Source organism: Saccharicrinis aurantiacus, assembly GCF_001660705.2.
Taxonomy (GTDB): Bacteria; Bacteroidota; Bacteroidia; order Bacteroidales; family Marinilabiliaceae; genus Saccharicrinis; species Saccharicrinis aurantiacus.
On sequence record NZ_LYBV02000035.1, the window covers coordinates 1 to 57671 of the forward strand.

Sequence of the window (57671 nt, forward strand, 5' to 3'; positions counted from 1 at the left end):
GAACACGTAAGCCTGCACCAAAAGCATAAGCCCAGTTCTCTAATAATTTAACATTCGCATCGCGAGCTGATGCTGATGTTGCATTGGCGAAAACTACTCCACCAAATAAATCCGGATTTTTAGCTAAAATTGGTAATCTAAATCTATACTCGGCCTCAGCATAAAACATATCATCGCCTCTCCAACGTCCTTGCGCATATCCTCTACCAGAACGTCCCATTTGATCCCAAGCGGTAGCTGGCAAAGCCATATAGGGTAAATTACCATGTGTGGTTACGTTAGCAAATGTCCAAAAGGCAATTACATTCCGTGGTACTTCGGCATTTACTCCAATATAATCGCGGTATTCCATCCATAAAGTAGATGAGCTTTGATCACTTCCTAAAAAGTCGGCATTATATTTATACGACATGTTGGCAAAACGACCCGAATATGGATTGGCCATATTATCACGAGTATCGTACAATGCATTGGCAGACACCCCAACTATACTATAACCTGTAGGATCGAACCCATGTTTCATACTATACACATAGTGATGCGAATAATGATTCGGTTCATCAGGGTTTTTAATAAGTGCATGATCTTCGATATTTGTATATCGATCGAAATGAGCCCCAAGTCCTAGATACAAATTTGGTTTTACTTGTTTAAGCGCTGTTTGATGTACTCTATATAAATCGAAATCCATGTGCTGCTCTTCGTATAAGTCTCTATCATCAAGAGGAGATATGCCGGGTTTTAAAGTATTTGCATCGGATCCGGTTCCTAATCCAAAAGTTGGCTGAGAAGATAGCATCACACGATAATCACTTTGAAATAACCACTCATTCTGAGGGGAATATACACTACCTCGAAGAGCCAGCATTAATTGATTTTTAGTAGTATAAGTAGCCATTGCCAATACGTTAGACATCTTCGTGTCTGATGGATCTCCTAAAAAAATACTTCCTGAAGCAGCAGCTCCGTATACAAAACCATATGCAGGGTTAGAGGCCAATGCTGGTATAGGTGAGAAATATAATTTCCCTACTTGAATATCGGATTTAGTGGTTAAAGAGTCTTCGAGCGCTTTTTCCTCGTCTAATTCTTTTTTAATTTCTAGTGTTATTTCTTGATTATTTTGGATAGGAGGCTGTGCACTAACAGTCCCCATAAAGCCCAGAAATAGCACGAGTGCTGTTAATTGAATACTCTTCATATCTATATGTTTTTAATGTTTCTAACTGATTAATTTACTGGCAACAGAAATGCAGCCTTGTAATTTTCTTTCGCAGACTGGATTATGTTTAAATTTTCTTACAATGGTCTGATAGTATATTAAAAGGTAAACTACCTGTTACCAAAATGAAGAATATCGACTCCTAACAATAGGTATGATGTATTGGCTAATGGATTAACGATGGCTGCCACTTTTACCGGCATCTTAAAATCTTCGTTTATTTTTAAATTTTTAGTAAATGTGAGTCCTACATCATTAAAACCAGGCTTTGCTCCATAAAAATGCGCTTTACTTGGGTTTGCTAAACTAAAAGAACCACCCATATGTGCTTTCACCTTGCTTGTGCCCCAATACCATGCATATTCGAGCGCTAAGTATTGTGAGTAGCGTTGTTCTCCACGCCACGAAACCATTTCTCCATCTTGCTCTATTTGTTCAAGAACATTATCTCGCCCAAATATTAATGTGGATGATGTTAAATTCCAGTGTCCCTTTTTATCAAGCTGAACATTAATAATTAAGTCTAACAAGCCCCTTGTGGTTTGTTTATCAAAATTGAATATACCGCCAGGGTTGGGCACATCAGAAATCCCCTGTGTATAGTTATAGTAATACTCCAAATGAACCTTATAGCGTGGTTTATGATAACCCACAACAATATCCGTTTCGTGATAATCGCCACTGCTCGAAGCACCTGAATACATACCCAAATACCATTCGTCCATACTTACTCCACCCTGCGTGGCTATGGTTGGCGATTTGCCCGGAATTAATCCCTGAAATATATTTTGCGATTTTAAAGTTACTGTCATATCCCAATTAAATAAATTAGGATATGGGATAGTTTCTTCTGAATATTGAGCATGAGTAATGGCTGTAAAGCATAACATGCCCAATAGTATATATCTTACTTTAGTCATTTAGTACTGTTTTTTATTGGGCACAACGGTGGCTTTAGTCCATTACTGACAGTATTGCTTTTTTGCAAAAACAAGAAATAGTAAGGACTTACATACTTAGAAAATTGAGACAGCAAGCTCCCTACGTTGAAGGGAGCTTGTACCTAGAAATTGATTACAGTGTACGTTCTTGAATATCCTGTTCCTTACTCTCGTCAAGGTTGAGGTGGATAAGATTATTTCCTAGTTTTGAGAAATAAATCTTTTTTAAATCGAATTGACGAACTCTCCTATTGTGCATGGTATGGTAGTTTAAGGTCATATCGCTAATATTCCAAGCCGATGTCCATATGGTTGAAGCGCGCATTAAACCAAGTCTAACTTCTCCGCTAGCGCCTTCTGCACCATCAGGACCTAAGGGTAAGTTAAAATTATCTAGAATTCTAAAAAGCTCATAAACTGCTTCGTTTGAATTAGCCACTGAACGTGCAGTCTGGCTCCAGGCAACAGCCCTAATAAAGCGTGATGGAGGAGTGTTATCTCCCGGTAATCCAAACATACCAGACCCTGCCCCCAGTGGTTTAAATATCTCACCGTCCAACTCTATCTGAGTATGCGCTTGGTTAGATAAACCTACGTAGTTATTAACATTGGTAACATGCCAATCGTAATTAGGCGCATTGGTAATTACCCCTAAAGGTGCATCGTGAATGACTAGTTCACCTTTTGTATATTCTATCACAATAGATTCACCATTCTTATCTGTTACCATCCAATGTGAACCCACAACTATACCTATTGACTCATCAATAACACCAGCGACGTTTACTTTTGGCATTCCTTCTTTTACCTCATTAACATTAGCAAATGTGCTCAATATATAATTGGTTACTTCTTGAGCTGAGATAGTATTATTTGCTTCTGTTGGATTATAATCGGGATAAACACAAAAGCCTGGAAAGTAAAACATGCCAATTGTTAAACCAGCTTCATTCATTCCATCAGCATATAAGTCTTTTTTTAGCATATCAAGACCAACAAAGCCGTATTTTGCAGAGTAGCTCTTACCGTTTTGACCCTCTGGCGTTAATCCATTAAACGTATATCCCTCGGGTACAATTGTAATTCTAGTATTCAAATCAAATGCGCCCCATTCCATGGTTCTGCCAAAAATAACACCTCCATCTTTAGAGTTTAATCTAACCCCTGTACAAGCATCGGTTTTAACAGGCACTATAAGAAGAAACGCCATAACCAATATTGTAATCATTTTTTTAAACCTATTCATAACTATATTCTTTAGTTGTTAATTTACAGAAGCAAAGTTATCTGATGGCATACTATCGTTATGGCCTCTTCCTGTCAAGCATAGGCCCAATCTTGTCAACCCTATTATTGTAAATATTTGTACATTGTCAATAAATAGGATTATTCTAATCCTCAGGTAACACAAAACCGGCATTGCAAGGTGTTTCTACGAAATAATTAATGAATGGAAAACAAAACAGTATATTTAGACGAGAGTAGCAATAACAACTACATTGAGGCATTGGAGCAGACCTTCAATAAAAAGAGAAACGGTGATAGTATTGAGGTTAAAGAAGGAAAAAATTATATACGCATAAGCAACTTTCCTTATTTTGGCGACTTTGAGATGATGGTTATTAGCATAAATCTAAAAGATGAATGGTCTATAGAGCGAATTGCTACTGAACTTCCGGCTAAATATCACTTTTCGCTAATTGCTGAAGGTAACGTTAAGCAAAGTTTTAATAATAAAATGCATGTGGCTGAAGCTGGCTCTAGAAAGGTATTTTTGTACACAATGGACAGTTTAAATTAAAATCATACTTCCCGAAGGATATAGAATATAAGGCGGTAGTTTTTAAAATATCGAAACAAACAATATCAGAACATATTCCGGAAGCATTAGATATTATGGAATCGATGTTTGAAAACGACGAACCTAAAGGCTTTCATACACCTACGCCTAATGCTATTCAAAGAATTATTGATGATTTGTATAAATATAAAGATGAAGCTTTGATTCCGAAACTCATGGTCAGCTCTAAAGGTTTGGAGTTATTCTCTCTACTCATTAATTCACTTAAAAAACTACTGGAAGCACATGAGCTTAATGGGTTACATATTGATGACTATAACAGGGTACTCCGAATTAAAGATGAATTAATAAATAAAGTGGAGCATAAAATTAATATTGAGGATTTGGCCAAACAGTTTGCCATAAGTTCATCAAAACTGCATCGCGATTTTAAAGCCTTATACGATTGCAGCATATATAGCTTTTTTACGCAAGCTAAAATGGATGAAGCTCATCGAAGGTTACAAAGTGGCAATTTTTCTGTTACTGAGGTTGGCTAGGATTTAGGCTACAACAGTATATCTAAATTTTCTCGTATGTTTAAAAAGCTGAAAGGAATAAGTCCTAGAGATGTTATACCGGTTTAGTTTTAATAACTTAAAAAAGCAAGACTCGTTTCGGAATCTTGCTTTTTCTTTTATGTTGTTTGAAAGTTTTAAATTGGAATACCTACACTTATTGGTGTCCTTTAGCAAGTTTGTTTTTTGCTTTCTGTTTTTTCGAGATCTTCTTTTCTCCAGCATCCTTTTTTAACTTCTTAGTTGGTATTTTTACCAAAGCCTTAAAAAAGTCCGGTATATCAGTTTCAAAAGTCATTTTCTTTTTGCTGAATGGGTGTTTTATTGTAAGAGAGTAGGAGTGTAGTGCTAACCTTTTAGCTCCTTTATCATATTCTCCATACATATTATCCCCTAATACAGGTCTATCATTTTCAGATAGGTGAACTAGTATTTGGTGTTTATAATCAGTATGTAATTCTAACTCAAGTAAGCTATATCTTTTGTTTGCCTGTAGTGTTTTATAGGTTGTCTTAGATGGCTTTCCACTATCCTTGTCCTCTACAGAATAAACTCGTATCCCTTTATTAACCTGCAAAAAGGAAGTGATTGATCCGTTCTTCTCAGGCATTGTACCTGTAATTACGGCAAGATATTTTTTATTAAATGTGTTCCATTCTGTTTGTAAATACTTTTTAGCCTTCTCGCTTTTTGCAAATATTACAATACCCGAAGTTTCTTTATCAATGGGATTGACAATAAAAACTTTACTCTTAGAGCGACTATTGCCTTTTTGAACGTAGTTGTTCAGTAATGAATGTGCTGTTTTTAGATTTCCTTTACCTGTTCCAACAGTTAAAAGGCCATTTATTTTATCTACAACAATAATATCTCTATCCTCATGCAGTATAGTTAAACCATATGGCTGGTGTTTAGGTTTTGCTTTGGTTTTCTTATCTATAGTTTTCTTTTCGCTCACAATAATTTGTTTCCGTTATTCTAATAAACCACGAAAGTAGTTATTTTTTATTGGTTTAGATTGGTGATTATAGATTAGGTGCAGGCATTATATCAAAGTAATAAATCCGGAAAAGCTAATATTCTTTTCAAGAATGAACAGGCATACCTGAAGAGAATATAAATGGAATTTAGATTAAAAAGAACTCCCAAAAACAATATAAAAGGCAAAATCTTCACCATTTCCCCATGCAAAATCAGTACCCATATGAACACCTAACATACGAGCGATTTCATACCTAAACCCAGTTCCTATGGTATAGGCCCAATCAATTTCTTCAAAAGTATCAAATGATTGAAAAGCCTTACCAGCTCCTGTAAAGCCAACTAGCGACCATCGTTTATATACATTATATCTCCATTCCGTTTCAGCCACCATAACATTATCGCTTTGATATCGCATAGCAGGTATTCCGCGCATTTGTATAAAAGGATAGGCATAAAAGGGTGCATCACCAACTAAATAACTTCCCGTAAATTTCCATGTTGAATAGGTTTTATCACCAAAAGGAACAAAGCCTTTAATGTCAGTATCGATAACTCCATAATCTTCATCGGCACCAAGCCATTTAGCTGAATAATTGTAAGCAAGTATGGCATCAATTCCTTTTGTTGGAGTAAACACATTATCTCTGCTATCGTACTCAATCATTGGTTTTAATGTACTAATAACTGACTTTTTTTCTAATCGTTTAATAATTTCATTCACCAATGGTTTTCCAGGGATGGTATCTATTCTCATTTGGTTATTGAAATATAAATAAGAAGCTCCTATGTAAAACTTGCTGGTTGATAATCTATATTGTACGCTTTGATAAATAAGCCAGGCGTCCATATTTAAATTAATAGGATTCTTACTAAGAATAGGGTTGTTGTTTCCGTAATAGTTAATCCAAACATCGGGTTTAAAAACTGCAGTAATTGTGCGAACTCTATTCTCGCCAAAAATATGGGAATGAAAAGCACCTGCACCCCAAGTTTTATTCTCGGTTCCAAACCCAGCTATACCCGATACATTAGGTGGAACATAAGTTTTGTATTCCTTTTTACGCGTATGAAAATAGAGTAATGCACCACCACCGCCATAGCCTACAGCCGGTTCTGTAATTATCATAGGGACTGGAAGGAGACCTCGGTGCTCTAATAAAAAGGAGCTTAAATCGAATGAATTATCAACAGGATCTCGCATTGATATCTTTCCCTTTTTTTTCGAAGGAGATGTAATGCTATCATTCTGAGCTTGGATACCTGAAGTTATTAATATAATTATCAGGAGTGAAAGTGTTTTTATTTTATTCATTTTGAGAGTTCTAAGAAGTGTATGAGTATGGTAAATATCGTTTTAAAGCATCAATTATTCATAAATTAGCTCTACATCATCTATTATTAAGGTACTACCAATGGCTCCAGCAAAGTTAGCTCCATCGTAACTTGATGATGCTACAAAGGTTATGTGAGTAGGTAAAATATAATCTAAAGCATCCTCTGGTACATATTCACCGTCTGTAGGTTTCATGTAGTTTGGTGCATCGCTAGGAAGCTCTCCGTATGTAAACTCTATTAATTTTTCAGTTAACTCATTTTGTATTTCACCATTTCTAAACCATATGGTAGCCAAACGTCGCGCTTTATCTGTTCTAACCTCTAATAAGGCATAGATATCTAACATATCACCCTCAGGGAGTATATTGCCATTTTTATCTTTGTTTTCAGGGCCTGGAGTATATTTATATTTAAATTTTAAGCTTTTAGGGCGACTAGCAAATGGAGATCCAAAATCAATAGCGGCTTCTGGGTTAGAAGGGTCAATGGCATTCTTATCAAATTTACCTATAAATATAGAGCCTGCTGAAATGGGGGTTCCAAAAGCTCCGGCTAAACTACCATTATCAAGCGTTTCCATTTTAGCGGCATAATTTTCATCTTCAATTTCAAAGGGTGTAGTTGCAGTTAAACCTAATATTTGTGTGCCCGGATTACCCGTTCCCCAAATCGTTGTTTCTGCAGATTCGCCAGGTTCGTAATAGCCTTCTGTAGTTTGATACCAGATATTGAAATCTCCATTTGGCAGAGGAGGATTTTCTGAGGCGATAAACGGAATAATTTGCCAGTTATAAATAGTTCCATCCTCAGCGGTTATATTGATGTCTACATTATTGGAAAGGTTAATAACATCACCAATATTAATATCTGATTTCGCAAATGAAGATAGTTTTAGCGTTTTTACTTCCAAAGCTGTAGTTTCAACCCCAGGTGGAATTTCGATAGTAGCAGTAAGGCTATCTGAATTTATTACAGCCAGACTGGCTTGATTGCTAATTTCTATCACTTTAATGTTACCATATTTCGATAATCCGAAATGATCTTCTTTAATGCAAGCTGATATAACAAGCATTAATACGAGTGTAATTATATATAGCTTATTCATGTTAATGCAATTTTGGATTAAAAATAATAGGCCAAGCCTAGGTCGAGGGTTAATATGTCAATATTGAAGTTAACATTATGGCGAACATCTTTTGATTTTTCATGTCCATCAATTGTTGTGTCAGTAATTTCTACATTATAACCCAATACATTTAGTTGTATTTCAAATGCGAAATTTTCCATGGCAAAGAAGGTAATACCCGGACTAAGTCCGATACCAATGTTATGAGTTGTTGAAAATGTTGTAGTTATTTCGTCTACATTGGCAATGTCTCTATTATTCGTATTCTCAATACCGTAACCCAATCCAATAACTGTAAAAAAGCTCAGGCGTTCATTCTTTGTTAAAGGTACTGATGATCTTACATTAGGTTGTATGCTGTATCCGCGGGTAATTGAGTTGGTTTGCAATGTGTCAGGATCTCTGAATACAATGCCATTAAACTCATTTTCGTACATCTCAAAATTAAGACCAATCATACCATAGTTTCCGGTATAATAACCTCCTTTAAATTTTATGCTGTAATTCACATCATTTCCATCTATTATGTTTTGAAATAATCCCTTTGTATTTAGACTTTGCTGATCACTAAAATCAAATCCCATACCTACATACCAGCTGCCCTTTTTAAAAGGGGTAAAGTCGTTATTGTAGTAACTTGATAATAATTCGTATGGAGAGTAATCACTACTTTTTCTATCGTTCTGACTATAAATAATGGAGCAATTAAATACCAGAAATAGGATGATGGAAATACTTTTAGTTTTTCTGAGTTTCATTTTATTAGGATTTTTATAGAGTTGGGATTTTAATAAGTCTATATCTTTTTATTATGGATGTTTAGGTATACAAGTGTAATCTAACTATGGGTTATGAACATAACAAAAAGTTCAATAACTTGTTCTTAAGTTAAACTATTCTTTCTTAATCTTCAATAGTAATTTTAAAGCAGTGTATTATACTTTAAAAAGGTTGATTTGCAATTAGGCTTAGTATTCTTTTACTCCTGCTGCAAAAGAATTAATTGGTATTAAACATTAGCACTAATTATAAGTTTTGTTTAAGTACTAATACAATTATAAAAATGAAAGCAATTGGATATAAGCAAGCAGGGGCTATTAACGCCCTGGATTCATTCATTTTATTGGATGTAGAAAAACCAAAATTAAAAGAGCATGATATTTTAGTTCAGGTAAAAGGGATTTCAGTTAATCCGGTTGATGTCAAAGTAAGGGCTTCCATGAGCCCAGAATCAGGTGTTAAGATAATTGGTTACGATGCATCAGGTATTGTAGCGGAAGTAGGTAGTGCTGTGACACAATATAAAATTGGTGATGAGGTATTTTATGCAGGCGATATTACCCGTCAGGGAACCAATGCAGAGTATCATGTAGTTGATGAGAGAATTGTGGGTCGCAAGCCCAAAAGTCTTGATTTTCCAGAGGCAGCAGGTTTACCCTTAACCTCAATAACAGCTTGGGAGATTTTATTCGATTCGCTAAAAATTTCAGAAGGTGGCGGAGCCGGCGAAAGTATTCTAATAGTTGGCGGAGCTGGTGGAGTAGGATCTATTTTAATTCAGCTTGCTAAAAAGTTAACTCAGCTTACCGTAATTGCATCAGCATCCAGACCAGATAGTATTGAATGGGTTAAGAAAATGGGTGCCGATTATGTGGTAAATCACCGTAATTCTTTATCCGAACAAGTAAAAGAATTGGGTCTCCAACCAAAATATGTAGCATCACTTAATGCAACCGATCAGCATTTTAATACTATAGTTGACCTCATAAAACCAAGAGGTCATATCGCCTTAATTGATGATCCTGCCAATCTGAATATTAATATCATTAAACCAAAGGCTTTAAGCTTTAGTTGGGAGTTTATGTTTACGCGTTCTATGTTTAATACCGATGATATAAACGCTCAGTATCACTTGCTAAATCGTGTTTCAGAGTTGATTGATGATGGTACTTTGGTATCTACAGTTACTAATAATTTGGGCAATCTATCTGTCGAAAACCTTAAAGAAGCACACCGAATTCAAGAAACAGGAACCGTTATAGGTAAAAATGTTTTGGGTGGATTCGAGTGATTATCATATTGAGCGTTCCAAAATCATTTCAGGAACGCTCTTATTTTGTAGCAATATTCTAAAAAAAAAGTGTAATCTGAAGTCAGCAATTGTGCTTGATTACAAATACCTATTCAAAGTCTCTTTAAATACACTAATTGCCTGTGCTCCAATAACGGGTTCCTTATCAGCCACAATAATAGTTGGTACACTATTAACGCCTGATCGTCTCCATGCTTCTTCCTTCTCAATAATGTCCTTAAGTTTATTCTTGTCATTTAAAATTGCCAGAGCTTTATCAGCATCTAATCCAACATCTTTAATTGCCTCAAGTAAAACTGTCCTATCCGAAATATCTTTTCTGTTGGTAAAAAAATCACTAACCAAGCGAAGGTTCAATTCAGTTTGTTTCCCATTTTCTTTTGCAAAATCAAGCAGCAAATGTGCCTCTCTGGTATTCAGCATTCTCATGCCCTTAAAATAGTCAAACTCAAAATCCAGTTCGGCACCCAAGTTTGTTAAATGTTGCAACGAACCTTCAATCTGTTCAGGAGTCGAACCATACTTCTCATTAAGGTGAGCAACAATCTCCTGTCCCTCAGCAGGCATATTTGGGTTCAATTCAAACGGATGCCATTCAATCTCCACTCTATCTTCAATTTGTAACTCGGTAATCGCTCTTTGTAATCTTTTATACCCCACAATACACCAAGGACAAACTACGTCTGAAACAATATCTATTTTGATCTTTTTACTCATTTTCAAAGTTTATTAAAATTGTTATTAACTAGGGGCTTCCCTTGCAGGGCGAGCTATTCACTATATCTTTGTTTCGCCATAATGGGCTCACAAAGGATGCCGTTTCTATCCCTAAGCCGGTTGGGTTCAAGCCAAGTAAAAATAAGCCCCTTAATACAGCCTACTATACAACTCCAAATTAATAAAATGGTTTATTGCCAAATGCAATAAGCAATCAATAGCGAGAATAAGTTCCTCTTAAAATTAACATTGGCATGTTTAAGATTGGCTACAAATATTGTTTTTGAAGCTTATGAAAGCTAAGAAGGGTGTGATATTATTTCTTAATTAATAGAGTACTTTACTTATTCAAAGCATTTATTATTTTACGACCTCTACTTTTAAAACCTGCCGAGTTATTATCTATTTGCGACTCTATAACTTCAATTAATTCACCTTTTAAATCCGGGTATTCTTTGCAAACATTATAAAGTATTTGCATGCAATGAGCTTTAACTGCAACTGGTATATTTTCCGACATAAGCCAATTAAAGCAGGTATTAATAAAATCACCATTAATCATATTATTCACATCACTAAACGAAATAATTTTAGAGAAATGTCGTTTGTTACCATCTGAAACTTCATTGGGTAATCTTTCAATTATATCGGGTAAATAGTGTTGTAAGTCGTCTTTCTTTAGAAAATACAAATGCTCAAAAACCCATGCAGCACGCCATTTTACTTTGATATTAGAGTGTTTGGTTAAAGTATATATTTGGTCTATTGCTACGGTGTTATATTGTAAATCTTCAATTATTTTCAATACCGCTTTTTTGCCTGAAATATGTAACAGTTCATCTATTAAATTATCCTCAGTCATCAGTATGCTAATTCTTTAAAAATTTCTCAATTGTTTTATCAAATCTACTTTCCATACAAACGCTTATGTCGGTAGTTACAAATTTACCATTATAAAATAGGCTGAAAATAGTTGCCGGAGTAGGAGCACCTTGTGCCTCTTCTAAAGTAGAAAGTTTAATAAGTTCAAGGTTTAAATTTCTGTTTGTTGCAACTTCTTTTAAAGAGTTCATCACATGATATTCAGAAAAAGGACAGCGGTTTGTGAAATAAACTGTTATCCCATTTTTATTAGGAGTTTCTCCTAGTTCTGTACATGCTTTAAACTTGGGTTTTGGTGCTGTTTTTCGAAAGGTTTTTGTCAAGAGACTAAATCCATAAGGCAATTTTTCAACTTCCTCAAAGCCTTGTTTTAATAGCCACTTGGCATCGTTCATAAAATGAAATTTCTTTGTGCCAACTATGGTGACTAGTCCATCTTTCTGAAGTGCCTTAGCTTCGTTTTCGGCTTTCTGTAGAAGTGTTTTTCCATAACCATTCTGTTTGTATTTGCCAGAAACCCACATGCATCCTATAAATGTATAATTAGGTGCATCAATTGGAACCCAAGCTTTTTCAGCATTGCAGTATTCAATAAAAACTTTGGCGCGTTCATTAAGTCTTAGAAATTTGTATCCATGCCTAAATTCATTAGTTAGCCATTGCTTTTTTAGCTCATAACTTTCGGTACATTTTTTATCAGAAATAGCACAGCAGATGTGCTCTGATTTAATATTATCGGCATTTAACTCAATAATTTCTTTCATAGAGGAGCGTTTGTATTCTGTTCGGGTTTATTCATCAAATCTAAGATATAAAGATCGGAAATAAATGAGAATATATACAAACAAAAAAACCACCTAACGGTGGTTTTTAAATATTGTGTTTTGAATGTTTACTTTACTTCGTAAACGATTTCTTCGCCACGATTAATGGCTTTTTCGTTAAGCGGAATTAAATGATGATGTCTTTCGGGTAAAGAGCTTTTTAATCCTTTAAGTACGTTTTCCATTTTTACAATAGGTTGCACTTTAAGGTAAGCACCTAAAACAATCATGTTAAATGTTTTGGCCGATTGCATTTTGGCAGCTTCAGCCGCAGCATCAATTCTGTATATTCTAATATCTTTACGTGTAGGATGGTTTTGAATTCCATTTCCATCGTACAAAAGAATGCCACCTGGCTTTATTTCTTTTTCAAACTTATTTAAAGATTGCTGATTTAGAATAATGGCAGTATCGTACTCGTGTAATATTGGTGAGCTAATACGATCATCTGATAGAATTACGGTAACATTAGCTGTACCACCACGCATCTCTGGACCGTACGATGGCATCCATGATACTTCCATATCTTGCATTACGCCTGAGTAAGCTAAAATTTTACCCATCGAAAGTACACCTTGACCACCAAAACCAGCTATAATTATTTCTTCCTTCATTTTAATTAATTTTCATCGGTCTGAGAAATGTATCATCAAACCTTAGATAAAAAATAGGGCAGAGGAGTTTATATCTCATCTACCACATTTAATTACTCATCTTTTAAATCTCCAAGAGGATAGAATGGGAACATATTTTCAACCATCCAATCATTCGATTTAGTTGGAGATTGTTTCCATCCCGAACTACAAGTTGCAACCACCTCAACTAATGAAGTACCTTTGCCAGCTTGTTGGTTCTTAAAAGCCTTAATTAATGCTTTTTTAGTTTTACGTACCGATGCTGCTGTATGACACGATTGACGTGTTACAAACGAAGTACCAGGCAGTGTAGCTAATATTTCAGTAATTTTTAATGGGAAACCATCTTGTTGTGGTTCTCTACCAAACGGACAAGTAGAAGCTTTCATACCTTGTAAGGTTGTTGGGGCCATTTGTCCACCTGTCATACCATAAATACCATTGTTGATGAATACCATTACAATATTCTCACCTCGGTTACAAGCATGTATAGTTTCTGCAGTACCAATGGCAGCTAAATCGCCATCGCCTTGGTACGAGAACACCATTTTCTCTGGCATTAAACGTTTTACTGCTGTTGCCAATGCAGGAGCACGACCGTGAGCCGCTTCTTGCCAATCAATTTCTAAATAGTCGTAAGCAAAAACAGCACAACCTACAGGCGCAATACCAATGGTAGTATCTTGAATGCCTAACTCCTCAATAACTTCGGCAATTAACTTATGAACCACACCGTGTGTACAGCCCGGACAGTAGTGCATTTCGTTATCAGTAAGAACTGCACTCTTTTTATATATAACGTTCTCGTCTTTAATTATATCCTTAATATCCATAGTAATTACCCTTGTATAAAGTTAGACTTCAATGCATCAACCACTTCGCCTGGTGATGGAATAATACCACCAATTCTTCCGTAATGCTCAACCGGGATAGCTCCGTTTACCGATAGTTTAACATCTTCTACCATTTGTCCGGCACTCATCTCAACACTTAACATGGCTTTAGCCGATTGAGCTAACTTTTGCAATTGTTTAGTTGGGAAAGGGAATAATGTGATTGGACGTAATAATCCGGCTTTGATACCTTGCTCACGTGCAATTTCCACTGCTTTTTGACAAATACGAGCACTAGATCCGTAAGCGACTAAGATATAATCGGCATCTTCACACATGATTTCTTCGTAGCGTACTTCATCCTCCTCGCAAGCTTTGTATTTAGCTTGAAGTTTATGATTGTGCTCCTCCATATATTCAGAATCTAAAGATACCGAGGTGATTACATTGCGTTTTCTATTGCTAGTTCTTCCTGTTGTAGCCCAATCGCCATATTTGGCAACAATTTCTTCTTCGGTCATTCTTGGCTTAAATGGTTGAAGTTCTACCTTCTCCATCATCTGGCCAATAACACCATCACTAAGAATCATAGCTGGGTTACGGTATTTAAATGATAATTCAAAAGCTAAATCAACAAAGTCAGCCATTTCTTGCACAGATGCAGGAGCTAATGTAATTAGCTTATAATCGCCATGTCCACCTCCTTTTACTGATTGAAAGTAATCGGATTGAGCAGGTTGAATAGTTCCTAAACCAGGACCTCCTCGTACAACATTAACAACAACACATGGTAATTCGGCTCCTGCCATATAACTTAATCCTTCTTGCATCAAACTCACGCCGGGGCTTGATGAAGAAGTCATCACTTTTTTACCACAGCCTGCACCGCCATAAACCATGTTTATAGATGCTGTTTCGCTTTCGGCTTGTAATACAACCATGCCTGTATCTAACCACGGTTGTTCTTCCATTAAGGTTTCCATTATTTCACTTTGAGGTGTGATCGGATATCCAAAATATCCATCAACACCGCAACGTATTGCTGCGTGGGCAATGGCTTCATTACCCTTCATTAGCTTTAATTCCTTCATCTGAAAGTAATTTCTTATTTAAAGTGTGAATTACTGAAAATTCACTACTTGTTTAAACAATAATTTGAGATTGATTTGGTAATTTAATTTATGCTTTTGCTCTGTAAACAGTTATGCAACTATCTGGGCATACTACAGCACAGTTTGTGCATCCTATGCAAGCATCAGGGTTACCCGGTGTAGAATAATGATATCCTTTACCGTTAACTTCTTTTGCCATAACAATTACATTGGTCGGACAAGCAACCATACACAATTCGCAACCTTTACATTTTACTGTATCAACCACTATTGCTCCTTTAGCTTTTGCCATATCTTAGTTTATATTATATTTTGTGCAAATTTATGCAATTCTATAAGTCTTATTTATGATAGCGATCATAGCACAACCATAGCTTGGGCTATCTGGCTATTATCAAATATCTTACCATCCTTATTTAAAAAGATACTAAACAACGAAATACTATTCCGTTTTAACAATACTACTTTCTGATTATTTTGCTAGTGCAGTAACGATTGAATTGTTCTAGTCTATCCGATAAAACAGTTAATCTACTCAATTGGGTTTGAGAAACACATGCCCTGAGTCCTTGTTTACAGCTCCCGGTATTACCTAATGTAATTGCACTTACACCAAAGTGTAATAATTCTTTAAGTAATGCTCCGCCTGTAAATCCAGGGTATGCTATTGTAAAATAAAATCCATCTGCAATTTCTTCCTCAACATCGTAATCATAAACAATAGTAAATCCATTGTCTATAAATATTTGTTTCATTAAAATTGCTCTTTTGCTATACTCTTTTACCTCTTCTAAAAAGTTGTATGTTCCATTACAAGCTGCTTTATAAATAGCTGCAATGGCATACTGTGCCGAATGACTGGCGCCCGAAGATAATGAATATAATATTCTTCCAATAATTACACGGCCAAAATTTCCTATTCCAAAGCTTAATTTTAATGATTCAAAATAACGATTGTATAATGTATTAGAGATGCAAAGTGTCCCAATCCGCTGTCCTGCATAACTAAAAACCTTAGAACTGGAGATCAGTAGAAGGTAATTATTGGTGTATTTAGCAACGGTAGCTTGGTAAGGTTCTTGGTAAGGTATGGAGATGTCAATTCTGTTATCCATCCCAAAATATGCCAAGTCTTCAATAACTATTACATCGTATTTGGTAGCGAGTTTTCCTATGATTTCAAGTTCGTCATCGTGCAAACACATCCAAGTTGGATTGTTAGGATTAGAATATATAATTGAGTTTATATTTCCTTTGCTAAGGATGTTTTCAAGTTTGGCCTCAAGTTTATGGCCTCTGTACTCATAAATATCAAATGAGCAATGTTTGAAGCCTTGTACATTTAACTGTTGTTTCTGCACAGGGAATCCTGGATCGAGAAATAGGAAGGTGTCTTTTTTAGGGTTAATGTGGCCTATAGCCATAAAACATGCATAGGCTCCTTGCATTGTGCCAACGGTTGGAATGCAGCCTTCAGGATCTATATTAATGTTCATGAAGGCTTTTACAAACCGAGATGCTTGAAACTTATATTCTTCAATACCATCTAGCATGGGGTATTTTGATGCAACTCCTTTTTTAAGTGCATCAATTTCAGCTTTGATGCCAACCCGAGAAGGAGGAAGTCCAGGAACTCCCATTTCCATTCTAATAAAGCGTTGCTTGGTTTTGTTTTCAATATAATTTACTAATGTAACAATTTCCCTTATGGTGGCTTTTTCCATATCCTGAATGGGAAACTTTTGCAATGCTTCATTGATAATATTATTTGAAATAGGAGTTTGCATAATGCAATTGATTTAGTTTAAATCTTTAACCACACTTCGTCTAGTATTTATTTCATTAATGAGTTGTGTATATTATTACTATTCAGTTGCTGTTAGTATATATTTATATTGTTGGGTATACAATTAGCCTACTAACATTTAAAAAGTATGTTCTTGACTTAGTTTTTTTAACCAATTTCTAACTCTAGCTAATGTTTTTTCAGCTTCGTTGTCTTCATCTATTGGTAAGCCGGCAAAAAATAATCCTTCCAAAGCTTCGGAATCATTAAATTGATATTCTTCGGCATCGCACTTGCCAACTACTTCAACATTGTAGGGTTTTAGTTTTTCTTTTAGCCACCCTATTGCATCTACAAAATGATCGGGGTAATTGATGTGATCTCCCAAACCATAAATGGCAACCTTCTTACCTTCCCAGTTTATCTTAGAGAATTGTGTGAAGAATTGATCCCAATCGTTATCATCGTGATCCGAGTCCCAATTGGTTCTTCCCAAAGTTGATATTCCAAAAATAATATGTTCGAACTTTTCAATTTCAGCAGGGCTTGCTTCTTTTATGGGCATTAATTCACTATTACCTTCACCTAATTCTGTAGCAATAATTTTTGCTACTTTACTCACACTACCTTTTTCAGGGCCATAAAAAATACCAGTTTTCTGCATAATTGGTGTATTAAAAAGTTATAAAGCAATCTCTTGCTTAAATATCTTGTTTATCCTGAAATTAAACAATAACAAAACTCATAAGGAAGTCGCTCCTTGCTATTTTCTTTGTGATTTTGATTAGAGAATATATAATCAAATTTTTGCAGTATGTACCTTTATCTTTTTTTGTGGTGGATTTTAGGAATATGAATAGATTGCAATTAAAATAGTGTGTTAATAGATTGGTTGAATTTTTAAATAGTCAATGTGTGTAATGTAATTAATACTGATGGATTTTATATATAAAGATATCGCAACTGTTTACTCCACCTAAAAAAATAAGTTTGCATTGCATTTTCGCACTTATAATTTGTTACATTTGTTCAGAATTATGAAAGCTGAAAAAGACATATCTGCATTAAAACTATTGAGTATCACTATACTGATGACAGTATCGTGTGTATCTCCATCTGCTGATATTTCTCAAAAACAGTTAAGTAGTTTAGGTTTTGATTTGGAGTTGGCTTTAAATAATAAAGCTGATGTAGCAAAAAAATCTAACAAGAGCATTGCGAATCGTCAATCTAGAATTCAGAATCTGATTAAGTCTGGCAGAGAAAATGAGGTAGTTAAAAAGCTTCCATTTAATCATTCGCCTGTTGCTATTCAGCTTAGTGCTCAATTGTTTGAATTGCCTTTGATCAATTCAATAACATTAAGACATCAAAACTATTTAAAAGAACCACATATATTATTAGGATGTCCCTCTCGGGCTGGTCCTGTCCTTTCTTAGGTTCTTTTCATTTTGCTCGATCGCTTATGCGTGGAGTGAAATTCTTATCAATTTATCTTATAATAACATTCAGAGTAAATTATACTCTAAACCGTTTATATTAAAAGCATGGCAGTATTTGGAAATTTACTTACCAAAATGTTTGGTAGTAAGTATGATAGAGATTTAAAAGAGTTAAATCCTATTGTTGATTTAGTAAAAAAAGTAAGTCCTGAATTAGAGAATCTTACTCACGACGAATTGCGTCAAAGAACTCAGGATCTTAAAAATAAAATAAGAGACTCGTATAAAACAGAGTTCGATAGAATTACAGAGCTCAAAGCTAAAACTGAAGATATTTCAGTAGATATCTCGGAACGAGAGAAAATTTATGATGAAATAGATTCGCTTGAAAAAGTAATTGATGAAAAGCTTGAAACAGCTTTAACAGATGCTTTACCAGAAGCATTTGCAATTCTTAAAGATACGGCTCGTAGGTTTACAAATAACGAAAATATTGAGGTTACAGCTTCAGATTTCGATAGAGACCTTGCACCAAGTAACGATTTTGTTGAGATTGAGGATGATAAAGCTATTTGGTTCAACTCGTGGGATGCAGGTGGTACTGAGGTTACTTGGGAAATGATTCACTACGATGTACAGTTGTTTGGTGGTGTTGCACTCCATCAAGGTAAAATTGCTGAGATGGCAACGGGTGAAGGTAAAACTTTAGTGGCTACCTTGCCAGTATTCTTAAATGCCCTTTCAGGAAGAGGAGTGCATGTTGTAACAGTAAATGATTACTTAGCGAAACGTGATAGTGAATGGATGGGACCAATTTATCAGTTCCACGGTTTGTCAGTTGATTGTATTGATAAGCACCGTCCGAACTCTCCTGAGCGTCGTAAGGCATACCGTAGTGATATTACTTTTGGTACCAACAATGAATTTGGTTTTGATTACCTAAGAGACAATATGGCTACATCACCCGATGATTTAGTGCAGCCAAAACATAATTATGCAATTGTGGATGAGGTAGACTCTGTATTAATTGATGATGCTCGTACACCATTAATTATTTCAGGTCCTGTACCTAAAGGCGATGATCAATTATTTGAAGATTTAAAGCCGAAAATTGAAAAGTTAGTTGAAGTACAACGACAGTTGGTGTCAGGTATTTTAGTTGAGGCTAAAAAGAAAATGAAGTCATCAGATTCTAAAGTTGCAGAAGAAGGTGCTTTATTGTTATTAAGAGTATACAAAGGTTTACCGCGTACCAAGCCATTGATTAAGTTCTTAAGTGAGCCAGGGATGAAGTCGGCCATGATTAAGTCAGAGAACTTTTATATGCAAGAGAATAACAAAAATATGCACATCGTTACTGATGAGTTATTTTTTGTTATTGATGAAAAACACAACTCAATTGAGTTAACAGAAAAGGGTATTGATCTGATTACAGGATCTACAGAAGATCCAAACTTCTTTATATTACCAGATATTGGTTCTGAGATTGCAGAGCTTGAAAAGTCTTCAATTGATGAGGAGGCTAAAGTGGCTAAGAAGGATGAGATGCTTCAGAATTACTCGGTAAAATCGGAGCGTGTACATACTATTAACCAATTATTAAAGGCATACACTTTATTCGAAAAGGATACAGAGTATGTGGTGATGGACAACAAGGTAAAGATTGTTGATGAGCAAACTGGTCGTATTATGGAGGGCCGTCGTTATTCTGATGGTTTACACCAAGCTATTGAGGCTAAGGAGCGTGTTAAAGTAGAGGCCGCAACCCAAACATATGCTACAGTAACTTTACAGAACTACTTTAGAATGTACAAAAAGCTTTCGGGTATGACGGGTACTGCCCAAACCGAAGCTGGTGAGTTGTGGGATATCTATAAATTAGATGTGGTTGTTATACCTACCAATAGGCCAATTACAAGGGCTGATATGGAGGATAAGGTTTATAAAACCAATCGCGAAAAATACAATGCAGTAAGTGAAGAAATTGTACAGCTTGTAAAAAAGGGACGTCCGGTACTTGTGGGTACAACTTCTGTAGAGATTTCAGAATTGTTAAGTCGAATGCTTAAAATACAAGGTATTCAGCATAATATATTAAATGCGAAGTTACACCAACGTGAGGCCGATATTGTTGCCGAAGCTGGTGCTGGCGGTGTGGTTACTATTGCTACCAATATGGCCGGTCGTGGTACTGATATTAAATTATCCGACGAAGTTAAAGCAGCCGGAGGTTTAGCAATTGTAGGTACAGAGCGTCATGAGTCTCGTCGTGTCGATCGTCAGTTACGTGGTCGTGCAGGTCGTCAGGGAGATGTGGGTAGCTCGCAATTCTTTGTTTCGCTTGAGGATAATTTAATGCGTTTGTTTGGTTCAGAGCGTATTGTAAAATATATGGATAAATTAGGCGTTGAAGATGGTGAAGTAATTCAGCATTCAATGATTACTAAGTCTATTGAGCGTGCACAAAAGAAAGTTGAAGAGAATAACTTTGGTATTCGTAAGCGTTTGCTTGAGTATGATGATGTAATGAACTCGCAACGTGAGGTGATTTACAAAAAGCGTCGTCATGCCTTGCATGGTGAGCGTATCCAACTCGATTTATCGAATATGATTTACGATACTTGTGAGAGTTTGGTAAATGAGCATCAAGAGAATGGTGATTACGCTAATTTTGAGATGGATTTAATTCGTGTATTCTCAATGAAATCACCGTTTGCTGAAGCAGATTTCCTAAAAGGAAATCCAGCAGAAATGGTAGAGCAGTTAAATACTGAGGTTTGGGGAACTTACCAACGTAAAATTGAAGCCATTGCAAATCAGGCTTATCCTGTAATTAAGGATGTATATGAAACAAAAGCACAGCAATACAAAAACATTGTTGTACCGTTTACAGATGGTCAAAAAATAATGCAGATTACTACCAATCTTGAAAAAGCCTACAATACTGAGGGTAAAGATTTGGTGAAATCATTCGAAAAAGCCATTATTTTAATGACAATTGATAATGCTTGGAAGGAACACTTGCGTGAGTTAGATGATTTGAAAACTTCGGTTCAGAATGCATCTTACGAGCAAAAAGATCCATTGTTGATTTATAAGTTTGAATCTTTCGGTCTCTTTAAAAAGATGATGGAACAAGTAAATAAGGATGTTGTGGCTACTTTAGTAAAAGCAAATATTCCAGTGCGCGATCCTCAAGAAATTCAAGAGGAGCAAGTTCGTAAGCGTCAGGATATGAGCCAGCTTAAAACAACCAAAGATGAATACCCAGGAGCAGGAGAAGAGCGCGAGCGTCAAAAGCCAAAATCAGAGCCTATTAGAGCCGAGAAAAAGGTGGGTCGTAATGAGCCTTGTCCATGTGGAAGTGGTAAAAAATACAAACAATGTCACGGTAAGGGCATAGCGTAGTTCTTACCTGAAAATATAAAAGTGATTTTTAATTAGCCTGTAGGTAATGTAAATGATTGCCTCAGGCTAAAAAAGTATAATTATGTTGCTAAACTTTATTACTTGGACTGTAGACCCTGAAATTTTTTCTTTCGGTCCAATATCTGTTAGGTACTACGGATTGTTTTTTGCTATCTCGTTCATGTTAGGGTATAATTTGCTTGAGCGTATGTTTAAGTCAGAAAAAATTCCTTTGCCATGGTTAGAAAAGCTTTTTATGTACGTGGTAATTGCTACCATAGTAGGTGCTCGTTTAGGACATGTGTTTTTTTACGATTGGGCTTATTACTCCCAAAATATTGGGGAAATACTTATGGTTTGGCATGGTGGTTTAGCTAGTCATGGTGGAGCAATTGGTATAATATTAGCCATAATTATCTATTCTAAAAAGGTTACTAAGAAGTCGCCATTGTGGACGCTCGATCGCTTAATTGTGCCCATAGCATTGGCTTCATTTTTTATTAGAATGGGTAACCTAATGAATTCCGAAATTTATGGCCATGTAACAGAATTGCCATGGGGGATTGTTTTTGCTAACAATGGCGAAGATTTACCTAAGCATCCTACTCAGATTTATGAAGCATTAGCCTATTTAGCTTTATTTGGTCTTACATTATGGATGTATTGGAAAACCAGAGCTAAAGAAAGAACAGGTCTAATTTTTGGAACTTTCTTAATAGGATGCTTTGCCGCTCGATTCTTCATAGAGTTTGTTAAGGAAGATCAAAAAGCTTTTGAAGCTGATATGATGCTTAATATGGGACAGTGGTTGAGTATACCATTTGTTTTAGCGGGTATCTATTTAGTAGCAAAGGCACCGAAATTAATTGACAAAAAATAAAATTAAGTAAATGTTCAAGTGTAATAATTTTTGCACCTGTTTCATTTTTAAAAATATTCATAAGCCTGTTGAATTTTCAACGGGCTTTGTTGTAAATCATAAAGTAGTTCATCGAATAATTTGATACATATGTCGCAGACAATTTTTTATATCATCCTTACCCTAATAATAGTTGAATTCTTTTGGGATAGATTCTTACTCTATCTAAATACAACAAAATGGAGTTCTAAAGTTCCGAGCGAATTATCAGGTATTTATACTGACGAAGAATATGCAAAACAACAACGTTATTCAAAGGTAAATTATCAATTCGGATGGATCACAGGTACGTATTCCTTACTGCTTATTATTCTAATGATAAGCTTCGATGGTTTTGCATATGTTGATAATTGGGCTTTAAGCATCTCAGATAATCCTATTTTACGCGCGCTTATTTTCTTCGGAGTAATAGGTTTTGCATCTACATTATTAAATATTCCATTCTCTTTATACAGTACTTTTGTAATTGAAGAAAAGTTTGGCTTCAATAAAACGGATGCGAAAACCTTTGTGCTGGATATGCTTAAATCTCTTTTGATAGGAGCCATTCTTGGCGGTGGTATATTGGCTTTAATTATTTGGTTCTATACCGCTACGGGCATTTATTTTTGGTTGTATGCATGGGTATTAGTTACGGTATTCATGCTTTTTATAACAACTTTCTATACTTCATTATTGCTACCGCTTTTTAATAAGCAAACTCCTTTAGAAGATGGTGAATTGAAAAGTGCTATTCAGGCGTTCAGCGATAAAGTGGGCTTTAAATTGGATAATATCTTTATTATGGATGGATCAAAACGTAGTACAAAAGCCAATGCTTTTTTTAGTGGTTTGGGTTCGAAAAAGCGAATTGTATTATATGATACTTTAGTTAACGATTTGTCCGTTGAAGAAGTAGTTGGTGTTTTGGCTCACGAAATAGGCCATTATAAAAAGAAACATACTTTGTGGGGGATGATAATTGGCATTTTGCAAACTGGCGTAATGTTATTTATATTCTCACTGTTTGTTGGGTCGGCAGATTTGTCAGCTGCCTTAGGGGTAAACGCACCCGTATTTCATATTGCATTAATTGCCTTCGGAATTTTATACAGTCCTATATCTGGAATAAGCGGAATGTTTTCATCTATATTTAGCCGTAAAAACGAATACGAAGCAGATGCTTTTGCTGCGAAATACCATAATGCCAAATCACTTATTAGTGCGTTAAAAATAATCTCAGTTAAGGCGTTGAGCAATTTAACACCACACCCATTGTATGTGTTCTTTCATTATTCGCATCCGCCTTTATTGCAACGAATTGAAGCACTGAGAAAGTTTGAAAAATAATTCGGAATAATACTGAATGTGTATTTATAATAAAATAGATAAAGTCTATTGATTGCTTCCTGAAAATATTGGTAAATATGAAAATAGAAATTGTAACTATCGGAGATGAATTGTTAATTGGTCAGGTTATCGATACCAACTCAGCTTGGATAGGACAGCATCTAAATGAAGCTGGCTTCGAAGTTTCACGAATTAATTCAATAAGTGATTCTGAAGAAGAAATATTAAATGTGCTTGCAGAAAGTAGCAGTCGGTGTGATGTGGTATTAATAACAGGAGGTCTAGGGCCAACTAAAGATGATATTACTAAAACTACTTTATGTAAATATTTTGATACTAAATTAGTGCATAATGCGGATGTTTTTGATGATGTAAAACGTTTTTTAAAAGGTCGAGTTGCTAGTTTAAACGACTTTAATAAGCAACAGGCTTTAGTGCCCGAAAACTGTGAGGTTATTAGAAATGCAGTTGGTACCGCTCCAATAATGTGGTTTGATTATAAAAACACTATTTATGTATCGATGCCCGGTGTTCCATCAGAGATGAAGCATGTAATGAATAATTCAATTATTCCTCGTTTAAAAACTAAGTTTGGAGGAGCTGCAATTGTGCATAAAACCATTTTAGTTCATAGTATTCCTGAGGCTGTTTTAGCAGAAATGTTAGAAGATTGGGAGTGTGCTTTGCCTAGTTCTATAAGTTTGGCTTATTTACCTGCTCCCGGTCGTATTCGATTGCGACTAAGTGCAAGGGGGGAGGATGAAGGTGTTTTACAAAATAGTATACAAGAGCAAATTGATAAATTAGTCCCAATAATTGGAGATTCTATTTTGGCTTTCTCTGATGAATCAGTAGCCTCGATTCTAGCAAAATTATTTACTGATAAAGAGTTGACTTTGGCTACGGCTGAAAGTTGTACTGGGGGTAATATTGCCCATCAAATTACATCAATTCCCGGAAGTTCAGCTTTCTTTGTAGGTAGCGTTGTAGCTTATAGTAATGCTGTAAAACAAAATGTATTAGGAGTTAATTTCCTTGATATAAATAATTATGGCGCTGTTAGTGAACCTGTAGTTGAGCAAATGGTGCAAGGAGTTCGTTTAAGCTTAGGAGCCGATTATGCTGTAGCAACTTCAGGTATTGCTGGGCCTGATGGAGGTAGTGATGAAAAGCCTGTTGGAACGGTTTGGATTGCTGTATGTGACTCAAATAAAACAATAAGTAGATGCTTTAATTTTGGCACAATACGTGAAAGGAATATCGAAAGAGCGAGTGATATGGCTCTAGTAATGTTAAAAGAGTTGGTGGGTTAAGTTTTATGTTAAATTTTGTATTAATAGAATTATCACCAAAGCAAACCGTTTTTTCTATATAATTTTATGAAAATAATAAGCTGTTTGTTTGCTATTTATAATTAAAAACGCTTATTTTGCGCTCTGTTTGAAAATGTATCCGAAAAAACGGTTGAAAAAATGTCAAGAGTTTGTCAAATAACTGGAAAAAGGTTCTTAACTGGGAACAATGTTTCTCACTCTAAGAGAAGAACCAAAAGAAGATTTGATGTGAATCTATTTAAGAAGCGTTTCTTCTTAATGGAAGAGGAGCGTTGGGTTGACCTTCGTGTGTCAGCATCAGGTCTTAGAATGATTAACAAAGTTGGTTTATTAGCTGCTTTGAAATCCGCTAAGGAAAAAGGTTTTATAACTAAATTTTAAGGAGGACTAGAGAGATGGCTAAAAAATCAAAAGGAAATGCAGTTCAAGTAATTCTTGAATGCACAGAGCACAAAGAGAGTGGTATGGCTGGAACAAGCCGTTACATAACTGTTAAGAACAGAAAAAACACTCCCGATAGAATGGAACTTAAAAAGTATAACCCTATTTTGAAGCGTTATACTGTACATAGAGAAATCAAGTAAATCTTGTATTATGGCTAAGAAATCAGTAGCAACGTTACAATCAGGTGGTGGTAAAGGTCACACAAAAGTGATCAAAATGGTAAAATCACCAAAAAGTGGAGCATATTCTTTTAAAGAAGAAATAGTTACCAACGAAGAAGTAAAAGGTTATTTCAAAAAATAATTTGATATAACATTAGATATTATCAAAAAGGCTTCCTTTATTTAAAAGGAAGCTTTTTTGTTATGTGCTAACATAATATTTTTGTCTATCTTTAAACCTCAAATTATTGAAATAGGTAGCTGTGTAAAACAATTTAGTATTAATGTTTTGCACTTTTATTTGTCATCTAATAATTCCTTTAAGAATTAATATTAGAGGTAGAGATTAATTATTAAATAGAATATGGGTTTATTCGGAAGGTTTACAAAAGAAAAAAAAGAGAGCTTAGATAAGGGTTTAGCAAAAACCAAAGAAAGCGTCTTTAAAAAATTAACACGTGCTGTTGCCGGTAAGTCAAAGGTTGATGATAGTGTTCTTGATGAACTTGAAGAGGTTTTAATTACCTCTGATGTTGGTGTAGATACTACTATAAAAATTATTGAACGTATTGAGAAGCGCGTTGCAGAAGATAAGTTCTTAAGTACCTCTGAGCTAAATTCATTATTAAAAGAAGAAATTGCCAAGTTGCTTTCAGAGAATGAAGCACAATCTGTTGGAGATTTTCAATTACCAGAGAGTAAAGATCCATATGTAATTATGGTGGTAGGTGTTAATGGTGTTGGTAAAACAACAACCATTGGTAAACTCTCTCATAAGTTTAAAGCAGCAGGTAAGTCTGTTGTTTTAGGTGCTGCCGATACTTTTAGAGCAGCAGCTATTGAGCAATTACAAGTGTGGGCCGATAGGGTAGATGTACCATTAGTAAAGCAAACCATGGGTTCTGATCCTGCTTCGGTTGCTTTCGATACATTATCTTCAGCTAAATCGCAAAATGCCGATGTGGTAATTGTTGATACAGCCGGACGTTTACACAATAAGGTTAACTTAATGAATGAGTTAACTAAAGTAAAAAGTGTAATGAAAAAAGTGGTGCCTGATGCACCGCACGAAATTATTTTAGTATTAGATGGCTCAACCGGGCAAAACGCCTTTGAGCAGGCTAAAGAATTTACCAAAGCTACCGAAGTAAATGCTTTGGTAATAACCAAACTCGATGGAACCGCTAAAGGTGGTGTTGTAATCGGAGTTTCAGATCAGTTTCAAATTCCGGTGAAATACATTGGTATTGGCGAGGGAATTGATGATTTACAAGTTTTTGATAAAAATGAATTTGTAGATTCGCTTTTTAATTAGCACATCTACAAAAACAATATACTTGGCTACCTGTTTATTGGGTAGCCATTTTTTATGGAATAATATTTGAAGTTAGACATCGCGAAAAGCAATTGTCTTTTACTTATAAAAACGATATGAAGAAGATTGATGTAGTCACCCTAGGGTGTTCTAAGAACTTGGTGGATTCTGAAGCATTAATTCGCCAGTTTAAGGCTGGTGGATTTACAGTAGCTCACGATGCTGATAAGCCCGAAGGAGATATTGCCATTATTAATACCTGCGGTTTTATTGGCGATGCCAAAGAAGAATCTATCGAAACAATATTAGATTTTGCCGAAGCTAAAAAGCGCGGAAATCTAAAAAAGTTAATTGTTATGGGATGCTTATCTGAGCGTTACTCAGCACAATTAAAAGAAGAATTACCCGAGGTGGATGCCATATATGGTAAGTTCGATTGGAAACAAATAGTGGAAGACTTAGGGCAAACCTACCGAGCTGATTTAATTAACGAGCGTAGCTTAACAACGCCAGGGCATTATGCATACTTCAAAATATCAGAAGGCTGTAATCGTTCATGTTCGTATTGCGCCATCCCATTAATTACTGGTAAACATCAGTCAAAACCAATGGAACAGTTGGTCGATGAAGCCGAGAAACTTTCTGCTCAAGGTGTAAAAGAACTGCAAGTAATTGCACAAGATTTATCTTTTTACGGACTCGATATGTACAAGCAGCCTCGTTTGGCAGAGCTCACCAATCAAATTGCCGATGTAGAAGGTATTGGGTGGGTTCGATTGCATTATGCTTATCCTGCTGGCTTCCCTTATAACCTGTTAAAGGTGATGAATGCGCATCCAAATGTTTGTAATTATCTCGATTTAGCACTGCAACATATCTCCGACCCAATGCTTAAGGCCATGCGTCGACATGTTACTAAAGAAGAGACTTATAAACTTATCGAGCGCATCCGAAAAGAAGTTCCGGGTATCCATATTCGTACCACAATGATTACGGGTCATCCTGGCGAAACGGAGCAAGATTTCCAAGAGATGCTCGATTTTGTAAAAGAAATACGTTTTGAGCGTTTAGGTGTTTTCCCTTATTCACACGAGGAAGATACACACGCTTACCGTAACTACGAAGATGATGTACCGCAAGAAGTAAAGCAAGAGCGTGCTGATGCTATTATGCAGGTGCAAGAGCAAATTAGTTGGGAAATAAACCAAGAGAAAATTGGTAAAACAATGCAAGTAATTGTCGATCGCGAAGAGGAAGATTATTTCATTGGTCGTACTGAGTTTGATTCTCCTGAGGTCGATCCAGAGGTGCTTATTGAAAAAGACGCAGCTATTAAAGTGGGTACTTTCATCAAGGCCGAAATTACCGGAGCAGAGTCCTTCGATCTATTCGCAAAGCTAAGTAAGTAGCAACACAAAATAAATATTTGCCTTCAAACCTTTCTCATCGTAGTTTGGTTTGAGGGCAATTTTAGTATTAGGGCAGTTAAGCGGCTATCTGTTATAGCAAGCACTCTGCTTTACATTCTTTTATAGTCGTTGCGTGGGCTTCCTGCGGTCGCCTCCGCTCTCCATAAAAGAAAGGTAAACCAAAGCACTTACTGCCACTTCTATCCGCACTGCAGAACCGCATGTATAAACAAATTGGTTTAATTAATAATAAATCCCTCGGATGCTTTCTGTATTAGTACCCAATCTCTTAGTAAAATACAAGTGTGCTTTGTTATAGCTATAAAGTGACTGAGCTATACGAGTATTAGGTGGATCGCTATACTATTAATCAAAGCTTAATGTCAGTTGAACCATTTTCTTGGCGGGCAATTCTATTTCTTCTGATAAATTACTAACACTTAAACCCATTAAACGAACTGGTTGAGCGTAATCCACCTGACTCATTAATTCATAACTCAGAGCTGTTAAAGCAGACTTCTTACTAATGCTCGTTTCATAAGTTTTACTTCTGGTATTCTGAGTAAAGTCGTTATACTTAGTTTTTAGCGTAAGTGTTTTTCCATAGCGTTTGTTGCGTTCAATACGCTTCCATAAGCCCTCTATTAATAGGTTCATTTCAATTTCTCGTTCTTCTTCAGTAGAAATATCTTCATGAAAAGTATTTTCAATACCAATTGATTTCCTAACTCTATTGGTGATAACAGGCCTATCATCAATGCCCCTGCAAATGTTATAAAAGAAGTAACCCGATTTTCCAAAATGGTCAACTAAGCCATTCAAACTCCAAGCTTTCATGTCTTTACCTGTGTAAATTCCTAGACGTGTCATTTTTTCTCCAGTTTTAGCACCCACACCAAAAAACTTCTTAACCGGAAGGGTTTCAATAAAAGGAATAACCACTTCAGGTTTAATCAAAAATAGTCCGTTGGGTTTATCTTGGTCGGATGCAATTTTGGCCATAAACTTATTTACGCTTATACCTGCTGAAGCGTAAAGACCTGTTTCTTCAAAAATCCGTTTTTTGATTTCTTTAGCTATTAAAGTCGCCGACTTTAAGTTCTGTTTATTGGTGGTAACATCTAAAAAAGCCTCGTCTATACTCAAGGGTTCAACCAAATCAGTGTACTCGTGCATAATGGACATGATTTGTGCCGATACGCTTTTGTACACTTCAAATCGGTGCGATTGAAATATTAAATTGGGGCATTTCTTTAAAGCTTGTTTTGATGACATGGCAGAATATACACCAAATTTACGAGCTTCGTAACTTGCCGCGGCAATTACACCTCGTTTAGAGGGACTGCCAACGGCAACTGGTTTTCCTTTTAGATGCGGAAAATCGCGCTGTTCAACCGATGCAAAAAAAGCATCCATATCAATATGTATAATTTTCCGTGTCATTAATAATAATCAAGGATATTTGCAGGGCACAAAAATGGCTTTAACTTCGCACATTCGCAAGCAATTAAATTCTGATAAATCTGTATAAATAATTTGTTATATCATATATGTCTGATCAAGATGAAGTTGAGCACGTCGTTTCAAAAGATGGTTCAAGTACACTATATGTTCCGCACTTAAACGAGCATTATCACTCCACAAATGGTGCAGTTCAAGAATCGATGCACGTTTTTATTAATTCTGCTTTAAATAAGTTCGAAGGGGAGCAGGTTTCCGTCTTGGAGTTTGGTTTTGGTACTGGCCTCAATGCTTTCTTAACCCTTATAAATGCCAAGGCTGATGTTCATTATCACTCAATGGAAAAGTATCCATTGAATACTGATAAAATTGCATTATTAAATTATGGGCAAATAGAAGAGGGGAGGCATCAAGTTCACTTTAATAATTTGCATCAAGCTAATTGGGGCGAAGAAGCAGAAATAAAAGAAGGTTTTCATCTTTATAAGCAGCAGTGCGACTTTAAAACTGTTTTATTGGAACAGAAATATAATCTGATCTATTTTGATGCATTTGCACCAGATGTTCAGCCAATATTATGGACAAAAGATATTTTTAAGAAAGCCTATGAAGCTTTACTTCCCGGTGGAATACTAACAACTTATTGTGCTAAAGGCGTAGTAAGGCGAACTATGCAAGAAGTAGGATTTAGTGTGGAGCGCCTGCCTGGACCTCCCGGAAAAAGAGAGATGCTTAGAGCTACAAAGTAATTAAAGTTTTGAGCTTGTTTAAAGTAGTTAAAGACAAGTTAAAATGTTGCGAATTATGTGGTCTGCATGCTAGTGATGATGAATTTAAATATTATATTCGCACTTCGATTTTAATAAGAAAATAAAAATAAATGGATAAGTTAAGTTACGCGCTAGGTCTTAGCATCGCAGGTAACCTGAAAAGTTCAGGTGTTGACACAATTGATGTTGAATCTTTCTCAAACGGAGTAAAGCACCTAGTTGAAGGCGTTAAACCAGAAATTACTCAAGACGAAGCTACTACATTAATAAACGAGTTTTTTGCAGGTGTGCAAGCAAAACAGTTTGAAGCAAATATTAAAGCCGGTGAAGCATTTTTAGCTGAGAATGCTAAAAAAGAAGGTGTTACTGTTCTTGAAAGTGGTTTACAGTACGAGGTTATTACTGAAGGAACTGGTGAAAAACCAACTGCTACTAACCAAGTAAAATGTCATTACCACGGTACTTTAATTGATGGTACAGTATTCGATAGCTCAGTAGAGCGTGGCGAGCCTGCTACATTCCCAGTTAATGGTGTTATTGCAGGATGGGTTGAAGCTTTACAATTAATGCCTATTGGTTCAAAATGGAAATTAACTATTCCATCTAACCTAGCTTATGGTGAGCAAGGTGCAGGGCAACAAATCGGACCTCATACTACATTAGTATTCGAAGTTGAGTTATTAGAAATCGTTTAATCATTCAAACATAATAAATAATCAAATTATGCTTAAAAAGTTATTTTTAGGATTATGTGTTGTTGGAGTTCTTGCAACTTCATGTAATCAAGTTCCTGGTGCAGGAGAGGTTAAAATGAATAATGAAACGGATAGTGTTTCTTATGCATTGGGTTATATTATTGCAGCTAACATGAGACAACAATTATCAGGTCCTTTTGATACTGTTGACTTTAAAACAATGGCTAAAGCTTATGCTAATTCTCAACTTTCTGATCAAATGAAAGAGGGTTACGAGCAAAGTTTCGAAACTATCAACTACGAAGTATTTCGTTCGGCTTTCGTAAATCAATTAGGATATGATAAGTCATATTTTACTGAGGAGCAAGCAAACATGTTTTTACAAACAGCTTACCAAAAAGTACAAGATAAAAAAGCTTTAGAAGGTAACGACGAGGCTAAAGCAAACAAAGAAAAAGCTGATGCTTTTTTAGCTGAAAATGCTAAAAAAGAGGGTGTAGTTTCTTTACCTAGTGGATTACAGTATGAAGTAATGGTTCCTGCAACAGGAGCTAAGCCAACTACTGCTGACCAAGTTGAAGTTCATTACCATGGTACTTTATTAGATGGTACTGTTTTCGATAGCTCAGTAGACCGTGGTCAAACAGCTACTTTCGGTGTTACACAAGTAATTAAAGGATGGACCGAAGCATTACAATTAATGCCAGAAGGTTCTAAATACAAATTATTTATTCCTGCTGAATTAGCATACGGGTCAAGAGGTTCAGGTCAAATTGGACCAATGGAAATGTTAATTTTCGAAGTAGAGTTAGTAAGTATTGTGAAGTAATTTATATTACTCCTATATAGAATAAAGAGGAACTTTGGTTCCTCTTTTTTTGTTTATATATGCCAACTATTATCTCTCATCAAAGCATAGTAAATTCTTGTCCTATAATCTCCATTCTTGCGTAAATAATCATATCTTTGTTTCCGCAAAAATATAATCAATTATTTATTATGCTTAAAGCTGAAATACATACCGAAAAAGGGGTAATGAAGTTAGACTTATATGCTGACGAGACTCCTAAAACTGTAGAAAATTTTGTAAAACTTGCAAAAGAAGGATTTTACGATGGACTAGCATTTCACCGTGTTTTACCTGATTTCGTTATTCAAGGTGGTTGCCCTCATTCACGTGGTGGTGGTAGCTCAAGAGTAGGAACAGGTGGTCCTGGATATAGCATTGATTGTGAAACTTCAGCTGATAAGCAATATCACGATAGAGGTGTTCTTTCAATGGCACATGCCGGTAAAAATACTGGTGGTTCTCAATTTTTTGTTTGTCATAGCCGTAACAATACTGCTCACCTAGATGGTGCTCATACATGCTTTGGTAAAGTTTACGAAGGTTTTGATGTTATTGATGACATTAGAGAAGGTGACGGAATTGAAAAAGTAGTAATAATCGAAGAATAAAAATCAGTATGGATTTTAATTTAATAGGAAATATAGTAGTAGTAGAAAACGAGCAACAAATTAGTGCTTCTTTTAAAAAGCGTGAGTTTGTTATCGAAGTAGTAAACGAGAGAAATTCTGATTGGAATGATTTTATTAAATTTCAATTAACTCAAGATCGTTGCAGCCAAGTGGATGGTTTTAGCGTAGGAGAGCCAGTAAAGGTATCTTTTAATATTCGTGGTCGTAAGTGGGAGAAAGATGGTAAAGTAAACTATTTCTCAAATTTAGAGGCATGGCGTTTAGAAAAAGTGCAGCCTAATACAGCTCCTGATATGCCACCTCCAGCTTTTACTGAGTCTGAGGTTCCACCAGCTGGTCCAAATGAAGATTTACCATTTTAGTGGTTAAATAATATAAAATACAAAGGCTGTTGCATTGCAACAGCCTTTGTTATTTTATTAAAGCTTGCTTTATGCTAATCTATCTAAACCCGTTTTAATTCTAGTCATTGCTTCTACTAATGCATCGTCGCTAGTAGCATAAGAAAAACGTAAGCATTCAGGACTACCAAACGCATCACCTGATACGGTAGCAACGTACATGGTTTCTAATAAGTACAGAGCTAGGTCAGAAGCATTGTTAATAGTGTAATTTTCGTAACTCTTACCAAAGTATGAACTTACATCTGGGAATAAATAAAAGGCTCCTTGAGGCACATTCACTTTCATACCCTTAATTTCCTTAGCCATTTTCACAACCAAATTGCGGCGGCGTAAAAATACTTCTTTCATAGCTGCTGATGGCTCTTGTGTTCCTGTAAGTGCAGCAGCCGATGCCATTTGAGATATGGAACAAGCTCCAGATGTGTATTGTCCTTGTAATTTATTACAGGCATCAGCAATCCATTGCGGAGCAGCAATATATCCAATTCTCCATCCAGTCATGGCATATCCCTTAGAAACCCCATTCACAATAACTACTCTATCTTTTACATTTTCAAATTGAGCAATGCTTTCATGCTTGCCTTCAAAGGTGATTAATTCATAAATTTCATCAGAAATAATAGTTACATGTGGGTGTTTTGCAAAAACATCAGCTAAAGCTTTTAATTCATCTTTTGTATACAAATTACCCGTTGGGTTAGATGGCGAGCTGAACAAAAATATTTTTGTTTTTGGAGTAATAGCATTCTCAAGTTGTTCCGGTGTTATCTTAAAATCTTGCTCAATACCAGCCTTAATAACCACATTAGTAGCTTGTGATAAATTCACTATTTCAATATAGCTTACCCAATAAGGTGCAGGAATAATAACCTCATCACCAGGACCAACTAAACTTAAAATAATATTCGCGATGGATTGTTTGGCTCCATTACTGGCAACAATTTGAGAAGGAGAAAAAGAAAGGTTATTATCTCTTTTGAACTTTTCACAAACGGCTTCTCTCAAAACAGGTAAACCCGGAACAGGAGTGTATTTCGAGATATTATTATGGATAGCATCAATTGCTGCAGCTTTAATATGGTCGGGTGTATTAAAATCGGGCTGACCAATACTTAGGTTGATCACATCGTTGCCTAGTGCTTGTAATTCTCTACTTTTTTGAGACATGGCTAAAGTAGCCGACTCGTTTACGTTTGCCAATCTTTCAGATACTATCATTTCTATTCATTTTTATTAAAATACCGTTCTCATTTAACGGTATAAAATATGTCTATGCTTTAAGGCGCTATTTTATTTACTATAATTGGGTCTTTGTACTATAACCTATTGTTGCAAATGACCGTAATTACTATTAATTTCACCAAAATTTTAATTCCTTCGACAAAATTAATATTATAAATTTTTATGGAAACATTTTTAGACATCATTAATTGGCTTTTACCTTCATTAATAGTACTAATTGTGACTTTAGTATTGGTACGATGGTTTTTGAAAGCAGAAACTCAGCGCAGAAAGCAAGAGTTTTTATTAATGCGAAATAAAGATTTATTACCCATAAAGATGAGTGCATATGAACGTGTTACTTTGTTTCTTGAGCGTATAAGTGCTGAATCTATTGTTATGCGTGAGCAATCCAAAGCAGTAACAAGTAAAGATTTTCAAAGTGTTTTGTTAGGATCAATTAGAACTGAATACGAGCATAATATGGCTATGCAAGTTCATATTTCACCCGATACTTGGCATTTGGTAAAGAATGCAAAAGAAGAAATGATTAGAACTATTAATATTTCGGCAACTATGGTAGAGCCCGAGCATTCATCAATGGGTTTGGCAAAAACTATATTAGAGCAGTTTCCTAATACTACATCTTATCATTTTAAAAAGGCTCTAGATGGCTTAAAAGCCGATGTTCAAACTTTTTATAGTTAACAAAACAATCTAAACTCCGAAATGTGAATAATACACAATCTCAGAACTCATATACAAATCAGCCCAATAGAAATGATGGGTTGATTGATATTAAAAAAATACTGTTTTTAGCAAAAAGTAACTGGTATCTTTTTGTTATCATAGTGCCTTTAGTGTTGGTAGGAACCTATTTTTATCATCGCTATAGTAAGGTAATCTACAATTCTTCTGTAACAATAATGTTAAAAGCAGAGGATAATAGAGCTATGACTCGTACCGACTTAATTGAAGGTTTTGGGCTTTCTCCTGAAACCAATAGCCTTGAGAGTCAGTCAATTATTTTGCGTTCAAAAAAAGTAGTAAGTTCGGCCTTAAAAAAATTAGATTTTGAGATAGATATCTATAGCGATGGTTACTTAATGGATTTTGATTTGTATCATAATTCTCCTTTCAAAATTGAAATGGATTCCGGTCATGTTCAAATTTTAAACACCCCAATTCATCTTATCCCGAAAGGAAATAATAAAATTGAAATTAGAATATCGGCCGAAAATTCGTGGTTACACGACTATTCTGCTTCAGAAAATATAGGCGGAACAGGATTTGTTGAATTCTCTGAAATTGTAAGTTATGGTGATTATGTGAAGACACCTTATTGTAGGTTTAAAGTTCATAAGGTGTCAGATACAGAAATAAAGCCGAAACATGATTACTACTTTTATTTCAGATCAATTGATTGGTTAACTAATAATTATAGAAGTAAAATTAATATTACACCGATTAGTGAGGGAAGCTCTATTATAAATGTATCTATTACGGGTGAAAATAGGCGAAAATTAACTTCCTTTTTAGATGCGCTTTGTGAGGTTTATTTAGAGGATAACCTAGAGCGTAAGAACCTGATTGCTGTTAGAACTCTAAGTTTTATTGATAAACAATTAGTGCAAGTTTCAGACACTTTAGAAAGTACTTTAGAACGGTTATTGGCTTTTAGACAAAATCAAATTTTTATCAAACCTGATGAAATGTCAACTATATTGGCTGATCAGTATTTTGAATATGAGAAAGAGCTCCAGATTGTAAATCTCCAAAAAAAGTACTTTGGAGAATTAGTAGATCAACTTCGAACGAATCCACTAAGTGAAGACTATTTATTGCCTGCCTTTGCTGATAATGTAAATGGCGTTATATCTACTTTAATAATGGAGTTGCTTACCTTAACAAACGAGTATAAGTTGGTTGAGTCACAGAGTTCAGTAAATAACCCTTACTTAAAGGATTTGGATACAAAAATTAAAGTGGGTACTGATAACTTGATCACTGCACTTACTAAAGTAATTAAGAACCTTGAGATTCAAGAAGAGCGCCTGTATCAGAATATTGCTGATTTAAATAGTAAAATGAGTAAACTTCCAGAAGCGGAGAAAAAGTACTTAGATATAGAACGTCAGTATAAGTTAAACGATGCAATCTATACCTTTTTATTGCAAAAGCAATCAGAAACCAATATCACCAAGGCATCAAATGCTCCAGATAACGAAATTATAGATAAGGCAGTTGTAGATGGTATAGTGGCTCCAAATGAGGCGGCAGATAGGAAAAAAGCCCTGATGTTAGCTTTTTTGATTCCGATTGCTATAATTGCTTTGAAGGAGTATTTTAATAATACGGTTAGGGATAAAGGAGAGATTAATAGTATTGCACCTGATGTACCCATATTTGGTTTTATTCCTCAGTCGAAATCGGTGCATGAGAATATTATTAAAAGTGAGCCTATCTCAAACATATCCGAAGCTTTTAGAGGTCTACGCACCAAATTAAATTTTGTAGGTGCTAATAACTCAACTAAAGTTATTGCTCTAACTTCAACTAACACAGGCGAAGGTAAAACGTATTGTGCTTTAAATTTGGCCTCGGCCTATGCCATATCTGGAAAGAAAACAGTTTTGCTAGGTTTTGATTTAAGGAAACCCAGATTAACAGGGATATTTAACCACGATAACAGTAAGGGTATTTCAGACCACTTGATTAACGAAGCAAGTTACGATGAAATTATTCATGATGGTGGGATGAAGAACTTATCAGTAGTGCAGGCAGGTACTATACCTCCAAATCCATCGGAGTTAATTGCAGCAAAAGAAACTGAACTATTTTTTGAAAAATTAAAGCAGGATTTCGATTGTGTAATTGTGGATTCGCCTCCAATTGGTATTGTAACAGATGCCCGAATACTACTGAATCATGTTGATTGTGCACTATATGTTGTTAGATCGGATAGAACGGACAAAGAGCACTTTAAGGCTACGATGAATAACTTATTGGGTGATGAATTGCCTTGCCTAGGATTTATACTGAATGATATTAATAAGAAAACCGCTGGCTATGGTCATTATTCAGAAAAGTATTACGCCGATAATAAGTAATTTAGAATAAGGTATTGCATCTATATGATAACTAATAATATTTCGCTTAAAGAATATAATACACTTAATATTAGTGTAAAAACCACTTATTTTGCCCAACCTAAAACAAGTCAGGAAACCATTGCTGTTTTAAAATCTGATACCGCTAAAAATAACTCTATTTTTATTTTAGGCGGAGGAAGTAATGTTTTGTTTAAATCTGATTTTGATGGATTGGTTATTCACCCATGTATATCGGATATAAATATATTGGATGAGAATGAAGATACGATTAAGGTTGAGGTTGGTGCAGGTGTAGAATGGGATAGCTTTGTTGAGTGGGCCACTAATCGTAATCTATACGGAATAGAAAACTTATCCTTAATTCCGGGCAATATAGGCGCTTGTCCCGTTCAAAATATTGGTGCATACGGAGTAGAGGTGAAGGATGTGATTACAAGTGTTCAGGGAATTTATTTAGATTCCTTAGAATCATTTTCTTTATCAAATGCAGCCTGTAAATTCGACTATAGAAACAGTGTTTTTAAGCAAGAACTTAAAAATAAAACTTTGATAACCTCAGTTTGCTTTGAGCTACGAAAAAAAGGTGAGCTCAATTTAAATTACGGAAGCATCCAAAAAGATGTTGAAGCTTTGGGTGAGCGTTCGCTACTAAACGCCCGTAAAGCCATTATTGCAGTTAGAAATAGCAAGCTACCTGATCCAAAAGAGTTTGGTAATGTAGGTAGTTTCTTTAAAAATCCGATTATCGATATCGCTATAGCAAAAGATATATTTAAAAAATACCCAAGTGCGCCCTCGTATGAAGTGTCGGAAAGCTTAGTTAAAATACCTGCCGCTTGGTTAATTGAACAAGCGGGTTGGAAAGGCAAAAGCATTGGTAATGCTGCAGTTCATAAAAATCAGGCTTTGGTGTTAATCAATTCTAACGGGCAAGCAACAGGTACTGAAATTTTGGAATTAGCAGGTGCCATTGTTTCTGACGTAGAAAAGAAATTTGGAATTTCACTGGAGAAGGAAGTGAATGTATTATAGAGCCAATATTTACTTCTCTTGAATTCTATAGGTTTTTTAAGTAGATTTATAGTTCGGCAAAAAACAAAGAGCTATGAATAAGAATCCTGAGTTTTTAGAAACTATGCGTAAAGACCTTTCCTATTGGAGGGGTCCGTTTTATTTTAATAGAAACGATCCACGTATTTTTGTAAAAAAGTTAGACCCATCGTTAGGGTATACATTAAATTTTGGCAATTTCTTTTCCTATATGCTCATCCTTGCTTTTATTGCCATTGTATGGTTAACCCAGCAAATAGCTTGATGGAACTCTCCAATAGAAAATGATTGAATGAAAATAAAACGACTCAATTCGGATACTCCGATCGAAAAAAGAAGGTTTATTTATAGTTTAGTACTTCCGATAGTATTCTTATTAATAGCATTTACTGTTCATTTAATTCAACACATAGAACAAATTAAATTTACAAAACTAGGGGTTTACCCAATGCAAGCCGAAGGTTTATGGGGTATCTTGTTTACCCCTTTGATACATGGCGATTGGAAACACTTGTATTCTAATTCAGTATCAATGCTTGTTTTGGCAACAACCTTGTTTTATTTCTATAATAAAATAGCAGCTAAAATTTTTATATTTATATATCTACTCAGCGGATTGGGAACTTGGTTGGCAGCCCGAGAATCGTGGCACATAGGTGCAAGTGGTGTTATTTACGGTTTGGCAATGTTTTTGATAATAAGTGGAATTATCCGCAAACATATTCCTTTAATTGCAATTTCTTTATTGGTTATCCTTTTTTACGGAGGTTTAATTTGGGGCGCTTTTCCTCTCAAAGTAGATTTACCCTATTCGTGGGAGGGGCATTTATGGGGTGCTGTTACGGGTAGTATACTAGCATTGGTATATCGAAGGGAAGGACCTCAGAAACCCAAATCGCCTTTTGAAGAGGAAATAGATGTGGAGGATTATGATGGAGAAGAACCCTATTGGATGCAAGGAGTTGATCAGGATAAAAATGAAGATAGATAGTATGGTGCAATTTTGCCGATAAACCAAAGGCCTGCCCATTTGTTTAATAAGATGATAGTAGCAAGGAATTAAATAACTTCAATTACTCAATTGTAACTTAAACTAAAATAATATGAAAATAATGTGGAAGATTGTGCTTGCTGAAGCACTCTTAAGTGTACTTATAGTAGCCTGTTCTACTGTGCCAATTACTGGCCGAAAACAAGTAAATATGTTTCCTGAATCTCAAATGGTATCCATGAGTTTGAGTCAGTATGACGAATTTTTAAGCCAGTCGAAGCTATCAGATAATAAGGAACAAACCGAAATGGTAAAAAGAGTGGGTGATAAAATTGCGAAGGCAGTTGAAAGCTACCTTACAGCCAATGGACATAGTTCTTACATCGAGAATTTTAATTGGGAGTTTAATTTGGTGGATGATGCAACACCTAATGCATGGTGTATGCCCGGTGGAAAGGTAGTTTTTTACACAGGTATTTTACCTTATACCAGAACAGAAGCTGGTTTAGCAGTGGTTATGGGTCATGAAATTGCGCATGCGGTTGCACGTCATGGTAATGAGCGTATGAGCCATCAAATGGGTATGCAAGCCGTAGCAACGGGCCTCGATGTATATTTGGCTGAAAAACCAGATGAAACCAAACAAATTTATACCACAGCATTTGGCTTGGGTTCTCAATATGGGGTGATGTTACCCTTTTCTCGTTCGCACGAAACAGAGGCAGATAAAATGGGTTTGGTATTTATGGCTATGGCAGGATACGATCCTGGAGAAGCTGTTGATTTTTGGACACGAATGTCGCAAAGTGGAGGGCAAAAACCACCTGAGTTTATGAGTACGCACCCTGCGGATCAAACCCGCATTAAAGACATACAGGCTTATTTACCCGAAGCCAGAAAATACCTTCCCTAATAGGGATGTATTGAAATATTAGAAGAGTAAACTATATAATATTTAAATAAGAGCATATGATAGAGCTAATTGGAACTGTAAACAACTTTATGTCGGTATATTTATTAATACCAATACTGTTATTTGCAGGATTATTTTTCACTTATAAAACAGGGTTTTTACAATTCCGATATATAGGTCATATGTTCAAATTGCTTACTGAGGGATCTACACATAAAACCTCAGGAGTAACCTCATTTCAGGCATTTACCATTAGCTTGGGAAGTAGAGTAGGAACCGGAAACCTTGCAGGGGTAGCTTTGGCTATTGTAGCGGGTGGACCCGGAGCTGTTTTCTGGATGTGGTTAATTGCCCTTTTAGGCGCCGCATCTGCCTTTGTTGAGAGTACCTTAGCCCAAGCTTATAAGGTAGATGATGAAGGGGGAACCTTTAAAGGAGGACCCGCTTACTATATGCAATATGCACTTAAAAGCAGAAATTTAGGTATTGCTTTCGCAATTTTGATTACGCTTTGTTATGGTTTTGCCTTTAACTCAGTGCAGAGCGATACCATTTCAGCAGCATTTGCACAATCCTTCGATTTTGATCCTGCCATAATGGGCGGAATTCTTGTGGTGCTTACGGGCCTAATTATTTTTGGAGGCGTTAGACGTATTGCCCACTTTACCAATGCGGTGGTTCCGGTAATGGCTATTTCTTATATTTTGGTTGTACTATATGTACTGTTTAGTCATTTTAGTTTAATACCAGAAACCATAAGCCTTATTCTGGAGAGTGCTTTCGGAATGCGCGAAGCAGCAGCAGGAGCAATGGGAGCAGCTTTAGTACAGGGTATTAAGCGAGGATTATTTTCGAATGAAGCAGGTATGGGTTCAGCGCCTAATGCAGCGGCTGCAGCCGATGTTACACATCCTGTAAAGCAGGGATTTATACAAGCCTTGGGTGTATTTACCGATACCCTAATAATTTGTACCTCAACGGCGCTATTACTTCTATTATCGGGTGAATATACAGTAACAGGAGTGGATGGTATTCGTTTAACCCAAAACTCAATGGTTGCCATGGTTGGTCCATGGGGAGGAATATATCTTTCGGTATGTATCTTTTTGTTTGCCTTTAGTTCCATTATTGGTAACTATTATTATGGCGAATCAAACATCAAGTTTATCTCAACAAAGCATAAATATTTAAATATGTACCGTGGTGCCGTATTGGCAATGGTATTATTTGGGGCATTGGCTAAATCGCATGTTGTATGGGGCTTGGCCGATATTTTTATGATTTTGATGGCGCTGCTGAACTTGTATGCAATATTTAGATTAACGCCCAAGCTAAAGCTGATTTTAAAAGATTATATGAAGCAGAAAAAAGAAGGCAAAGATCCTGTTTTTAAAGCAAAATCAGTTGGTATCGAAGATGAGACAGAGTGTTGGAAATAAGCTTTAAGTAGCTTTAATATATTAATTAAAAGAGTTAAGTGTTGTGCTTAACTCTTTTTTTGGTATTACTCAAATTTTAAGGTATCACTACCCAAGGGAATACGGCCAGTTTTATCAAGTATGCCTCCAAGCTTTATATTGGCCAAACTCACTTCGCTTTTATTCACGGTAACCCACATAATATGATCAAACGATTTACCTGGTTCTGAAAATTGAAACCCTCCTGTTGTGGATAAGTTAATGTAATCTTGGCCATTACGTTCCTCGTAGTTATACATGTGCGTGTGCCCATAAAAAACGGTATAGGGCATTTGGTGCAGAGCACTTTCAATTTGGCTAAATTGCTGTTCGTTTTCTTTTTGCCAAACCGGTTTATGTATCATTATAAAAGTGTGCCGGGCATCAGTATTATTTGCAAGTACCTTTTTAAAATAGCGCACTTGTTCATCTCCAATGTTGCCCGTTACTCTTTCGGGTAAATGCGCGTAAGCACTCTTTTTAAAAGCTTCTACACCTTCTTTTTCAAATATCTCAGCCCCTTCCTTTCGTATCTCATTAATTTCGTGCATTCGTTGCGAACTATAATCTTCGGTATTAAAAATCAGAAACAATACGTCTTTGTATCTGAAATGATAATAGTGAGGCCCATAACGATTACTCCACACATCTCTGGCAATCTGCCCGGTTAAATCATGGTTGCCGCCCGCATAAAAAATGGGAGCAATGGCTCTGTTGGCCCTCTTATCAAAATTATCCCATTGCTGGTGCCAAACAGACGTATCGCTGTTAGCACCTTCAATTAGGTCGCCAACATTTACAATTAAATCGGGCTGTAGTAGGTTTAGTTGTGCCACCGCTACTTTAAATATTTCAGGTCGCTCGCCACCTGTGAGGTCGGCAAAAATGGCAAAGCTGAATTTACTATCGTGGCTATTAAAATTTAAATGCGTCCATGGTTTTTTACTTGTGCTAATATCATTGGTAAACACAGTGTGTTGGCACGATAAAAATGTAAATACAACAATTAGTGTTGAAATTACGACGAAGGCTTTTTTACGGCTTTTAAAATTAGATTTCATTGTTATGGGTTTTAAAACAGCTTTAATAAAAACGCATTGAAGCTGTAATTGTTAAGCGATAAGTTATGAATTTTTAAAATATCACTGCGTATGTAAATGAATAATACCAAATGCATTATTGAATGATTGATAAGAAATTGAGTTATTTAAAGATTCTATAATGAATAAAATAGAGATATAGCCATAGTTACATTGATATTTTATGAAGTAGTAGACGCTTTATAGAAACAATTTATGTCAATCATTTGATGATGTTTTTGGTATAAACACCGCTTTATTCAAAATGGCGTATTTCTATTTGCATAAAGCTAGTCCGGAGTTCAGTTTGTGCTTTTTCTAAATAGAAATGTGCCAAACTGGCAAAGAATGGCTCGTATGTATTTAGATATTTTACGTTTTGGATTCAGATGGTGCAATTTCTATTTAGAAATGCGTCATTTTGGCACCAAAGGCCTCGTATCTAAATAGAAACGCTCGGGGTAGGATGCATGGGCGTTTCTAAGTGCATGCTAATGGTTTGCATATTTAGGGTTTAATAAATACTTATAAAAACGGCTGCTTATATTAAACACAGTAGGGATAGTAGCGGCAGTAAGCTTTTTGAGTTGCCCTTTTATAGGGAGGGTGTAGGCGACCTTAGGAGCCCACGCACCAACCATATAAAAAGGAGCAATTTAAAGAGCTTACTATAGTGGATAGCCCGTTAAACTGCCCAAAAAATCCATAGACTATTTTTACACAATAATTAACAAGGCTAAACATTATTTCAACTTCATTGTTTTTATTAGTGATTCAGATAAATTGGTCTTTTTCTCTTACTGAACTTATTATCATAAGTATAGTGTTTTTAAGTGTGTTTGAGAATTGTAAATAAACTGTTAAATCTTGTAAAAAAATTGTATGAAAAACCTACTTGCATTATGTGTTTTTCTGTTAGCTGCAACGCTCAGCTATGCAGATGAAGTTGAGAAAATTGGCGTAACCGAGCATCTCGACGAGTTTTTACCTACGGACATTGAGGTGGTGAATATTGAGGGTGATACTGTTTTGTTTAGTTCAATAGTGAGGGATAAGCCAACGATATTGAATTTTGTGTATTTCCGTTGTCCTGGTGTTTGTACGCCTTTAATGGATGGAATTACTGAGGTGGTAAATGCCTCAGAGTTGGCTTTAGGTGAAGATTATCAGGTTGTAACGGTGAGTTTTGATTTTAATGAGGATTATACCTTGGCCAAGAAAAAACGCAATAACTACTCAATGATTGTTGAAAAGGAGGGCTTTGAAGAGGGGTGGTTGTTTTTTACTTCGGATAGTGCCAATATTAGTAAGTTAACCAAGGCTGCCGGATTTTCATACAAACGAACGGGCAACGATTTTATACATACCGCGGGCTTAATATTGGTAAGTCCTGAGGGTAAAATAACGCGCTATTTAAATGGTACCTACTTTTTACCTTTTGAGTTTAAATTGGCCGTTGTAGAGTCATCGAAGGGAATACCCGGGCCAACAGTTAATCGCATACTTCAATTCTGCTATAGTTACGATCCGGTAGGGCAAGCTTATGTTCTTAATGTTACCAAAATAGCAGGTATTTTAATTCTTGTAATAGCCGGTTTAGTACTTTTAGTATTAACCGTTAAACCTAAAAAACAGCACGTTTAAATCTTCTAATTTATGACACAAAACGAATCGAATCAGACCCATGTAAGCTTTAGAGACGTTGAAACGCGTTTTAAAGGATTGTTTGCATGGGTATTTTCAACAGATCACAAAAGAATTGGATTACTTTATTTGTACTCCATTGTAACGTTTTTCTTAACAGGAGTTGCCCTAGGTATTGCCATGAAATTAGAATTAATGGCACCGGGGCGCGATGTTATGGACCCCGAAACGTATAACGCCATATTTACTTTGCATGGTGTTATAATGATATTTTTAGTTGTGGTACCCGGCTTACCCGCTATTTTCGGAAACTTTTTTCTGCCTATTATGATAGGGGCAAAGGATGTGGCTTTTCCGAAACTAAACTTAATGTCGTGGTGGTTATATGTGCTAGGTGCATTGGTAGCATTATCGTCGTTATTTATGGCAGATGGGCCACCGGATACGGGATGGACATTCTACGCACCTTATAGTTTTAAAACCAACACCAATGTGTTGCCTGCCGTAATAGGGGCCTTTATTTTAGGATTTTCATCGATACTTACCGGCATCAACTTTATTGTTACCATACACCGTTTACGTGCGCCAGGTATGGGCTGGTTTAAAATGCCATTATTTCCGTGGACGCTATACGGCACGGGTTGGATTCAGATTTTAGCAACTCCAATTGTTGGTATTACTTTACTGATGATTGTTGGCGAAAGGCTTTTTAGCATTGGCTTTTTTGATCCTGCCTTAGGGGGCGATCCCATTTTATACCAACATCTGTTTTGGATTTACTCGCATCCTGCCGTTTATATTATGATACTGCCTGCCATGGGCGCCATTTCTGAGATTATTCCAACCTTCGCCAATAAAACCATTTTTGGCTACAAGGCTATTGTTATTTCTACCTTGGCCATTGCTTTTGTGGGCTATTTTGTATGGGGACATCACATGTTTACTTCGGGTATGAGTGGTACGGCCTTGTATACCTTCTCGTTATTAACCTTTTTAGTTGCCATACCAAGTGCTATTAAAGTATTTAACTGGGTAAGTACGCTACACAAAGCATCTATTCAATTAGAAGCACCCTTCTTTTGGGCTGTTTCGTTTGTGTTTGTATTTATGATCGGTGGTCTATCGGGCTTGGCATTAGGTGCTTTGGCAACCAATGTGCATTTGCACGATACGGCTTTTGTGGTAGCACACTTTCATTACATTGTATTTGGTGGTGTAGGTTTTGCCTTTTTAGGAGCCATACATTATTGGTTTCCGAAAATGTGGGGGCGTATGTATAATAAGAAACGAGCAATTACCGGTTGGGTATTATTTTTTATAGGTTTTAATACGCTTTACTTACCCATGTTCTTTTTGGGTATTTCGGGTATGCCGCGCCGTTATTATGATTATGTAGAACGTTTTCATGGACCAAACATTGTTTCAACCATTGGCTCGTGGGTATTATTAATAGGACTAGTGGTTATTATTTACAACTTGGTGCGTTCGGCTAAAAAAGGTGAGCCAGCAGTTAAAAACCCTTGGGGCGGTAAAACCCTTGAGTGGACTGTAGATTCGCCGCCTACACTAGAGAATTTTGAGGATATACCAGAAGTAACAAAAGGACCTTACGATTATAGATAAATTGAAAGATATGGATACAAGTACAACAATAACACACGATGAACACAGAGACGATGAAGCGTCGAAGTTGGGCATGTGGCTGTTTATATTTACCGAGTTACTCCTTTTTGCTGGTTTATTTATAGTATACGGAGTTTATAGATATGAGAATCAAGAAGCGTTTCACTCGGCAGGTAAAGAGCTGAGTGTGCCCATAGGAACTATTAATACGGTTATATTATTAATTAGTAGTGCCACCATTGCCATGGCTAGTTCGGCCATTCGATTTAAAAACAAGAAACTAACCATACGTTTATTGGTAGTTACCTTGTTGATGGCTCTTATTTTTATGGTAAATAAATATTTTGAGTGGACAGGGAAGATTGAACACGGATATTTGCCCGGAACAGATACCTTAATGAATATGGAACAGGGTAAGGTATTGTTTTATGGCCTATACTTTTTTATGACGGGTTTACATGCCTTACATATTATTGTAGGGGTTATACTTATTACCATTGTGGTGATAAGAGTTAATAAAAATACCTTGTCGGATGAAAATCCGGTGCTACTGGATAATGCGGGTTTATACTGGCACTTAGTCGATTTAATTTGGATATTCCTGTTTCCTTTATTTTACTTAATAGCCTAAATAATTATGGAAAATCATACAGATGCACATATCGTACCCTATAAAATGTATTTATACATTTTGGGCGGCTTAATAATGCTAACACTTATTTCGGTGGCTGTTACCGAAATCGAATTCGGAGAGTTTTCAGTTCTTGTGGCGCTTGTACTAGCGTCAATAAAGGCAACTTTGGTTCTCATTTACTTTATGCACCTCAAGTTTGATAATAAAATATTGCAAATAATGGTACCAGCCATATTCATACTTGTTGCCCTTGTTATAATTATTGTTTTTCTCGATTACAATTACAGATAGATATGATAGAAGAAACTACAAATAATGCCTCAAATTTCGTATCAGAAGTAGATAGTGCCTTTGTTTTTATATTTGGGATATCTCTATTTTTTCTGTTCGCAATTACTATTGTAATGGTGTATTACGTATTTCGCTACAGAAAAAGTAAAAACCCCAAAGCAACACACATTGAAGGCAATCATAAACTCGAAATTATTTGGACAGTAATACCCACAATATTGGTTGTTATAATGTTTTATTACGGCTGGGCCGGATGGAAATCGCAACGCGAGGTACCCGAGGATGCCATGACTATAAAATCGATAGCACGTATGTGGAGTTTTGGTTTTGAGTACGAAAATGGGGTAACTACAGATACTTTATATGTTCCCATTCACCAACCCATCAACTTAGATTTGGTGGCTGTTGATGTACTGCATAGTATTTACATTCCTGCTTTCAGAATAAAGCAAGATATGGTGCCTGGTAAGCCTGATTTTATTTGGTTTGAATCAGGAAAAATAGGAGAGTACGAGATATTTTGTGCCGAGTACTGTGGCCTGCGACATTCGTTTATGAAAACTGCAGTTAAAGTGCTTTCGCAAGAGGATTATGATGCTTGGTATAAGGGATCATCACAAACTGCAGAAGGAGCTGGGGCAGAGGGTAAGGCCTTGTTTCAAAAGTTTGGTTGTTTTGCTTGTCATTCAATTGATGGAAGTAAATTGGTAGGTCCATCTCTTAAAGGGATTTTTAATAACAAGCGAATGGTTATTAAAGATGGCGAAGAGATTGAGCTAGTTGCCGATGCCGAGTATATTAAGCGATCTATTTACGAGCCTAATGCCGATGTGGTTAAAGATTTTGTGCCAGGTATGATGGTATCGTATAAAGCAATGATTAAAGATGAAGAAGTTGATCAGCTAATAGAGTATTTTAAAACCTTGGAATAATGGGTTGGTTTAATATCAATTTTTGATGATGATTTACAAGGCGCCTTTATTTTAAGCTTGATGACTTTACTACCGCACGTGTCCTCACGTGTGGTAATGCACTAAACACTTAATGACTAAGACTATGATTTCGTATAAAGCAATAAAAACATTTGGGAAATTTTCTATTTCAGTGCCCATAGCCTTAACGGCCTATGCAGGTTATGTTTTATTTGCCGAACAGCTTTCGTGGTTTGGTTTATTAGCCGCCATAGGAATCTTCTTTTTATCGGCAGGGGCATCGGCCATTAATCAAATGCAAGAAATTAAATTAGATGCTCTAATGCCTCGAACAGTTGATCGCCCGTTACCCTCGGGTAATATGAGTAGAACTATAGGTTGGACTATCATTAGCAGCTTTTTAGTAGTTGGCACTTTGTGTTTATATCCCTTCGGATGGCATGCCGTATTGTGGGGTTGGATTGGCTTGGCGTGGTACAACCTTATTTATACCCCCATGAAAACCCGTAGTGCTTTTTCCGTTTTTCCGGGAGCTATTGTTGGGGCTATACCACCAGTGGCTGGTTGGGTTGCTGCTGGAGGTTCTTTACTAGATGTTCGTATTCATTTTTTAGCCTTCTTTTTCTTTTTAGGTCAGATGCCTCATTTTTGGCTTCTGGTATTAAAATATAAAGACCAATATAAAAAAGCTGGCTTCCCAATTATTACGGATGTACTTACTAAGAAGCAAGTGATTCGCATCAATCTAATATGGTTTATTGCCACTTTTATTTCAGCTTTATTTTTACCTGTATTCAATGTAATTGATCAGCAATGGATTGTTTGGTCATTAGCCTTCTCAAGTATTTTTATGATGGGATGGAGTCTTAGAGCTACTATATTGGCTAGTAAAGAAGAGCATTCGCCGCAATTGCGTAAAATGTTTATCTATTTCAATTCGTTTTACTTATGGGTTATGATATTGCTATATATTGATCAGCTTTAATTTTTACTGTATACAGATCATTAAAAAGGCTTACCGTTAAGGATAAGCCTTTTTAGTTTCTATTAATAGAGCGTATTACCCATTTAATAAATCAATTAAAGCATTAAGATTACTGCGCATTTCAATTAATTGCTCTAGGCTTAGACTGCCCTCATTAAGCTTTTCGATGAGAGAGGCAGGTATCAATTTAGCATCCTCTTTCATGGCAATGCCTTTCTCGGTAAGACTAATTATCACTTTGCGCTCATCCTGTTCAGAGCGCTTGCGCTCTAACAGCTTTTGCGTTTGCATTCGTTTAAGTAATGGCGTAAGTGTGTTGGTGTTTAATATTAGTTTTTTAGCAATATCATTCACACTTAAATTATCCTTTTCCCATAACACAAGCATCACTAGGTATTGCGGATAAGTAATGCCTAACCTATCAAGCTGTGGCTGGTACTCACGAATTATTAATCTAGAAACCGCATAAATAGGGAAACAAAGTTGATTACTTAATTTTAGTCTGTCTTCACTCATACTATAATATTTTTGCCAAGTATTTGTCTATTTTCACTGGTTTTGTAATCGGTGCAAAACGCTTAATAGGCTTGCCATTGGCATCTATTAAAAATTTGGTAAAGTTCCACTTGATTTTGCTGCCCAACAAACTACCCAGTTCAGATTTTAAGTACTTGTATATTGGATGTGTATTGTCACCATTTACATCAATTTTTGCAAACATTGGGAAGCTAACGCCATAGTTGATCATACATCCTTCAGAGATAGATTTCTCATCTCCTGGTTCTTGGTTGGCAAATTGATTACAAGGGAAACCTAAAATTACAAGGTCTTTATCCTTATACTTTTGGAATAATGTTTCTAAGCCTTCAAATTGTGGAGTTAAACCGCATTTACTAGCTGTATTTACTATAAGAATGGTTTTACCTTTAAATGTATCCATGCTTATTTCTTTGCCCTGTAGGCTTGTCGCTGAGAAGTTATAAAATATGCTATCCATTATTACTTTGTTTAAATTATATCGCACACTCATTTGTCGTGCGCGATGCAAATATAGTATAAATAATTTAAGTCGCAAGCGATACAAATAACTAAGTAAAAGTTGATAAAATTTGGTTTATCTATACTTTTTACATAAAGTATTATTAAGCAGAGTATTAGTTGGTTGATGTAGGTAAGATGATTTATTGTTAAATTTACTCCTTATTAGCTTATGATATTTGCACATTGACTTTATAACTAAATAGTAGTAAGTGGTTTATTTTATTTTTGTGCTCCAATTTGTTATTAACTTGTAGTTATAGAATATATCTGTATCAAAAAAAGAGGTTTATGGATACTTAGTATTAGTTTATATAAAAAAATTTTCTGTCTAATTTATATTGAATATATTAACGCTTTAATTGAGAAAAACTGAACTTTTAATTGTTTATACCATAAAAGAAACCCTTTGACTATATCAAACACACTAACTTTCTATAGAGTAATAATTATCTCCGTTATTCTTTTTTCGCTTTCGGATATTATGGCTCAATCTGATTATGGTGGTTTTTCATCATACGGATTAGCGGATAACATGTATCATGTTAATATTAAATCTTTGCATAAAGATTCTAAAGGATTCTTATGGGTTGGTTCAACGGATGGCCTGATGCGTTACGACGGTGCCTTCTTTGATATTTTTAGAAGAGAAAAAGGAAAAGAACATACCCTGGCGAGTAATAATATATCTGTAATAAAAGAAGACAAGTACACATATTCATTCTGGTTAGGATCAGTAACAGGTCATATTAGTAAGTTTTATATTGATGAGGATAGGTATGAAAATTATTTCTTACCACCTTCTGAAAATAATAAAGAAGGAATGGTTCCGATAACGGATTTTGAACAGATTGGCCTTGATACACTAATTGTTGCCACGAAAGTGGAAGGGTTATTCTTATTCTGTCCATCAAAAAATGAGTTTGAACCTATTAGAGTAGCTGAGTTTAAGGATAAAACGAAAGGACCTTTAGGTAATAGTGTATATCATTTATATAATGACGATAAATATATATGGGTTACAACTTCTTATGGCTTGATACAGATTTCATTAAATGGTTCTATTATAAATCAAGACGTTTTCTCAGAAGAAGCATATCCCTCATTTTATAACAATACAGGTGAGTTTTTAATTAAAAGTGTAGTAAAAGTACAAGACGATGTATTTGCTTTTTTTGTAAATGGGATTCTTTATTATTATAACTATGGCAATCAGGAATTAGCAGCAGTCTATAAGTCGACTAGTTCTATTATTTGCGAAGAAATTATCACTGATCATAAAAATAACTTTTGGCTTACAACATCAAATGACGGTGTTTTTTACCTCGATTTATTAGAAAAATTGTTATTGCATCACTTTGAGGTACCTAGCAATCAGAATTCTTTGGTAGATAATAATGTATCTTCAATATGTCATCTAGATGATCAAGAAATTACTTGGATAGGAACACTGAAAGGCTTATCGAAATACAATTATAAGGCCTCTAAGTTTAAGCAATATGATTTGGATAAACTAGGTGTACCAAATGCTAATATTTATTTATTAGCGAAAGATACTAAAGGTGGCTTTTGGATAGGGGACAATAGAGAATGTTATCATAAAAAACAATCTAGCGAGTTTTTTGAAAGGTATATTGAGCAAGGTAATAAAAGGTTTTATGCTTTCGCGGAAGATTCTATTGGTAATTTTCTTATTGCTACAGACAAAGGCTTACTGGTGCATGATTTAGATAATGGTAATACTGAATTGCAGACATTCAAATGTATCGGAATCTCTGCAAATGAGTCAAGTTATATTAATGACCTAATAGTGGCAAAAGATAGTATTAGTTGGTTGGTTAGTCACAAGGGCTTGATAAAATATAATTCAGCTTCATCAGATTATGTTTTTTTTCCTTTTACTGAAGATTTGTTTGGCAATATAACTTATTATTTTTCTTCCATTACCTTATCTAATGATAAAAAAAGTATTTGGTTTGCCTCAAGAAGAGGACGGATTTTTAAGTATGATATTGAAACCAATCTATTTTCAAATGTTATTTCCTTAGAGGAAGGACTGAATGGGTTTAATACAATTTTAGATATTCAATTTGATATAACCGGTAGACTTTGGATTGCCACTTATGGAAGTGGTATTTTGTTCTATGATTTTGCTACAAAGAAGCTCTCGGATTCTCTGGCTGTAGATATTCTTGAAAGTCATGTATATTCTGTATTAAACGATAATAAGAATCAATTATGGTTGAGTGCAAATTTAGGAATAGCCAAGATAGACCCTTTTAGTTTAGAGGCTCAGTATTTTTATACTGATGATGGAACTTTTTGTAAAGAATTTAATTCGAATGCTTTTTATAAGTTTCAAGATAATGAAATGCTGTTTGGAGGAGGCGGAAGATTTATATGTTTTAACCCAAACGAAATAGTAAGAAATACTTATAATGCGCCTGTGGAGATTAGCTCTTGGCAAGTTGATGATCAGGTGACTTCTTTTGGTGGAGGTTTATATGAAAAAGTTTGTTATAATTCAAAAGACGAAATCGAGTTTGAACAAACCAATAATGCATTAAAGATTTATGCCTGTATTCTCGATTATTCTAATCCCAATAGAAATACTATAAAATGGCGTTTAAATGGTTTTGATGATAACTGGAAGCATGGATATACAAATGAGGCAATTGTATATCATAATTTGGATGCTGGTAAATATACCTTGGAAGTAAAAGGTATTAACTCTGATGGATATGAGAGTGAAAATGTAGCTCGTTTAAACATTAAGGTAATAGCACCTTTTACGCAAACGCTGTATTTTAAAGCAATATTTGTTATTCTGTGTATATTGTTAGTGCTATTAATTATACGCTTCAGGTTTGCATGGTATCGCAAACAAGAGATTTTATTAACTGAGAAAGTAAAGGCTAAGACTAAAGAATTAACGGATGCTAATGAAGAGTTAGAGGCTTCACGAGAAAAGGTTTTTACTCAAAAGGCAGAGTTAGAAATTCATAGGAATTATCTAGAAGAGTTAGTAAAAGATAGAACTAAGGATTTAGAAGCGGCTAAACAAAAAGCAGAGGAGTCTGATAAATTGAAAACAGCTTTTTTAGCAAACTTATCTCATGAGATTAGAACCCCAATGAATGCGATAATTGGTTTTTCAAGCTTATTACAAACTGAGGATTATAAGGATAATCATGATACCAACTTCTTAAATATCATACAACAAAGTAGTGAATCACTATTGGCTTTAATTAATGATATTATTGATATTTCACGAATTGAAACCGGTAATATACAGTTGGTTAAAAGTTATGTCTCAATTAGAGATATTATTACCGATGTATCTAACGAGCTCATATTTGAAGAGAAGAGTGATGAAATTATTTATCGTCAATCGATAGATTTGTTACAGAAAGAAGAAATTATTTACACAGACCCAAATCGTATAAAACAAATTTTGTCTAACCTACTGAGAAATGCTTTTAAGTTTACGAAAAATGGCTATGTAAAATTAAAGGTTGACACTATAAGTTCAAATGAACTTAGCGCTTTAGGATTCGATTATAAGGGAGAAGGAGATAATAATAAAGCCTTATTACTAAAAGTAATTGATACAGGAATTGGTATATCAGAAGAAGAATTAGCGATTATATTTGAACCCTTTAGAAAAGGCTATAATGGTTATAAATTTTATCAAGGAATGGGCCTTGGCCTGAGTATAGTAAAGAACCTTCTCTCAATATTAAATGGCGATATTATTGTGGAATCAGAACTCAATAAGGGTACTACTTTTACAATTTATCTTGAGTATACTGAAGAGTAGGAGATTTAAAATTATTGACTTAACCACTGTTTAAACTTCGGCGATTTTTCGGTTGAAATAATGATCTCAAATGGTAGTTCGGGATTAATATTCAGCTTTAATTTACTTTTCGAATATACCACAGCATCCTTAATACTATTAATATGGATTAGGCATTTTCTATTTGCTCTAAAAAAATGTTTAGGATCTAGTTTGTGTTCTAGCTGTTCTAAGGTAAAATTAGTGTCAAAGTTCTGATTGTCAAATGTTTTTATGAAAACGTATTTGTTATCAGCATAAAAGGCGGCAATTTCAGAAGTATTAATTGATTTAATTTTATCTCTGTAGTGCACTAAGAAACGCTCCTGATACTCTTTGTTTTGTTTCGATTGGGTTAATAATTCTTTTAGTTGCTCATAATTAAAAGGGGCCGCTTTATTTGCTGAGTGGTATATCTTATTGAATTTATTTATGGCACTTCTTAATAGTTCTTTATCCAAAGGTTTAAGAAGGTAATCTACACTAATTTGTTTAAATGCATCAATGGCATATTGATTAAAAGCAGTAGTAAATATAATAGGAACTTCAACATCTGTCTTTTTAAAAATATCAAAGCTATTGCCGTCTGATAAATGAATATCCAAGAAGATGAGGTCAACAGTATTGTTTTCTAAAAAAGAAACTGTTGTACTTACAGAATCAAGTATATCAACTATTTCGAAATTTGGTTCAATTTCTAATATAAAATTCTTCAGCTTACGTGCTGATGGCATTTCATCTTCAACAATAAGTACTTTAGTCATTTGAGGATTGTATTAAATTAATAGCCACTTGATACATTTTATCATTATTGGTTACTTGAGGTTTCTTCATCCCAAGTAATTGGTATTTGTCGTTTAAGTTCTGCATTCCTGTATGAGTAGAATCCACTGCTCCTTCGCGTAGTTGCAAATTATTTTCAACTACTAAGGTATTACATTTTGTGTAGATTTTTATCTCGAGGGGATGCGAACGAGAGGCAACATTGTGCTTTATTGAGTTTTCAGCAAGTACTTGCAGTGTTAGAGGAGGTATCATCATATTACGGTATTCAGCCGGTACATTAATATTGTAATTAAAACCCACTTCAAAGCGGAATTTATACAGTTGAAGGTAGCTTTCTATAAACTTAATTTCTTCATCAACAGTAACTAAATCTTTTTTATTGATGCTAAGAACGTATCTATATACTGAAGATAAGCGCTGAATAAACACATCGGCTTTATCCACATCTTCATAGATTATAGATGATAAAACACTTAAGTTATTAAATAAAAAGTGGTGATCGAGCTGATCTTTTAGCGCCTTATATTGCGAGCTAATATGGAGTTTTTCTAGATGGCTCACCTGGTGTTTAAGGTCATTTCTTTCTTCGTATGCCAAGCTAAGTTCTATTAACGATATATAAAGTGTATGTATCATTAATGGCATAATAAAAATGCTCTCGCTTTCAAAGTGTTTCACATTTGGTGGAAAGAACCCAACTTGCTCTAGAATTTTAATTAAGCTGATGATACTAAATGCCATTAGAACAGCAGTACTGGCATCAACTGCAAATCGAGCTATCCATATCTTGTTCCAAGGTAATATCTTATTGAGTTTTTTTATCCAAAAATAATAGATGGTTATGGTTATAATGACTTGAAGTATAATAAGGGATATCTTACGTAATGGCATTATTTGCTGTACGTCGGATAAATCTTTAAAGCCAAAGAATAGCATAAACCCAAATGATGATGAAATCATTAATAGCACCATTAAGGGTATCATGAAAATTCTATAGTTCATTTTTGATTTCATACTTCAATGTATCTTTAAAAGAAAGGTTTAGAGTGGTGATTTACTCATAAACCTTTCTTAGTTAATGGAAAAGTAAAATTGTATTTAGCTAGTTTTCATCTTTAATTAAATCACCGGTAATTCTAAGTAAATAATACTCGGCCACTTTTGCATTAAAGCGAGCATCGTTATACTGATAAGCTACATTTAGTAGGTTTTGTTGTGCCGCTCTAAATTCAATAGAATTAACACGCCCTATCTGAAACATTTCTTTGGTTTGCTCAAAGTTTAATTTAGCCTGTCCCATGCTACTTTGTTGCAGTTCAACTATACGTACTTTGTAAATATAGTCGGTATACGCATTAGATGCATCGCGTTCTATTTGAGCTCTTATTTGATTGCTTCTTTCTTGCTCGCTTAACAAATTAAGTGTGGCATTTTGCTCGTTTGTATGTTGTTGGCGACCATTAAAAACATTGAATTTAAGCGTAACACCACCAGTCATACCATCAGTTTGACTAAATTTCATTAGTCCGGCATCATTATTCTGTTGGCTATAGGCGTATTGCCCATAAGCTTGTAGGGTAGGGTATTTTTGAGCTTTGGTGATTTTAACATCCAAATCTTTAATATTAACCTGTTGTTGCTGAGAAATAAGGTTGCTGTTGTTCATCATGGCCGATGAAATTACATAATCCGCATTTTTATCATAATCCAGATTAAAAGATTCGTCAACACTGTACTCTTGTTGAACGGGTAAACCCAAACTTACATTGAGGTTTTTTAGCGACATTAAGAAACTCTGTTCAACATTAAGAATGGTTGTGCTATCGTTATTTAAATCGACCTCAGCATTCAATACATCTAATTGGCTAGCCTGACCGTAGCTTTTTTGATCCAATACACGGTTATATCTGTCTCGTGAAATTTTCATGGTTTCATGAGCCAAATTTAGGTTTTCCTGTGCTCTACATACTTCATAATAGTTTTCAATAACCTCAAGCATGGTGAGTTCCATCTGTTGCTTGTAAATGGTTTGTTGCAACTCATCGCTACTACGTAACTTTTTTAAGGTATACACATTCCCTAAACCATCAAATAAAGTATAATCAACCCTAACATTGGCATTATAAGATGAAGACGTAGCATCATCAATTATTTCTCGGTTCGGATTACCTGTAAACTCTAGTTCAGTATCGTTTTTCGAATACTCAGCACCTCCATTTAATGTAACAGATGGCAATAAATTGGCATTACCAATGCTATTGCTGTTTTGTGCTTGCTTTAGCTCGTTAGAGGCAATTTTAAGATCGAAATTATTAATTAGTGCAATACTAATTGCCTTGTCTAGCGTAACTGTGCTATCTGCAGGTTCTTGCGCCTTAAGCGAAGTAACAAACAGGGTAGCAATAATTGCTATATATTTAATTTTTATCATGATATATATAATTTATGTATGAGGAAGCATTGGCCTCCTCATACTAAAAACTAACTATTCGTTTTCTTTTTCAAAGTCCAATTCCTTAATAGCACTTTCAATCTCTTCGTTTGTTACTTTTCTGCCTTTAATTAAGGAGTAGTAACTTACCTTGCTATTGTTCACTATAGTAAGCATAACCGGAAGAAGAATAAGGGTTGTAGTTGTTGCCATCATCATACCATAAGC

At 35.4% G+C, this 57671-nt stretch carries 57 protein-coding genes (1 of these 57 running past the window's edge); 32 read left to right on the forward strand and 25 right to left on the reverse strand.

Annotated elements, in window-relative coordinates; all coding sequences use genetic code 11:
* From A8B35_RS17875 to A8B35_RS17885, 3 genes are all read right to left on the reverse strand, one after another.
* Positions 1-1201: BamA/TamA family outer membrane protein (locus tag A8B35_RS17875; RefSeq protein WP_075603566.1), on the reverse strand; the 1201-nt coding region annotated here is incomplete at its 3' end.
* A gap of 131 nt (positions 1202-1332) precedes the next feature.
* A complete protein-coding gene (locus A8B35_RS17880) occupies positions 1333-2142 on the reverse strand; it encodes a hypothetical protein (RefSeq protein ID WP_075603567.1) in 810 nt (269 codons plus the stop codon).
* Positions 2143-2296: 154 nt separating this feature from the next.
* Positions 2297-3409 (reverse strand): linear amide C-N hydrolase, encoded by a 1113-nt coding sequence (locus A8B35_RS17885; RefSeq protein WP_075603568.1) that lies wholly within the window; start codon positions 3407-3409, stop codon positions 2297-2299.
* Positions 3410-3613: 204 nt separating this feature from the next.
* On the opposite strand from A8B35_RS17885, the gene A8B35_RS17890 reads away from it, so the two are divergent.
* Both A8B35_RS17890 and A8B35_RS17895 read left to right on the forward strand, forming a co-directional pair.
* Complete coding sequence (locus A8B35_RS17890; RefSeq protein ID WP_075603569.1) at positions 3614-3964, forward strand: hypothetical protein; 351 nt, start codon at positions 3614-3616, stop codon at positions 3962-3964.
* Between the two features lie 95 nt (positions 3965-4059).
* On the forward strand, positions 4060-4503 hold the full coding sequence (locus A8B35_RS17895) for a helix-turn-helix transcriptional regulator (protein WP_075603570.1): 444 nt from the start codon (positions 4060-4062) through the stop codon (positions 4501-4503).
* Between the two features lie 175 nt (positions 4504-4678).
* Here the strand turns inward: A8B35_RS17895 and A8B35_RS17900 are convergent, their stop codons facing one another.
* From A8B35_RS17900 to A8B35_RS17915, 4 genes are all read right to left on the reverse strand, one after another.
* Positions 4679-5479, reverse strand: a complete 801-nt coding sequence (locus tag A8B35_RS17900; RefSeq protein ID WP_075603571.1) for an RluA family pseudouridine synthase — start codon at positions 5477-5479, stop codon at positions 4679-4681.
* 174 nt (positions 5480-5653) lie between these two features.
* Positions 5654-6817 (reverse strand): BamA/TamA family outer membrane protein, encoded by a 1164-nt coding sequence (locus tag A8B35_RS17905; protein WP_075603572.1) that lies wholly within the window; start codon positions 6815-6817, stop codon positions 5654-5656.
* A gap of 54 nt (positions 6818-6871) precedes the next feature.
* Entirely contained in the window at positions 6872-7945 is a 1074-nt protein-coding gene (locus A8B35_RS17910) for a PCMD domain-containing protein (protein WP_075603573.1), read from the reverse strand.
* Between the two features lie 17 nt (positions 7946-7962).
* Entirely contained in the window at positions 7963-8724 is a 762-nt protein-coding gene (locus tag A8B35_RS17915) for a hypothetical protein (RefSeq protein ID WP_075603574.1), read from the reverse strand.
* Positions 8725-9029: 305 nt separating this feature from the next.
* Here A8B35_RS17915 and A8B35_RS17920 point away from each other — a divergent pair, with 305 nt between their 5' ends.
* Complete coding sequence (locus A8B35_RS17920; RefSeq protein ID WP_075603575.1) at positions 9030-10037, forward strand: zinc-binding alcohol dehydrogenase family protein; 1008 nt, start codon at positions 9030-9032, stop codon at positions 10035-10037.
* 99 nt (positions 10038-10136) lie between these two features.
* On the opposite strand, the gene A8B35_RS17925 is transcribed toward A8B35_RS17920, so the two are convergent.
* From A8B35_RS17925 to A8B35_RS17965, 9 genes are all read right to left on the reverse strand, one after another.
* Positions 10137-10775 (reverse strand): DsbA family oxidoreductase, encoded by a 639-nt coding sequence (locus A8B35_RS17925; RefSeq protein ID WP_075603576.1) that lies wholly within the window; start codon positions 10773-10775, stop codon positions 10137-10139.
* A gap of 340 nt (positions 10776-11115) precedes the next feature.
* Positions 11116-11637, reverse strand: a complete 522-nt coding sequence (locus tag A8B35_RS17930) for a hypothetical protein (protein WP_075603577.1) — start codon at positions 11635-11637, stop codon at positions 11116-11118.
* 7 nt (positions 11638-11644) lie between these two features.
* Complete coding sequence (locus A8B35_RS17935; RefSeq protein WP_075603578.1) at positions 11645-12421, reverse strand: N-acetyltransferase; 777 nt, start codon at positions 12419-12421, stop codon at positions 11645-11647.
* A 128-nt stretch (positions 12422-12549) separates the two neighbouring features.
* The gene (locus A8B35_RS17940; protein ID WP_075603579.1) at positions 12550-13095 is read right to left on the reverse strand and encodes a 2-oxoacid:acceptor oxidoreductase family protein; all 546 of its coding nucleotides are present in this window, start codon (positions 13093-13095) and stop codon (positions 12550-12552) included.
* 92 nt (positions 13096-13187) lie between these two features.
* Positions 13188-13949: a thiamine pyrophosphate-dependent enzyme gene (locus A8B35_RS17945; protein WP_075603580.1), complete on the reverse strand. Its 762-nt coding sequence runs from the start codon at positions 13947-13949 to the stop codon at positions 13188-13190.
* Between the two features lie 5 nt (positions 13950-13954).
* Positions 13955-15040 (reverse strand): 3-methyl-2-oxobutanoate dehydrogenase subunit VorB, encoded by a 1086-nt coding sequence (locus tag A8B35_RS17950; protein WP_075603581.1) that lies wholly within the window; start codon positions 15038-15040, stop codon positions 13955-13957.
* Between the two features lie 88 nt (positions 15041-15128).
* Positions 15129-15353 carry a 4Fe-4S dicluster domain-containing protein gene (locus A8B35_RS17955; RefSeq protein WP_075603582.1) on the reverse strand — a complete coding sequence of 75 codons (225 nt, stop codon included), beginning with the start codon at positions 15351-15353 and terminating at the stop codon, positions 15129-15131.
* A gap of 169 nt (positions 15354-15522) precedes the next feature.
* Positions 15523-16848, reverse strand: coding sequence for an aminotransferase class I/II-fold pyridoxal phosphate-dependent enzyme (locus A8B35_RS17960; RefSeq protein ID WP_075603583.1), 1326 nt, complete (start codon positions 16846-16848; stop codon positions 15523-15525).
* A 138-nt stretch (positions 16849-16986) separates the two neighbouring features.
* Positions 16987-17511 carry a flavodoxin domain-containing protein gene (locus A8B35_RS17965; RefSeq protein WP_075603584.1) on the reverse strand — a complete coding sequence of 175 codons (525 nt, stop codon included), beginning with the start codon at positions 17509-17511 and terminating at the stop codon, positions 16987-16989.
* Between the two features lie 373 nt (positions 17512-17884).
* Between A8B35_RS17965 and A8B35_RS17970 the strand changes: the two genes are divergently transcribed.
* The 10 genes from A8B35_RS17970 (at position 17885) to rimO (ending at position 28608) form a co-directional block, all read left to right on the forward strand.
* Positions 17885-18286: a hypothetical protein gene (locus A8B35_RS17970; RefSeq protein WP_075603585.1), complete on the forward strand. Its 402-nt coding sequence runs from the start codon at positions 17885-17887 to the stop codon at positions 18284-18286.
* Positions 18287-18394: 108 nt separating this feature from the next.
* Positions 18395-21697 carry a preprotein translocase subunit SecA gene (gene secA / locus A8B35_RS17975; RefSeq protein WP_075603586.1) on the forward strand — a complete coding sequence of 1101 codons (3303 nt, stop codon included), beginning with the start codon at positions 18395-18397 and terminating at the stop codon, positions 21695-21697.
* A gap of 82 nt (positions 21698-21779) precedes the next feature.
* Positions 21780-22577, forward strand: a complete 798-nt coding sequence (gene lgt / locus A8B35_RS17980) for a prolipoprotein diacylglyceryl transferase (RefSeq protein WP_171973235.1) — start codon at positions 21780-21782, stop codon at positions 22575-22577.
* Between the two features lie 129 nt (positions 22578-22706).
* Positions 22707-23945, forward strand: a complete 1239-nt coding sequence (locus A8B35_RS17985; protein ID WP_075603587.1) for a M48 family metallopeptidase — start codon at positions 22707-22709, stop codon at positions 23943-23945.
* Positions 23946-24022: 77 nt separating this feature from the next.
* Positions 24023-25258 carry a CinA family nicotinamide mononucleotide deamidase-related protein gene (locus A8B35_RS17990; protein WP_075603588.1) on the forward strand — a complete coding sequence of 412 codons (1236 nt, stop codon included), beginning with the start codon at positions 24023-24025 and terminating at the stop codon, positions 25256-25258.
* 159 nt (positions 25259-25417) lie between these two features.
* Positions 25418-25660, forward strand: a complete 243-nt coding sequence (rpmB, locus tag A8B35_RS17995) for a 50S ribosomal protein L28 (protein WP_075603589.1) — start codon at positions 25418-25420, stop codon at positions 25658-25660.
* 14 nt (positions 25661-25674) lie between these two features.
* Positions 25675-25863 carry a 50S ribosomal protein L33 gene (gene rpmG / locus A8B35_RS18000; protein ID WP_075603590.1) on the forward strand — a complete coding sequence of 63 codons (189 nt, stop codon included), beginning with the start codon at positions 25675-25677 and terminating at the stop codon, positions 25861-25863.
* Positions 25864-25873: 10 nt separating this feature from the next.
* Positions 25874-26026: a DUF4295 domain-containing protein gene (locus tag A8B35_RS18005; protein WP_075603591.1), complete on the forward strand. Its 153-nt coding sequence runs from the start codon at positions 25874-25876 to the stop codon at positions 26024-26026.
* A 222-nt stretch (positions 26027-26248) separates the two neighbouring features.
* Positions 26249-27199, forward strand: a complete 951-nt coding sequence (gene ftsY / locus A8B35_RS18010) for a signal recognition particle-docking protein FtsY (RefSeq protein WP_075603592.1) — start codon at positions 26249-26251, stop codon at positions 27197-27199.
* 116 nt (positions 27200-27315) lie between these two features.
* Positions 27316-28608 (forward strand): 30S ribosomal protein S12 methylthiotransferase RimO, encoded by a 1293-nt coding sequence (rimO, locus tag A8B35_RS18015; RefSeq protein ID WP_075603593.1) that lies wholly within the window; start codon positions 27316-27318, stop codon positions 28606-28608.
* A 366-nt stretch (positions 28609-28974) separates the two neighbouring features.
* Here rimO and dinB read toward each other — a convergent pair whose 3' ends face one another.
* Positions 28975-30051, reverse strand: a complete 1077-nt coding sequence (gene dinB, locus A8B35_RS18020; RefSeq protein ID WP_075603594.1) for a DNA polymerase IV — start codon at positions 30049-30051, stop codon at positions 28975-28977.
* 107 nt (positions 30052-30158) lie between these two features.
* Between dinB and mnmD the strand changes: the two genes are divergently transcribed.
* From mnmD to A8B35_RS18045, 5 genes are all read left to right on the forward strand, one after another.
* Positions 30159-30818, forward strand: a complete 660-nt coding sequence (gene mnmD, locus A8B35_RS18025; protein WP_075603595.1) for a tRNA (5-methylaminomethyl-2-thiouridine)(34)-methyltransferase MnmD — start codon at positions 30159-30161, stop codon at positions 30816-30818.
* Between the two features lie 131 nt (positions 30819-30949).
* On the forward strand, positions 30950-31534 hold the full coding sequence (locus A8B35_RS18030) for an FKBP-type peptidyl-prolyl cis-trans isomerase (RefSeq protein WP_075603596.1): 585 nt from the start codon (positions 30950-30952) through the stop codon (positions 31532-31534).
* A 28-nt stretch (positions 31535-31562) separates the two neighbouring features.
* On the forward strand, positions 31563-32363 hold the full coding sequence (locus A8B35_RS23775) for an FKBP-type peptidyl-prolyl cis-trans isomerase (protein WP_075603597.1): 801 nt from the start codon (positions 31563-31565) through the stop codon (positions 32361-32363).
* 137 nt (positions 32364-32500) lie between these two features.
* Complete coding sequence (locus tag A8B35_RS18040) at positions 32501-32992, forward strand: peptidylprolyl isomerase (protein ID WP_262506974.1); 492 nt, start codon at positions 32501-32503, stop codon at positions 32990-32992.
* An 8-nt stretch (positions 32993-33000) separates the two neighbouring features.
* The gene (locus A8B35_RS18045; RefSeq protein WP_075603599.1) at positions 33001-33375 is read left to right on the forward strand and encodes a DUF3127 domain-containing protein; all 375 of its coding nucleotides are present in this window, start codon (positions 33001-33003) and stop codon (positions 33373-33375) included.
* A gap of 69 nt (positions 33376-33444) precedes the next feature.
* Here the strand turns inward: A8B35_RS18045 and A8B35_RS18050 are convergent, their stop codons facing one another.
* Positions 33445-34635, reverse strand: a complete 1191-nt coding sequence (locus A8B35_RS18050; RefSeq protein ID WP_245820816.1) for a pyridoxal phosphate-dependent aminotransferase — start codon at positions 34633-34635, stop codon at positions 33445-33447.
* 186 nt (positions 34636-34821) lie between these two features.
* On the opposite strand from A8B35_RS18050, the gene A8B35_RS18055 reads away from it, so the two are divergent.
* The 7 genes from A8B35_RS18055 to A8B35_RS18085 all read left to right on the forward strand — a co-directional run bounded on the left by A8B35_RS18055 (position 34822) and on the right by A8B35_RS18085 (position 42144).
* Positions 34822-35346, forward strand: a complete 525-nt coding sequence (locus A8B35_RS18055; RefSeq protein ID WP_075603600.1) for a DUF7935 family protein — start codon at positions 34822-34824, stop codon at positions 35344-35346.
* Between the two features lie 23 nt (positions 35347-35369).
* Positions 35370-37748 carry a GumC family protein gene (locus A8B35_RS18060; RefSeq protein ID WP_075603601.1) on the forward strand — a complete coding sequence of 793 codons (2379 nt, stop codon included), beginning with the start codon at positions 35370-35372 and terminating at the stop codon, positions 37746-37748.
* Positions 37749-37772: 24 nt separating this feature from the next.
* Positions 37773-38783, forward strand: a complete 1011-nt coding sequence (murB, locus tag A8B35_RS18065; protein ID WP_075603602.1) for a UDP-N-acetylmuramate dehydrogenase — start codon at positions 37773-37775, stop codon at positions 38781-38783.
* Positions 38784-38856: 73 nt separating this feature from the next.
* On the forward strand, positions 38857-39066 hold the full coding sequence (locus tag A8B35_RS18070; protein ID WP_075603603.1) for a hypothetical protein: 210 nt from the start codon (positions 38857-38859) through the stop codon (positions 39064-39066).
* Between the two features lie 27 nt (positions 39067-39093).
* On the forward strand, positions 39094-39792 hold the full coding sequence (locus A8B35_RS18075) for a rhomboid family intramembrane serine protease (RefSeq protein ID WP_075603604.1): 699 nt from the start codon (positions 39094-39096) through the stop codon (positions 39790-39792).
* A 112-nt stretch (positions 39793-39904) separates the two neighbouring features.
* Entirely contained in the window at positions 39905-40705 is an 801-nt protein-coding gene (locus A8B35_RS18080) for a M48 family metallopeptidase (RefSeq protein ID WP_139314932.1), read from the forward strand.
* A gap of 56 nt (positions 40706-40761) precedes the next feature.
* A complete protein-coding gene (locus tag A8B35_RS18085) occupies positions 40762-42144 on the forward strand; it encodes an alanine/glycine:cation symporter family protein (protein ID WP_075603605.1) in 1383 nt (460 codons plus the stop codon).
* A 65-nt stretch (positions 42145-42209) separates the two neighbouring features.
* On the opposite strand, the gene A8B35_RS18090 is transcribed toward A8B35_RS18085, so the two are convergent.
* Positions 42210-43223 (reverse strand): metallophosphoesterase family protein, encoded by a 1014-nt coding sequence (locus tag A8B35_RS18090; protein ID WP_075603606.1) that lies wholly within the window; start codon positions 43221-43223, stop codon positions 42210-42212.
* A gap of 900 nt (positions 43224-44123) precedes the next feature.
* Here A8B35_RS18090 and A8B35_RS18095 point away from each other — a divergent pair.
* From A8B35_RS18095 to A8B35_RS18120, 6 genes are all read left to right on the forward strand, one after another.
* The gene (locus A8B35_RS18095; protein ID WP_075603607.1) at positions 44124-44885 is read left to right on the forward strand and encodes an SCO family protein; all 762 of its coding nucleotides are present in this window, start codon (positions 44124-44126) and stop codon (positions 44883-44885) included.
* Positions 44886-44897: 12 nt separating this feature from the next.
* Positions 44898-46508 carry a cytochrome c oxidase subunit I gene (locus A8B35_RS18100; RefSeq protein WP_075603608.1) on the forward strand — a complete coding sequence of 537 codons (1611 nt, stop codon included), beginning with the start codon at positions 44898-44900 and terminating at the stop codon, positions 46506-46508.
* A gap of 10 nt (positions 46509-46518) precedes the next feature.
* Entirely contained in the window at positions 46519-47139 is a 621-nt protein-coding gene (locus tag A8B35_RS18105; RefSeq protein WP_075603609.1) for a cytochrome c oxidase subunit 3 family protein, read from the forward strand.
* 6 nt (positions 47140-47145) lie between these two features.
* Positions 47146-47433 carry a cytochrome C oxidase subunit IV family protein gene (locus A8B35_RS18110; RefSeq protein ID WP_075603610.1) on the forward strand — a complete coding sequence of 96 codons (288 nt, stop codon included), beginning with the start codon at positions 47146-47148 and terminating at the stop codon, positions 47431-47433.
* A 2-nt stretch (positions 47434-47435) separates the two neighbouring features.
* The gene (gene coxB, locus A8B35_RS18115; protein ID WP_075603611.1) at positions 47436-48365 is read left to right on the forward strand and encodes a cytochrome c oxidase subunit II; all 930 of its coding nucleotides are present in this window, start codon (positions 47436-47438) and stop codon (positions 48363-48365) included.
* 124 nt (positions 48366-48489) lie between these two features.
* On the forward strand, positions 48490-49350 hold the full coding sequence (locus tag A8B35_RS18120; RefSeq protein WP_075603612.1) for a protoheme IX farnesyltransferase: 861 nt from the start codon (positions 48490-48492) through the stop codon (positions 49348-49350).
* 75 nt (positions 49351-49425) lie between these two features.
* Here A8B35_RS18120 and A8B35_RS18125 read toward each other — a convergent pair whose 3' ends face one another.
* Entirely contained in the window at positions 49426-49866 is a 441-nt protein-coding gene (locus tag A8B35_RS18125) for a MarR family winged helix-turn-helix transcriptional regulator (protein ID WP_075603613.1), read from the reverse strand.
* 1 nt (position 49867) lies between these two features.
* Complete coding sequence (locus tag A8B35_RS18130; protein ID WP_075603614.1) at positions 49868-50347, reverse strand: glutathione peroxidase; 480 nt, start codon at positions 50345-50347, stop codon at positions 49868-49870.
* Positions 50348-50797: 450 nt separating this feature from the next.
* On the opposite strand from A8B35_RS18130, the gene A8B35_RS18135 reads away from it, so the two are divergent.
* Positions 50798-54208, forward strand: coding sequence for a sensor histidine kinase (locus tag A8B35_RS18135; protein WP_139314933.1), 3411 nt, complete (start codon positions 50798-50800; stop codon positions 54206-54208).
* An 11-nt stretch (positions 54209-54219) separates the two neighbouring features.
* On the opposite strand, the gene A8B35_RS18140 is transcribed toward A8B35_RS18135, so the two are convergent.
* The 4 genes from A8B35_RS18140 to A8B35_RS18155 all read right to left on the reverse strand — a co-directional run.
* On the reverse strand, positions 54220-54990 hold the full coding sequence (locus A8B35_RS18140) for a LytR/AlgR family response regulator transcription factor (protein ID WP_075603616.1): 771 nt from the start codon (positions 54988-54990) through the stop codon (positions 54220-54222).
* Positions 54983-56026: a sensor histidine kinase gene (locus A8B35_RS18145; protein WP_083634515.1), complete on the reverse strand. Its 1044-nt coding sequence runs from the start codon at positions 56024-56026 to the stop codon at positions 54983-54985. Before A8B35_RS18145 ends, A8B35_RS18140 begins: the two co-directional genes overlap by 8 nt.
* An 88-nt stretch (positions 56027-56114) precedes the next feature.
* Positions 56115-57443, reverse strand: coding sequence for a TolC family protein (locus A8B35_RS18150; protein WP_075603618.1), 1329 nt, complete (start codon positions 57441-57443; stop codon positions 56115-56117).
* A gap of 54 nt (positions 57444-57497) precedes the next feature.
* Positions 57498-57671, reverse strand: the end of a protein-coding gene (locus tag A8B35_RS18155) for an efflux RND transporter permease subunit (RefSeq protein WP_075603619.1). 2991 nt of this gene lie beyond the right edge of the window; the window shows 174 of its 3165 coding nt (coding positions 2992-3165); its start codon lies beyond the right edge, outside the window — the gene reads right to left on this strand; the stop codon is at positions 57498-57500.

Excerpts from the sequence above, each read along its gene's own strand:
- A8B35_RS17880 (WP_075603567.1), bottom strand. The coding sequence starts at position 2,142 with ATGACTAAAGTAAGATATATACTATTGGGCATGTTATGCTTTACAGCC.
- A8B35_RS17885 (WP_075603568.1), bottom strand. The coding sequence starts at position 3,409 with ATGAATAGGTTTAAAAAAATGATTACAATATTGGTTATGGCGTTTCTT.
- A8B35_RS17890 (WP_075603569.1), top strand. The coding sequence starts at position 3,614 with ATGGAAAACAAAACAGTATATTTAGACGAGAGTAGCAATAACAACTAC.
- A8B35_RS17895 (WP_075603570.1), top strand. The coding sequence starts at position 4,060 with ATGGAATCGATGTTTGAAAACGACGAACCTAAAGGCTTTCATACACCT.
- A8B35_RS17905 (WP_075603572.1), bottom strand. The coding sequence starts at position 6,817 with ATGAATAAAATAAAAACACTTTCACTCCTGATAATTATATTAATAACT.
- A8B35_RS17910 (WP_075603573.1), bottom strand. The coding sequence starts at position 7,945 with ATGAATAAGCTATATATAATTACACTCGTATTAATGCTTGTTATATCA.
- A8B35_RS17915 (WP_075603574.1), bottom strand. The coding sequence starts at position 8,724 with ATGAAACTCAGAAAAACTAAAAGTATTTCCATCATCCTATTTCTGGTA.
- A8B35_RS17920 (WP_075603575.1), top strand. The coding sequence starts at position 9,030 with ATGAAAGCAATTGGATATAAGCAAGCAGGGGCTATTAACGCCCTGGAT.
- A8B35_RS17925 (WP_075603576.1), bottom strand. The coding sequence starts at position 10,775 with ATGAGTAAAAAGATCAAAATAGATATTGTTTCAGACGTAGTTTGTCCT.
- A8B35_RS17930 (WP_075603577.1), bottom strand. The coding sequence starts at position 11,637 with ATGACTGAGGATAATTTAATAGATGAACTGTTACATATTTCAGGCAAA.
- A8B35_RS17935 (WP_075603578.1), bottom strand. The coding sequence starts at position 12,421 with ATGAAAGAAATTATTGAGTTAAATGCCGATAATATTAAATCAGAGCAC.
- A8B35_RS17940 (WP_075603579.1), bottom strand. The coding sequence starts at position 13,095 with ATGAAGGAAGAAATAATTATAGCTGGTTTTGGTGGTCAAGGTGTACTT.
- A8B35_RS17945 (WP_075603580.1), bottom strand. The coding sequence starts at position 13,949 with ATGGATATTAAGGATATAATTAAAGACGAGAACGTTATATATAAAAAG.
- A8B35_RS17950 (WP_075603581.1), bottom strand. The coding sequence starts at position 15,040 with ATGAAGGAATTAAAGCTAATGAAGGGTAATGAAGCCATTGCCCACGCA.
- A8B35_RS17955 (WP_075603582.1), bottom strand. The coding sequence starts at position 15,353 with ATGGCAAAAGCTAAAGGAGCAATAGTGGTTGATACAGTAAAATGTAAA.
- A8B35_RS17960 (WP_075603583.1), bottom strand. The coding sequence starts at position 16,848 with ATGCAAACTCCTATTTCAAATAATATTATCAATGAAGCATTGCAAAAG.
- A8B35_RS17965 (WP_075603584.1), bottom strand. The coding sequence starts at position 17,511 with ATGCAGAAAACTGGTATTTTTTATGGCCCTGAAAAAGGTAGTGTGAGT.
- A8B35_RS17970 (WP_075603585.1), top strand. The coding sequence starts at position 17,885 with ATGAAAGCTGAAAAAGACATATCTGCATTAAAACTATTGAGTATCACT.
- secA (WP_075603586.1), top strand. The coding sequence starts at position 18,395 with ATGGCAGTATTTGGAAATTTACTTACCAAAATGTTTGGTAGTAAGTAT.
- lgt (WP_171973235.1), top strand. The coding sequence starts at position 21,780 with ATGTTGCTAAACTTTATTACTTGGACTGTAGACCCTGAAATTTTTTCT.
- A8B35_RS17985 (WP_075603587.1), top strand. The coding sequence starts at position 22,707 with ATGTCGCAGACAATTTTTTATATCATCCTTACCCTAATAATAGTTGAA.
- A8B35_RS17990 (WP_075603588.1), top strand. The coding sequence starts at position 24,023 with ATGAAAATAGAAATTGTAACTATCGGAGATGAATTGTTAATTGGTCAG.
- rpmB (WP_075603589.1), top strand. The coding sequence starts at position 25,418 with ATGTCAAGAGTTTGTCAAATAACTGGAAAAAGGTTCTTAACTGGGAAC.
- rpmG (WP_075603590.1), top strand. The coding sequence starts at position 25,675 with ATGGCTAAAAAATCAAAAGGAAATGCAGTTCAAGTAATTCTTGAATGC.
- A8B35_RS18005 (WP_075603591.1), top strand. The coding sequence starts at position 25,874 with ATGGCTAAGAAATCAGTAGCAACGTTACAATCAGGTGGTGGTAAAGGT.
- ftsY (WP_075603592.1), top strand. The coding sequence starts at position 26,249 with ATGGGTTTATTCGGAAGGTTTACAAAAGAAAAAAAAGAGAGCTTAGAT.
- rimO (WP_075603593.1), top strand. The coding sequence starts at position 27,316 with ATGAAGAAGATTGATGTAGTCACCCTAGGGTGTTCTAAGAACTTGGTG.
- dinB (WP_075603594.1), bottom strand. The coding sequence starts at position 30,051 with ATGACACGGAAAATTATACATATTGATATGGATGCTTTTTTTGCATCG.
- mnmD (WP_075603595.1), top strand. The coding sequence starts at position 30,159 with ATGTCTGATCAAGATGAAGTTGAGCACGTCGTTTCAAAAGATGGTTCA.
- A8B35_RS18030 (WP_075603596.1), top strand. The coding sequence starts at position 30,950 with ATGGATAAGTTAAGTTACGCGCTAGGTCTTAGCATCGCAGGTAACCTG.
- A8B35_RS23775 (WP_075603597.1), top strand. The coding sequence starts at position 31,563 with ATGCTTAAAAAGTTATTTTTAGGATTATGTGTTGTTGGAGTTCTTGCA.
- A8B35_RS18045 (WP_075603599.1), top strand. The coding sequence starts at position 33,001 with ATGGATTTTAATTTAATAGGAAATATAGTAGTAGTAGAAAACGAGCAA.
- A8B35_RS18050 (WP_245820816.1), bottom strand. The coding sequence starts at position 34,635 with ATGATAGTATCTGAAAGATTGGCAAACGTAAACGAGTCGGCTACTTTA.
- A8B35_RS18055 (WP_075603600.1), top strand. The coding sequence starts at position 34,822 with ATGGAAACATTTTTAGACATCATTAATTGGCTTTTACCTTCATTAATA.
- murB (WP_075603602.1), top strand. The coding sequence starts at position 37,773 with ATGATAACTAATAATATTTCGCTTAAAGAATATAATACACTTAATATT.
- A8B35_RS18070 (WP_075603603.1), top strand. The coding sequence starts at position 38,857 with ATGAATAAGAATCCTGAGTTTTTAGAAACTATGCGTAAAGACCTTTCC.
- A8B35_RS18075 (WP_075603604.1), top strand. The coding sequence starts at position 39,094 with ATGAAAATAAAACGACTCAATTCGGATACTCCGATCGAAAAAAGAAGG.
- A8B35_RS18080 (WP_139314932.1), top strand. The coding sequence starts at position 39,905 with ATGAAAATAATGTGGAAGATTGTGCTTGCTGAAGCACTCTTAAGTGTA.
- A8B35_RS18085 (WP_075603605.1), top strand. The coding sequence starts at position 40,762 with ATGATAGAGCTAATTGGAACTGTAAACAACTTTATGTCGGTATATTTA.
- A8B35_RS18090 (WP_075603606.1), bottom strand. The coding sequence starts at position 43,223 with ATGAAATCTAATTTTAAAAGCCGTAAAAAAGCCTTCGTCGTAATTTCA.
- A8B35_RS18095 (WP_075603607.1), top strand. The coding sequence starts at position 44,124 with ATGAAAAACCTACTTGCATTATGTGTTTTTCTGTTAGCTGCAACGCTC.
- A8B35_RS18100 (WP_075603608.1), top strand. The coding sequence starts at position 44,898 with ATGACACAAAACGAATCGAATCAGACCCATGTAAGCTTTAGAGACGTT.
- A8B35_RS18105 (WP_075603609.1), top strand. The coding sequence starts at position 46,519 with ATGGATACAAGTACAACAATAACACACGATGAACACAGAGACGATGAA.
- A8B35_RS18110 (WP_075603610.1), top strand. The coding sequence starts at position 47,146 with ATGGAAAATCATACAGATGCACATATCGTACCCTATAAAATGTATTTA.
- coxB (WP_075603611.1), top strand. The coding sequence starts at position 47,436 with ATGATAGAAGAAACTACAAATAATGCCTCAAATTTCGTATCAGAAGTA.
- A8B35_RS18120 (WP_075603612.1), top strand. The coding sequence starts at position 48,490 with ATGATTTCGTATAAAGCAATAAAAACATTTGGGAAATTTTCTATTTCA.
- A8B35_RS18125 (WP_075603613.1), bottom strand. The coding sequence starts at position 49,866 with ATGAGTGAAGACAGACTAAAATTAAGTAATCAACTTTGTTTCCCTATT.
- A8B35_RS18130 (WP_075603614.1), bottom strand. The coding sequence starts at position 50,347 with ATGGATAGCATATTTTATAACTTCTCAGCGACAAGCCTACAGGGCAAA.
- A8B35_RS18140 (WP_075603616.1), bottom strand. The coding sequence starts at position 54,990 with ATGACTAAAGTACTTATTGTTGAAGATGAAATGCCATCAGCACGTAAG.
- A8B35_RS18145 (WP_083634515.1), bottom strand. The coding sequence starts at position 56,026 with ATGAAATCAAAAATGAACTATAGAATTTTCATGATACCCTTAATGGTG.
- A8B35_RS18150 (WP_075603618.1), bottom strand. The coding sequence starts at position 57,443 with ATGATAAAAATTAAATATATAGCAATTATTGCTACCCTGTTTGTTACT.